The sequence below is a fragment of the Mesorhizobium sp. M1027 genome, assembly GCF_040318745.1.
Taxonomy (GTDB): Bacteria; Pseudomonadota; Alphaproteobacteria; order Rhizobiales; family Rhizobiaceae; genus Mesorhizobium.
In genome coordinates this window covers 624185-679280 of the sequence record NZ_JAMYMW010000001.1, presented here as the reverse complement: position 1 = coordinate 679280, position 55096 = coordinate 624185, and the positions used below count along the sequence as shown (strand labels likewise).

General features: G+C 61.9%; 60 protein-coding genes (2 of these 60 cut by a window edge). 22 read left to right on the top strand and 38 right to left on the bottom strand.

What is annotated here, in order from left to right:
* The 14 genes from NKH50_RS03225 to NKH50_RS03160 form a co-directional block, all read right to left on the bottom strand.
* Positions 1-1395 carry the 5' portion of an ABC transporter substrate-binding protein gene (locus NKH50_RS03225; protein ID WP_352876639.1) on the bottom strand. 333 nt of this gene lie to the left of the window's left edge, so only the first 1395 of its 1728 coding nucleotides appear in the window; its start codon is at positions 1393-1395; its stop codon lies off the left edge, out of view.
* 78 nt (positions 1396-1473) lie between these two features.
* Positions 1474-1740: a DUF2160 domain-containing protein gene (locus NKH50_RS03220; RefSeq protein ID WP_352508493.1), complete on the bottom strand. Its 267-nt coding sequence runs from the start codon at positions 1738-1740 to the stop codon at positions 1474-1476.
* Between the two features lie 173 nt (positions 1741-1913).
* Positions 1914-2828 carry a carbohydrate ABC transporter permease gene (locus tag NKH50_RS03215; RefSeq protein ID WP_352478954.1) on the bottom strand — a complete coding sequence of 305 codons (915 nt, stop codon included), beginning with the start codon at positions 2826-2828 and terminating at the stop codon, positions 1914-1916.
* Between the two features lies 1 nt (position 2829).
* Positions 2830-3696, bottom strand: a complete 867-nt coding sequence (locus NKH50_RS03210; protein WP_023674893.1) for a carbohydrate ABC transporter permease — start codon at positions 3694-3696, stop codon at positions 2830-2832.
* Between the two features lies 1 nt (position 3697).
* Positions 3698-4765, bottom strand: coding sequence for an ABC transporter ATP-binding protein (locus NKH50_RS03205; protein WP_352876636.1), 1068 nt, complete (start codon positions 4763-4765; stop codon positions 3698-3700).
* A 9-nt stretch (positions 4766-4774) separates the two neighbouring features.
* Complete coding sequence (locus NKH50_RS03200; RefSeq protein ID WP_254817350.1) at positions 4775-5854, bottom strand: ABC transporter ATP-binding protein; 1080 nt, start codon at positions 5852-5854, stop codon at positions 4775-4777.
* 39 nt (positions 5855-5893) lie between these two features.
* Positions 5894-7420 (bottom strand): glycerol-3-phosphate dehydrogenase, encoded by a 1527-nt coding sequence (gene glpD / locus NKH50_RS03195; protein WP_352645606.1) that lies wholly within the window; start codon positions 7418-7420, stop codon positions 5894-5896.
* A gap of 124 nt (positions 7421-7544) precedes the next feature.
* Entirely contained in the window at positions 7545-8312 is a 768-nt protein-coding gene (locus tag NKH50_RS03190) for a DeoR/GlpR family DNA-binding transcription regulator (RefSeq protein ID WP_352876634.1), read from the bottom strand.
* Between the two features lie 110 nt (positions 8313-8422).
* Complete coding sequence (locus NKH50_RS03185; protein WP_352876631.1) at positions 8423-9835, bottom strand: pyridoxal phosphate-dependent decarboxylase family protein; 1413 nt, start codon at positions 9833-9835, stop codon at positions 8423-8425.
* A gap of 58 nt (positions 9836-9893) precedes the next feature.
* The gene (locus tag NKH50_RS03180; RefSeq protein ID WP_254817354.1) at positions 9894-10625 is read right to left on the bottom strand and encodes a proteasome-type protease; all 732 of its coding nucleotides are present in this window, start codon (positions 10623-10625) and stop codon (positions 9894-9896) included.
* Between the two features lie 31 nt (positions 10626-10656).
* Positions 10657-11451 (bottom strand): transglutaminase family protein, encoded by a 795-nt coding sequence (locus NKH50_RS03175; RefSeq protein ID WP_352876629.1) that lies wholly within the window; start codon positions 11449-11451, stop codon positions 10657-10659.
* A gap of 61 nt (positions 11452-11512) precedes the next feature.
* Positions 11513-12454: an alpha-E domain-containing protein gene (locus NKH50_RS03170; RefSeq protein ID WP_023674885.1), complete on the bottom strand. Its 942-nt coding sequence runs from the start codon at positions 12452-12454 to the stop codon at positions 11513-11515.
* 157 nt (positions 12455-12611) lie between these two features.
* Positions 12612-14024, bottom strand: a complete 1413-nt coding sequence (locus NKH50_RS03165; RefSeq protein WP_352478961.1) for a circularly permuted type 2 ATP-grasp protein — start codon at positions 14022-14024, stop codon at positions 12612-12614.
* 172 nt (positions 14025-14196) lie between these two features.
* A complete protein-coding gene (locus NKH50_RS03160; protein ID WP_023674883.1) occupies positions 14197-14433 on the bottom strand; it encodes an Lrp/AsnC ligand binding domain-containing protein in 237 nt (78 codons plus the stop codon).
* Positions 14434-14669: 236 nt separating this feature from the next.
* On the opposite strand from NKH50_RS03160, the gene NKH50_RS03155 reads away from it, so the two are divergent.
* Entirely contained in the window at positions 14670-15089 is a 420-nt protein-coding gene (locus NKH50_RS03155) for a DUF4864 domain-containing protein (RefSeq protein ID WP_023674882.1), read from the top strand.
* An 8-nt stretch (positions 15090-15097) separates the two neighbouring features.
* On the opposite strand, the gene tgt is transcribed toward NKH50_RS03155, so the two are convergent.
* From tgt to coaD, 7 genes are all read right to left on the bottom strand, one after another.
* The gene (tgt, locus tag NKH50_RS03150) at positions 15098-16228 is read right to left on the bottom strand and encodes a tRNA guanosine(34) transglycosylase Tgt (RefSeq protein ID WP_352876627.1); all 1131 of its coding nucleotides are present in this window, start codon (positions 16226-16228) and stop codon (positions 15098-15100) included.
* Between the two features lie 8 nt (positions 16229-16236).
* Positions 16237-16506 (bottom strand): hypothetical protein, encoded by a 270-nt coding sequence (locus tag NKH50_RS03145; RefSeq protein WP_254817360.1) that lies wholly within the window; start codon positions 16504-16506, stop codon positions 16237-16239.
* Positions 16496-17581, bottom strand: a complete 1086-nt coding sequence (gene queA, locus NKH50_RS03140; protein WP_254817361.1) for a tRNA preQ1(34) S-adenosylmethionine ribosyltransferase-isomerase QueA — start codon at positions 17579-17581, stop codon at positions 16496-16498. Before queA ends, NKH50_RS03145 begins: the two co-directional genes overlap by 11 nt.
* A gap of 12 nt (positions 17582-17593) precedes the next feature.
* The gene (locus tag NKH50_RS03135; protein ID WP_352876624.1) at positions 17594-17992 is read right to left on the bottom strand and encodes a hypothetical protein; all 399 of its coding nucleotides are present in this window, start codon (positions 17990-17992) and stop codon (positions 17594-17596) included.
* Positions 17989-18501 carry a peptidylprolyl isomerase gene (locus NKH50_RS03130; RefSeq protein WP_254817363.1) on the bottom strand — a complete coding sequence of 171 codons (513 nt, stop codon included), beginning with the start codon at positions 18499-18501 and terminating at the stop codon, positions 17989-17991. Before NKH50_RS03130 ends, NKH50_RS03135 begins: the two co-directional genes overlap by 4 nt.
* Positions 18502-18529: 28 nt before the next feature.
* The gene (locus NKH50_RS03125) at positions 18530-19120 is read right to left on the bottom strand and encodes a peptidylprolyl isomerase (protein ID WP_254817364.1); all 591 of its coding nucleotides are present in this window, start codon (positions 19118-19120) and stop codon (positions 18530-18532) included.
* Positions 19121-19195: 75 nt separating this feature from the next.
* Entirely contained in the window at positions 19196-19696 is a 501-nt protein-coding gene (coaD, locus tag NKH50_RS03120; protein WP_352876621.1) for a pantetheine-phosphate adenylyltransferase, read from the bottom strand.
* A gap of 196 nt (positions 19697-19892) precedes the next feature.
* On the opposite strand from coaD, the gene NKH50_RS03115 reads away from it, so the two are divergent.
* A complete protein-coding gene (locus tag NKH50_RS03115; protein ID WP_352876618.1) occupies positions 19893-20045 on the top strand; it encodes a hypothetical protein in 153 nt (50 codons plus the stop codon).
* Positions 20046-20099: 54 nt separating this feature from the next.
* Here NKH50_RS03115 and gyrA read toward each other — a convergent pair whose 3' ends face one another.
* Together gyrA and NKH50_RS03105 are read right to left on the bottom strand one after the other, a co-directional pair.
* Positions 20100-22904, bottom strand: coding sequence for a DNA gyrase subunit A (gene gyrA, locus NKH50_RS03110; protein WP_352876615.1), 2805 nt, complete (start codon positions 22902-22904; stop codon positions 20100-20102).
* Positions 22905-23051: 147 nt separating this feature from the next.
* A complete protein-coding gene (locus NKH50_RS03105; RefSeq protein WP_352705500.1) occupies positions 23052-23879 on the bottom strand; it encodes a helix-turn-helix transcriptional regulator in 828 nt (275 codons plus the stop codon).
* Positions 23880-23965: 86 nt separating this feature from the next.
* Here NKH50_RS03105 and NKH50_RS03100 point away from each other — a divergent pair, with 86 nt between their 5' ends.
* Positions 23966-24496 carry a hypothetical protein gene (locus NKH50_RS03100; RefSeq protein WP_352705502.1) on the top strand — a complete coding sequence of 177 codons (531 nt, stop codon included), beginning with the start codon at positions 23966-23968 and terminating at the stop codon, positions 24494-24496.
* A 74-nt stretch (positions 24497-24570) separates the two neighbouring features.
* Positions 24571-25200, top strand: a complete 630-nt coding sequence (locus NKH50_RS03095) for a MarC family protein (RefSeq protein ID WP_352705504.1) — start codon at positions 24571-24573, stop codon at positions 25198-25200.
* Between the two features lie 8 nt (positions 25201-25208).
* On the opposite strand, the gene NKH50_RS03090 is transcribed toward NKH50_RS03095, so the two are convergent.
* Both NKH50_RS03090 and NKH50_RS03085 read right to left on the bottom strand, forming a co-directional pair.
* Positions 25209-25634: an OsmC family protein gene (locus NKH50_RS03090; RefSeq protein WP_352705506.1), complete on the bottom strand. Its 426-nt coding sequence runs from the start codon at positions 25632-25634 to the stop codon at positions 25209-25211.
* A 123-nt stretch (positions 25635-25757) separates the two neighbouring features.
* Positions 25758-26270 (bottom strand): single-stranded DNA-binding protein, encoded by a 513-nt coding sequence (locus tag NKH50_RS03085; RefSeq protein ID WP_352448761.1) that lies wholly within the window; start codon positions 26268-26270, stop codon positions 25758-25760.
* A gap of 209 nt (positions 26271-26479) precedes the next feature.
* Here NKH50_RS03085 and NKH50_RS03080 point away from each other — a divergent pair, with 209 nt between their 5' ends.
* The 9 genes from NKH50_RS03080 (at position 26480) to NKH50_RS03040 (ending at position 34154) form a co-directional block, all read left to right on the top strand.
* Positions 26480-26869 carry a cupin domain-containing protein gene (locus NKH50_RS03080; RefSeq protein ID WP_352620076.1) on the top strand — a complete coding sequence of 130 codons (390 nt, stop codon included), beginning with the start codon at positions 26480-26482 and terminating at the stop codon, positions 26867-26869.
* A gap of 82 nt (positions 26870-26951) precedes the next feature.
* The gene (locus tag NKH50_RS03075; protein ID WP_352448759.1) at positions 26952-27266 is read left to right on the top strand and encodes an ArsR/SmtB family transcription factor; all 315 of its coding nucleotides are present in this window, start codon (positions 26952-26954) and stop codon (positions 27264-27266) included.
* Positions 27263-27787: an SRPBCC family protein gene (locus tag NKH50_RS03070; protein ID WP_352876609.1), complete on the top strand. Its 525-nt coding sequence runs from the start codon at positions 27263-27265 to the stop codon at positions 27785-27787. Before NKH50_RS03075 ends, NKH50_RS03070 begins: the two co-directional genes overlap by 4 nt.
* A gap of 25 nt (positions 27788-27812) precedes the next feature.
* Entirely contained in the window at positions 27813-28418 is a 606-nt protein-coding gene (locus tag NKH50_RS03065; protein WP_254817374.1) for an ATP-dependent Clp protease proteolytic subunit, read from the top strand.
* A 98-nt stretch (positions 28419-28516) separates the two neighbouring features.
* A complete protein-coding gene (locus tag NKH50_RS03060) occupies positions 28517-28813 on the top strand; it encodes a hypothetical protein (protein ID WP_352705562.1) in 297 nt (98 codons plus the stop codon).
* Positions 28814-29520: 707 nt separating this feature from the next.
* Positions 29521-32442: an excinuclease ABC subunit UvrA gene (gene uvrA / locus NKH50_RS03055; protein WP_352876606.1), complete on the top strand. Its 2922-nt coding sequence runs from the start codon at positions 29521-29523 to the stop codon at positions 32440-32442.
* Complete coding sequence (locus tag NKH50_RS03050) at positions 32442-32852, top strand: DUF302 domain-containing protein (RefSeq protein WP_352876603.1); 411 nt, start codon at positions 32442-32444, stop codon at positions 32850-32852. The genes uvrA and NKH50_RS03050 overlap by 1 nt, the downstream gene beginning before the upstream one ends.
* Positions 32849-33319, top strand: coding sequence for a GNAT family N-acetyltransferase (locus NKH50_RS03045; protein WP_352876600.1), 471 nt, complete (start codon positions 32849-32851; stop codon positions 33317-33319). Before NKH50_RS03050 ends, NKH50_RS03045 begins: the two co-directional genes overlap by 4 nt.
* Positions 33320-33347: 28 nt before the next feature.
* On the top strand, positions 33348-34154 hold the full coding sequence (locus NKH50_RS03040; RefSeq protein ID WP_352876597.1) for a DUF72 domain-containing protein: 807 nt from the start codon (positions 33348-33350) through the stop codon (positions 34152-34154).
* Between the two features lie 44 nt (positions 34155-34198).
* Here NKH50_RS03040 and NKH50_RS03035 read toward each other — a convergent pair whose 3' ends face one another.
* From NKH50_RS03035 to urtA, 6 genes are all read right to left on the bottom strand, one after another.
* Entirely contained in the window at positions 34199-34399 is a 201-nt protein-coding gene (locus tag NKH50_RS03035; RefSeq protein WP_352507871.1) for a hypothetical protein, read from the bottom strand.
* A 216-nt stretch (positions 34400-34615) separates the two neighbouring features.
* Entirely contained in the window at positions 34616-35311 is a 696-nt protein-coding gene (urtE, locus tag NKH50_RS03030) for an urea ABC transporter ATP-binding subunit UrtE (protein WP_352688276.1), read from the bottom strand.
* A gap of 70 nt (positions 35312-35381) precedes the next feature.
* Positions 35382-36128 (bottom strand): urea ABC transporter ATP-binding protein UrtD, encoded by a 747-nt coding sequence (gene urtD, locus NKH50_RS03025; protein WP_352478979.1) that lies wholly within the window; start codon positions 36126-36128, stop codon positions 35382-35384.
* A gap of 7 nt (positions 36129-36135) precedes the next feature.
* Positions 36136-37368: an urea ABC transporter permease subunit UrtC gene (gene urtC, locus NKH50_RS03020; RefSeq protein WP_352705514.1), complete on the bottom strand. Its 1233-nt coding sequence runs from the start codon at positions 37366-37368 to the stop codon at positions 36136-36138.
* The gene (urtB, locus tag NKH50_RS03015) at positions 37365-38981 is read right to left on the bottom strand and encodes an urea ABC transporter permease subunit UrtB (RefSeq protein WP_352705516.1); all 1617 of its coding nucleotides are present in this window, start codon (positions 38979-38981) and stop codon (positions 37365-37367) included. The genes urtC and urtB overlap by 4 nt, the downstream gene beginning before the upstream one ends.
* Before the next feature lie 101 nt (positions 38982-39082).
* Positions 39083-40393 carry an urea ABC transporter substrate-binding protein gene (gene urtA, locus NKH50_RS03010; RefSeq protein WP_502894309.1) on the bottom strand — a complete coding sequence of 437 codons (1311 nt, stop codon included), beginning with the start codon at positions 40391-40393 and terminating at the stop codon, positions 39083-39085.
* Between the two features lie 301 nt (positions 40394-40694).
* Between urtA and NKH50_RS03005 the strand changes: the two genes are divergently transcribed.
* Positions 40695-41090, top strand: coding sequence for a hypothetical protein (locus NKH50_RS03005; protein ID WP_023674851.1), 396 nt, complete (start codon positions 40695-40697; stop codon positions 41088-41090).
* Positions 41091-41138: 48 nt separating this feature from the next.
* Here the strand turns inward: NKH50_RS03005 and NKH50_RS03000 are convergent, their stop codons facing one another.
* Positions 41139-41849 (bottom strand): purine-nucleoside phosphorylase, encoded by a 711-nt coding sequence (locus NKH50_RS03000; protein ID WP_352705517.1) that lies wholly within the window; start codon positions 41847-41849, stop codon positions 41139-41141.
* An 83-nt stretch (positions 41850-41932) separates the two neighbouring features.
* Positions 41933-44506, bottom strand: coding sequence for a cell cycle histidine kinase CckA (gene cckA / locus NKH50_RS02995; RefSeq protein ID WP_352705519.1), 2574 nt, complete (start codon positions 44504-44506; stop codon positions 41933-41935).
* A gap of 201 nt (positions 44507-44707) precedes the next feature.
* Here cckA and NKH50_RS02990 point away from each other — a divergent pair, with 201 nt between their 5' ends.
* The gene (locus tag NKH50_RS02990; protein ID WP_352876590.1) at positions 44708-45466 is read left to right on the top strand and encodes a hypothetical protein; all 759 of its coding nucleotides are present in this window, start codon (positions 44708-44710) and stop codon (positions 45464-45466) included.
* Between the two features lie 82 nt (positions 45467-45548).
* Here NKH50_RS02990 and dksA read toward each other — a convergent pair whose 3' ends face one another.
* Positions 45549-45965 carry an RNA polymerase-binding protein DksA gene (gene dksA / locus NKH50_RS02985; protein ID WP_023674847.1) on the bottom strand — a complete coding sequence of 139 codons (417 nt, stop codon included), beginning with the start codon at positions 45963-45965 and terminating at the stop codon, positions 45549-45551.
* A 262-nt stretch (positions 45966-46227) separates the two neighbouring features.
* Between dksA and NKH50_RS02980 the strand changes: the two genes are divergently transcribed.
* From NKH50_RS02980 to NKH50_RS02965, 4 genes are all read left to right on the top strand, one after another.
* Positions 46228-46731: a SixA phosphatase family protein gene (locus tag NKH50_RS02980; protein ID WP_352705523.1), complete on the top strand. Its 504-nt coding sequence runs from the start codon at positions 46228-46230 to the stop codon at positions 46729-46731.
* Positions 46732-46793: 62 nt separating this feature from the next.
* Positions 46794-48272 (top strand): YcjX family GTP-binding protein, encoded by a 1479-nt coding sequence (locus tag NKH50_RS02975; protein ID WP_352705525.1) that lies wholly within the window; start codon positions 46794-46796, stop codon positions 48270-48272.
* On the top strand, positions 48269-49363 hold the full coding sequence (locus NKH50_RS02970; protein ID WP_352876587.1) for a YcjF family protein: 1095 nt from the start codon (positions 48269-48271) through the stop codon (positions 49361-49363). Before NKH50_RS02975 ends, NKH50_RS02970 begins: the two co-directional genes overlap by 4 nt.
* Before the next feature lie 87 nt (positions 49364-49450).
* On the top strand, positions 49451-50005 hold the full coding sequence (locus tag NKH50_RS02965) for a hypothetical protein (RefSeq protein ID WP_352705529.1): 555 nt from the start codon (positions 49451-49453) through the stop codon (positions 50003-50005).
* A gap of 61 nt (positions 50006-50066) precedes the next feature.
* On the opposite strand, the gene NKH50_RS02960 is transcribed toward NKH50_RS02965, so the two are convergent.
* On the bottom strand, positions 50067-50333 hold the full coding sequence (locus tag NKH50_RS02960) for a hypothetical protein (protein WP_352876584.1): 267 nt from the start codon (positions 50331-50333) through the stop codon (positions 50067-50069).
* Positions 50334-50562: 229 nt separating this feature from the next.
* On the opposite strand from NKH50_RS02960, the gene NKH50_RS02955 reads away from it, so the two are divergent.
* A complete protein-coding gene (locus NKH50_RS02955) occupies positions 50563-52398 on the top strand; it encodes a monovalent cation:proton antiporter-2 (CPA2) family protein (RefSeq protein WP_352876581.1) in 1836 nt (611 codons plus the stop codon).
* Between the two features lie 17 nt (positions 52399-52415).
* Positions 52416-52967 carry a DUF924 family protein gene (locus NKH50_RS02950; protein WP_502906829.1) on the top strand — a complete coding sequence of 184 codons (552 nt, stop codon included), beginning with the start codon at positions 52416-52418 and terminating at the stop codon, positions 52965-52967.
* A gap of 24 nt (positions 52968-52991) precedes the next feature.
* Here NKH50_RS02950 and folK read toward each other — a convergent pair whose 3' ends face one another.
* Genes folK through folP form a run of 3 tightly spaced genes read right to left on the bottom strand, consistent with a single transcriptional unit; the run spans position 52992 to position 54696 of the window.
* Positions 52992-53504 (bottom strand): 2-amino-4-hydroxy-6-hydroxymethyldihydropteridine diphosphokinase, encoded by a 513-nt coding sequence (gene folK / locus NKH50_RS02945; protein WP_352736608.1) that lies wholly within the window; start codon positions 53502-53504, stop codon positions 52992-52994.
* Positions 53488-53847 (bottom strand): dihydroneopterin aldolase, encoded by a 360-nt coding sequence (gene folB / locus NKH50_RS02940; protein ID WP_023674838.1) that lies wholly within the window; start codon positions 53845-53847, stop codon positions 53488-53490. The genes folK and folB overlap by 17 nt, the downstream gene beginning before the upstream one ends.
* Before the next feature lie 3 nt (positions 53848-53850).
* Positions 53851-54696 carry a dihydropteroate synthase gene (gene folP, locus NKH50_RS02935; protein ID WP_352876578.1) on the bottom strand — a complete coding sequence of 282 codons (846 nt, stop codon included), beginning with the start codon at positions 54694-54696 and terminating at the stop codon, positions 53851-53853.
* A 96-nt stretch (positions 54697-54792) separates the two neighbouring features.
* Between folP and NKH50_RS02930 the strand changes: the two genes are divergently transcribed.
* A protein-coding gene (locus tag NKH50_RS02930; RefSeq protein ID WP_254817394.1) for a DUF922 domain-containing Zn-dependent protease crosses the window boundary here: on the top strand, positions 54793-55096 show its beginning. It continues 314 nt past the right edge of the window; only the first 304 of its 618 coding nucleotides appear in the window; it begins with the start codon at positions 54793-54795; its stop codon lies beyond the right edge, outside the window.

Sequence of the window (55096 nt, the reverse complement as noted above, 5' to 3'; positions counted from 1 at the left end):
GACGCGTGCCGGCGAGCGGTAGAACTCGATCAAGCCGCCGAGCTTTGGCGCACGTTCGGTGAAGCTCTTGTCGTGGATCGTGCTCTCGCGGATGAAGGTCAGGCCGACATGGCTCTTCTTCACGTCGACCGTCTTCGAGGTGACGAACTGCGCGTAGAGCCAGGCGGCCTTGGCGCGGTCGGTCGGCGTCGACTTCATCAGCGTCCAGGAACCGACGTCCTGATAGCCGAGCTTCATACCGTCCTTCCAATAGACGCCATGCGGCGACGGCGCCATGCGCCACTTCGGCGTGCCGTCGTCGTTCAGCACCGCCTTGGCGCTGGCGTCGACCATGCTGGCGGTGAAGGCGGTATACCAGAAGATCTGCTGGGCAACCGCGCCCTGCGCCGGCACCGGCCCTGACTCGGAGAAGGTCATGCCCTGGGCTTCCGCCGGTGCATAGGCCTTCAGCCAATCGAGGTACTTCTGGATGGCATAGACGGAAGCCGGACCATTGGTGTCGCCGCCGCGCGCCGTGCAGGAACCGACCGGACGCGAATTCTCGTCGACCTTGATGCCCCATTCGTCGACGGGCAGACCGTTCGGAATGCCCTTGTCGCCATTGCCGGCCATCGACAGCCATGCGTCGGTGAACCGCCAGCCGAGCGACGGGTCCTTCTTGCCATAATCCATATGGCCGTAGACCTTCTTGCCGTCGATCTCACGGCCGGTGAAGAACTCGGCGATGTCCTCATAGGCCGACCAGTTGACCGGCACGCCGAGGTCGTAGCCGTATTTGGCCTTGAAGTCCGCCTTGTTCTTCTCGTCGTTGAACCAGTCGTAACGGAACCAGTAGAGGTTCGCGAACTGCTGGTCGGGAAGCTGGTAGAGCTTCTTGTCGGGCGCGGTGGTGAACGAGGTGCCGATGAAATCTTTCAGGTCGAGATTCGGGTTGGTGACATCCTTGCCGTCGCCTGCCATCCAGTCGGTCAGGTTGCGCACCTGCTGGTAGCGCCAGTGCGTGCCGATCAGATCGGAATCGTTGACCCAGCCGTCATAGAGGTTCTGGCCGGTCTGCATCTGGGTCTGGATCTTCTCGACGACGTCGCCTTCCTGGATGACGTCATGCGTGACCTTGATGCCGGTGATGGCCGTAAAGGCCGGCGCAAGCACCTGCGATTCATACTGATGCGTGGCGATGGTTTCGGAGACCACCTTGATATCCATGCCGGCGAAAGGTTTCGCGGCATCGATGAACCATTGCATTTCGGCTTCCTGGCCGGCACGGTCGAGCGTCGAGAGGTCGCCAATTTCCTTGTCCAGGAAGGCCTTGGCCTCGTCCATTCCGGCATAGGCATTGCTTGCCCCTAGCAACAGGACAAGCGCAGTTGTTGATGTCAAGAATTGCCGTCGCATGTATTTCCTCCACTGTTAAAGTTCAAAGTGCGATCTGGATCGGCGGCCGGCACGCCGCCGTTCCAACAGTTTCCCCCTCTATACGTAGCGGAACACGCCGACGGCGAAGACCACGGAGAGAGCGAGAGCCCACCACAGATTGGGTCCGACTAGACCCAGCCAAGCGAGATGGATAAAGGCGCTGCCCAGCAGCGACAGGAACAGGCGGTCGCCGCGCGTCGTTTCGAAGCGCAGCACGCCGACGCGCGGATTGCCGCCCGGCGAGACGTATTCCCACACCGCCATGCCGCAAAGCAGCAGAAAGATGGTTCCAAAGAAGGCGGCGGTCGGCCACGTCCAGGCCATCCACGAAAAGTCGAGGTTGGACGAGAGGTTAAATCCCCACAGGCGGATATTGGCCGGATCGCTGAATCCTACCGTTATTGCCACGAAATCGATTTGAAGTGCCATCCAGGCCACGACGACCAGGGCGAGAAACAGCACCGCCCACCACCATGGGCTTCTGTCGACCTGCTCCATCATACCCTCCCCAGGGCAAAGCCCTTGGCGATGTAGTTGCGCACAAACCAGATGACGAGCGCGCCGGGAATCAGCGTCAGCACGCCGGCGGCGGCAAGCAACCCCCAATCCATACCGGCGGCCGAAACGGTGCGGGTCATGGTCGCGGCGATCGGCTTGGCGTCCGTGGTCGTCAGCGTGCGGGCGATCAAGAGCTCCACCCACGAGAACATGAAGCAGAAGAAGCACGCCACGCCGATGCCGCTCGCAATCAGCGGCATGAAGATCTTGATGAAGAAGCGCGGGAAAGAATAGCCGTCGATATAGGCGGTCTCGTCGATCTCTTTGGGCACGCCCGACATGAAGCCTTCGAGGATCCACACCGCCAGCGGCACGTTGAACAGGCAATGCGCCAGAGCCACGGCGATATGGGTGTCGATAAGGCCGAAGGCCGAATAAAGCTGGAAGAATGGCAGCGCGAACACCGCCGGCGGCGCCATGCGGTTGGTCAGCAGCCAGAAGAACAGATGCTTGTCGCCGAGGAAGCGATAGCGCGAAAAAGCATAGGCAGCAGGCAGTGCCGCAGCCACCGAAATCACCATGTTCATAACCACATAGGTGATCGAGTTGATGTAGCCCGAATACCAGGACGCGTCGGTGAAGATGGTGCGGTAATTCGCCAATGTCGGCGCGTGCGGGTAGAGAGTCAGCGACGAGACGATCTCGCCATTGGTCTTGAAGCTCATATTGATGAGCCAGTAGATCGGCAAGAGCAGAACGACGATGTAGAGCGTCGGCACGATCCACCACCAGCGCGACTCCTCGCCGCGACGGCGCATCAGCCGTGCGATCTCGTCCTGCCGTAGCGTGCTGGCGAGCCCTTCCGAAGCTGTCGTCTCGCTCACCCTATCGGCTCTCTCTTCGGTGCGGCTCATCTCAACGCTCCGCGTCATAATTGGTCATCACGGTGTAGAACACCCACGACAACAGCAGGACGATAAGGAAGTAGACCAGCGACATCGCCGCCGCCGGGCCGAGGTCGAACTGGCCGAGCGCGGTCTTGACGAGATCAATCGAAAGAAAGGTCGTCGAGTTGCCGGGGCCGCCACCGGTGACCACGAACGGCTCCGTGTAGATCATGAAGCTATCCATGAAGCGCAGCAGCACGGCGATCAGCAGCACGCGGTTCATCTTCGGCAGCTGGATGTAGCGGAACACCGCCCAGCGCGAGGCACCGTCGATCTTGGCTGCCTGATAAAAGGCATCCGGGATCGAGACCAGGCCGGCATAGCAGAGCAGGACGACGAGGCTGGTCCAATGCCAGACGTCCATGATGATGACCGTGACCCAGGCGTCATATGGGTCTTGCACATAATTATAGTCGATGCCGAGCGCGTTGACGTAATAGCCGAGCAGGCCAATGTCGTTGCGCCCGAATACCTGCCAGATGGTGCCGACGACGTTCCACGGGATCAGCAGCGGCAACGCCATCAAAACAAGGCACACAGGCACGCCCCAACCCTTCTTCGGCATATTGAGCGCAATGAAGATGCCGAGCGGCACTTCGATCGCCAGGATGATAAAGGAGAAGACAAGGTTGCGGATCATCGCCTGCCAGAAGCGGCTCGAGGAAAGCAGTTCCTCGAACCATTCCGTGCCGGCCCAGAAGAAGACGTTATTGCCGAAAGTGTCCTGCACCGAATAATTGACGACCGTCATCAGCGGTATGACCGCCGAGAACGCCACCAGCAGCAGCACCGGCAGCACCAGGAACCAGGCTCTGTTGTTCCAGGTCTTTTCCACTTCAGGCTCCCATCTCGACGCGCCAGGAATCGGCATAGATGTTGATGCCGGCTGGGTCGAACCGCACCTTCGGATCAGCCGGAACTGTCTCGTCCTCGCCGATGACGGCGGCGATCTCGCGCCCTTCGAGATTGGCACGGACCACCTTGTGGCGGCCGACGTCCTCGACCTTGCTGATCCGGACGGCCATGCCCTGGCTGCCCAGGCGCACATATTCGGGACGGATGCCGAGCTCGATGGCGCCGCCACCGGCCTTGGGCACGCCCGGCAGTTCGATCTGCTGCAAGCCCAGCCGCGCAGTCTTGCCGTCGATCGCCACCGGCATGACGTTCATGCCGGGCGAGCCGATGAAATAGCCGACAAAGGTGTGGCGCGGGCGCTCGAACAGCTCTGCCGGTGTGCCGATCTGCACGATTTCGCCGTCATACATGACGACCACCCTGTCAGCGAAGGTCAAGGCCTCGGTCTGATCGTGCGTGACATAGACCATGGTGTAGCCGAAGCGGCGGTGAAGCTGCTTCAACTGGGAGCGCAGCACCCATTTCATATGCGGGTCGATGACGGTCAAAGGCTCGTCGAACAGGATGGCGTTGACGTCGGAGCGCACCAGCCCGCGCCCGAGCGAGATCTTCTGCTTCTGATCGGCTGTCAGTCCGCGGGCCTTTCGTTTGGCCATATCGGCCAGCCCGGTCATCTCCAGCGTTTCGCGCACCTTACGGTCGACGTCGGCCTCCGGCACGCCGCGATTGCGCAGCGGGAAGGCCAGATTGTCGTAGACCGTCATCGTGTCGTAGATCACCGGGAACTGGAAGACCTGGGCGATGTTGCGCTCTTGGGTCGACAGATTGGTCACGTTCCTGCCGTTGAACAGCAACTGGCCGTGTGAGGGATGCAGCAATCCCGAAATGATGTTGAGCAGCGTAGTCTTGCCGCAGCCGGACGGGCCGAGCAGCGCATAAGCGCCGCCATCCTCGAAGGTGTGGTGCACTTCCTTCAACGCGAAATCGGCATCCGTGCGCGGGGTCTGCAGATAGGAGTGGCGGATATGATTGACATCGATGCGCGCCATGGCTTCCTCCTAAGCTGCCAGCTTCGGCGCGGCCACGGCGCGGCCGTGCTCGTCGAAGACCATGATGTGGCGCGGGTCGATAAACACCTCGACCTCCTCGTCCGGCTCGAAGTCGCGAATGCCGTGGGTCAGCATGACCCAGCGCGCATCGGCAAAATCGAGATGGATGAAGCTTTCCGATCCGGTGATCTCAGTGATCGTCACCTTTGCGCGCACCGGCACTGCGGCGGCGTTGGGCCGATCGAGGGACAGATGATGCGGCTGGAAGCCGATCGTATAGATCGCATCGGCAATGCCGAAGAGTTCCGCCGGCACCGGCAATTTCACACCGCCCTCGAGCAGGAAATCCAGGCCCTTCTTGGCAAGCACGATGGTGTTGAGCGGCGGATCGGCGAAGGTCCTCGCCGTCACCAGATCGACGGGTTTGCGGAACACTTCGATGGTCGGCCCGAACTGGGTGATGCTGCCCTCGGAAAGCGTTGCCGTGTTGCCGCCGAGCAGCAAGGCCTCGTGCGGCTCGGTCGTGGCATAAACAAAGATTGTGCCGGCGGCCGCGAAGACTTTCGGCAGTTCCGCGCGTAATTCTTCACGCAGCTTGTAGTCGAGATTGGCGAGCGGCTCGTCGAGCAGCACGAGGCTGGCATTCTTGACGATGGCGCGGGCCAGCGCGGTGCGCTGCTGCTGGCCGCCCGACAGACTGAGAGGCGTCCGGTCGAGATAGGGCGTGAGTTTGAGAAGGGCGGCCGCATTGCGCACCTCCCTGTCGATCGTTGCCTGATCCGTGCCGGCTACCCGCAACGGTGAGGCGATGTTTTCGTAGACCGTCATCGCCGGATAATTGATGAATTGCTGGTAAACCATGGCGACGTTGCGCTTTTGCACCGGCATGCCGGTGACATCCTTGCCATCGAACCAGACCGAGCCCGAGGTCGGCACGTCGAGGCCCGCCATCAGCCGCATCAGGCTGGTCTTGCCGGAGAGCGTCGGCCCGAGCAGGACGTTGAGCGAGCCGTGCTGAAGCGTCAGCGAGACGTCGCGGATATGTTCCGCCGCACCCACCGTCTTCGTCACGTTTCTCAGTTCAAGCATGATGCCTCCTCCCAGGCTTTCTGCATCAGTCGGCCGTCCCTATTCGGCAGCCGCTACGTGCTGCCGGCTTATTCCGCGCATGAACTCGTCGAGCACTGCGGCCTGCTCACGGCTGAGACGCAGGCCGCGCTTGGTCCGGCGCCACAATACATCCTCGGCAGTCATCGCCCATTCGTTTTCGGCGAGGTAGCGCACTTCGGCTTCGTACAGATCGGCGCCGAAGTTGCGGCCAAGATCGACGTTCGACTTGGCGAGGCCTAGCAGCTTCCTTGCGCGGGTGCCGTAGAGCCGGGTCAACCGGCGGGCCAGCCGGGCGTCGAGGAACGGGTACGCCGTTTTCAGTTTCGCCACCTCGGTATCGAAGCCGGTGACGGGAAAGTCACCGCCGGGCAGCGGCGCGTTTGCCGTCCATGGCTTACCGCGCTTGCCGAGAAAACCCTCGATCTTCTCCAGCATCGATTCCGACAATCGGCGGTAGGTGGTGATCTTGCCGCCAAAGGCATTGACGATCGGGGCGGCACCCTCGCCTCCATCGGCCTTCAGCACATAGTCGCGGGTGGCTTCCTGCGCCTTTGAGGCGCCATCGTCGTAGAGCGGGCGCACCGCGGAATAGGTCCAAACGATATCCGACGGCTTGACCGGCTGCGCGAAATATTCGCTTGCCGCAGCGCAGAGATAGTCGATCTCGGCATCACTGATCCTGACGTCGTGCGGATCGCCGGGATAGTCCCGGTCGGTGGTGCCGATGAGCGTGAACTCGTCTTCATAGGGGATGGCGAAAATGATGCGCCCGTCCTTGTTCTGAAAGAAATAGGCGCGTGGATCGTCGAATTTCTTGCCAACGACGATGTGGCTGCCTTGCACGAGGCGGACATTGTGCACGTCGTTCAAGCCGACGGTGGCCGACAGCACCTGATCGACCCACGGGCCGGCGGCATTGACCAGCAGCCGCGCCTTGACCTCCTCGGTATCGCCGGTCCGCACGTTTTCAAGCCTGACCGTCCAGAGATTGCCTTCGCGGCGTGCGCTGACGACCTTTGTTCGGGTTCGAATGGTTGCGCCGCGCTCGGCAGCGTCGCGGGCGTTCAACACAACCAGCCGGGCATCGTTGACCCAACCGTCCGAATATTCGAACGCCTTTCGAAACAGCGGCTTCAGCGGTTTGCCGGCGGGATCCTTGGCCATGTCCAGCGTTTTCGTCGGCGGCAGCAATTTGCGCCCGCCAATATGGTCGTAGAGGAAAAGCCCGAGCCGGATCAGCCAGGCCGGACGCAGCCCCTTGGCGTATGGCAGCACGAAGCGCATCGGCCAGATGATATGCGGCGCGTTCCTCCACAGGACCTCGCGTTCCATCAGCGCTTCGCGCACCAGGCGAAACTCGTAGAATTCGAGATAGCGCAAGCCGCCATGGATCAGTTTGGTCGAACCGGAAGAGGTTCCGCTGGCCAGATCGTTCATCTCGGCAAGAAATACCGAAAACCCCCGCCCAACGGCATCGCGGGCGATGCCGCAGCCATTGATGCCGCCACCGATGACGAAAATGTCATGGATCGGTGATGCGCCCAAAGAGTCCTCCCTCGATTTCGCATTGCGGCATTTTTGGGTTCTTGCGAAACCGTACGGGGATTATTTCGAAATGATAACGAATGTCAAACGAAATATCTTGGCGACAGATGCCGCAACGGCATCTCTAGGAGAGCGACGTTTCGATCAGCTGAACTTCTGCCTCCTGGCAGATCCTACGCACCGATGGGATGCCGCAACGATCGGTGATAAAGGTGTTTACCTGCGACAGATGGCCGATGCGGACGGGCGCGGTGCGCTCGAATTTGGTCTGGTCCGACACGAGGATCACATGCCGCGCGTTGGCGATGATCGCCTGGGCCACCTTCACCTCGCGAAAATCAAAGTCGAGCAGTGCGCCGTCATGATCGATGGCCGAGGCGCCGATCACCGCAAAATCGACCTTGAACTGCCGGATGAAATCGACCGCTGCCTCGCCGACCACACCGCCGTCGGAACCGCGTACGACACCGCCGGCAATCACCACCTCGATCGAAGGATATACGCGCATCCTGTTGGCAACATTGATGTTATTGGTGATGACCATCAAGCCGCTGTGATCGAGCAGCGACTTGCTGACAGCTTCCGTCGTTGTCCCGATATTGATGAAAAGAGAGGCGTTGTCGGGGATCAGCCGGGCTGCTGCGCGGCCGATCGCCTCCTTCTCCTCGGCGGCGATCTTGCGCCGAGCCTCATACTCCATGTTCTCGATGCCGGACGGGAACAATGCCCCGCCATGAATGCGAGACAAAAGCCGCTGGTCGCAGAGATCGTTGAGATCCTTGCGGATCGTCTGCGGCGTCACGTTGAAATGCGTCGCCAACTCCTCGACCAGTACGCGGCCATGGTCCTTGGCCATCTGGATGATTTCGGAATGACGCGGCGACAGATACATCTAGCAACCTCTCGTTTTCGTTTTACTTGTCTATAACGGAAAACGAAAGCCATGAACAGGAAGATCAGGTGACTGCAAGAAAAGCCCCGGCGCAACCTTGATGATGCCGGTCAACCCAGGCCACGCGCAATTTCAGTAATGACCTCGAAAGCAGTATCGACATCCGCCGCTGTCGTTTCGAACTGCCCGACCTGAAAGCGGATCGCCACCTTCCCGTCCACCCGGGTTTGCGTCAGGTAGATGCGGCCGTCATCGTTGATCGCGCTGACCAACCGCAAATTGTGTTCGTCAGAGTCGGTGCCCGCAGCCGCGAGATGCCGGAACGAGAACAGCGACAGCATCGGCTCCGTGACGATCTCAAAATCCGGTTCCCTTGCCAGCCTTGCGGCGAGGCTCTCGCTCCAGGCGACATGGTTGCGGACCATGGTCCGCAGATTTTCCAAGCCATGTGAACGCAGCAGGAACCAAAGTTTCAGCGCGCGGAACCTCCGGCCAAGCGGCACCGACCATTCGGAGTAGTTGATGACTCCGTCGCGGCCATGCGTTTTCAGGAATTCGGGCTTGATCGCCAGCGTGCGCACGAGGTCTTCCGGCTGACGGATGAACTGCATCGAGCAATCGAACTGTGCGCCAAGCCATTTATGCGGGTTGAAAACAATGGAATCCGCATGTTCGGCGCCTGCCCAGAAATGCCGGAACTCGGGGCAGATCATGGCGGAGCCAGCCCATGCGGCATCGACATGCAGGTAGAGCCCGTGCCGCTTAGCCACCGCGGCAACAGCCGCCACATCGTCGGTGCCGCCGGTACTTGTGCCACCGACGCTGGCGATGATCCCCGCCGGCAGCATGCCGTTTTCGCGGTCGGTGACGATCGCGGCTTCCAGAGCCGCCGTCTGCATGGCGCGGAAGCGTCCGGCGACCGGAATGCGCACGAGGTTCGCCTCGCCGATGCCCGACACCCAGATCGCCCGGTCGATGGAAGTATGGACTTGGCCGGAAGAATAGACCCGCACGACCGGCTGGCCTTGCAAGCCGTTCTTGTTACCTTGCCAGTCGAGCGCGCGCTCGCGCATGGTCAGCACGGCGGCAAGCGTCGCTGACGAAGCCGAATCCTGCATGACGCCGGAAAATCCCTCCGGCAGACCAAGCGCCTGCCGCATCCAGTCGACGACACGCGTCTCGAGTTCGGTTGCCGCCGGCGAGGTCTGCCAAAGCATGCATTGCGCAGCCATGGCGGAAACCAGATACTCGGCCACGACCGAGGCCGGTGCCGCATTGGCCGGGAAATAGGCGAAGAAACGCGGATGCTGCCAGTGCGTCATGCCCGGCAGAATCTTTTGCTCGAAATCGGCGAAGATTGCCTGCATCGTTTCGCCGTTTTCCGGCGGCGCAACATCGATGCTTCTGAAGATTTCGCCCGGCTCGACAAACGGCCGCACCGGTCTTTCGCGAAGGCTGTCTCTGTAGTCGGCGCCCCACTCGGCCGCTCGCAGCGACCATTCGCGGAATTCGTTGCTATTCATCTTCGCCTCCGTAGCGCCTCGTCGAGCCGTCATCAAAGAGCACGAAAAACGAAGGTTTTCATTCGGGAAAATCAGGCAAGCTGGCAAAGGCAGTCTTCAGCGCGTTCGACCAGCTATCCGAGATCGTGCGATAATATTGATCATCCTGGGTTATTCGCTTTTTGAGGCCGACCTTGAAGGTGTCCTTTTCATAGAACAGCAGGTCGAGCGGCAGGCCGACCGACAGGTTCGACTTCAGCGTCGAGTCGAACGACACAAGCAGCAACTTCACCGTCTCGGCGAAACTCATCGTCCTTTCATAAGCGCGGATGATGATCGGCTTGCCGTATTTGGTCTCACCGATCTGGAAGAACGGCGTATCGTCGGTGGATTCGATGAAATTGCCTTCCGGATAGATCATGAACAGGCGCGGCGCGCTGCCCTTGATCTGACCGCCGAGGATGAAGGAGGCGTTGAAATAGGAATCCGCCTTTTCGCCCGCCGGCGACGAACTGGCGATGACCTCCTTGACGGTGTCTCCGACCAGCCGCACTGTCTGGTACATGGAAGGCGTTTCGAGCAGCGTGGCACGGCGCTCCGCCACTGCCTTGGTGCGTTCGTCGAGCAGGCTGACTACGGCCTGCGTCGTCGCCAGATTGCCGGCCGACATCAAAACGATGACGCGCTCGCCCGGCTCTTCCCAGACATGCATCTTCCTGAAGGTCGAGATCGAATCCATGCCGGCGTTGGTGCGCGTGTCCGACATGAACACGAGCCCGCGATCGATCTTCAGGCCGACGCAATAGGTCATCGAATCTCTTTGGCAACAATCTTGGCGGAGATTACTGCTCCACGGTGACGGTGACGGCAAGCTGTTCTTCCGCCTGTCCCAGCCGAATTCCCGATACCGGTGTGGCGTCGCGATAATCGCGGCCAGTCGCCACCTTTACATAACGCTCGTCGGGAGAAATGCCGTTGGCGACGTCGAAGGCGACCCAGCCGAGGCCCGAGACATGCGCCTCGGCCCAGGCGTGGCTTGCCGCCTGCTCGATCGCTGCATCCATCATCAGGTAGCCACTGACATAGCGCGCCGGAAAATCCATCGCGCGCGCCGCGGCAACGAAGATGTGGCTGTGGTCCTGGCAAACGCCGGTCTTGAGCGCCAGGGCCTCTTCGGCCGGCGTCGTCGCGTTGGTGGTGCCCGGCGTATAAGCGACGCGCTCGCCGATCATCGCCATCAACCGGTGCAGCCTTTCGATGTCGGTGCCCTTGCCGACCGAGGTAGCAAGCTCGCGAATGCCGCTGCCGATCGTCGTCAGCGGCGTTTCGTGGCCGAACAGCCAGAGCGGCACGAAACCCTGGTGCGGCCCGCAGACGCCGGCGGTGTCGCGCGTCACCACTTCGCCGGCTGCTTCGACGGTGATGAAGTCGCGCTCACCCTCGACGCTCAACAGCCGGGTATCATTGCCGAAATGGTCGGTGAAGCGCACTTCCTCGCGTGCGCCTTCGATCTTCAGCGCCCAGGACAGTACCGTCTGGGTGCGCCCGTTCACCGGGAGCAGCCGCAAACGCTGCAACAAATAATGCACCGGCGCATCGTAGCGGTATTCGGTCCGGTGGGTGATCTTCAGCCGCATCGCACTCGTCCCTGGAGCATGAGCTTTTCCGAAAACCGGTCTCCGCTTTTTGGGGTCATGCTCAATAGAACCTGTAATCCTGCGCGATCTCGTCGCCGAGCCTGGTGTTGTCGCGGATGAAATTGGCCAGGAATTCATGCAGACCGGCGTCGAAAATATCCTTGATCGAGCCGGCCGTAAGCATGGCCTGGGTCTTGGCAGCCGTCGCATGGCAGGCGTGGCGCTCACCATAGTCGTCACCCAGGAATTTGAGATGCTCCGTCAGGAAGCGGTAGCAAAAGGTCAGCGAGCGCGGCATGCGGACGTTGAGGATCAGATAATCGGCGATGTTGCTCGGCTTGTAGTCGGCGTCATAGACCCAGCGGTAGGAACGGTGCGCCGACACCGAGCGCAGGATCGATTCCCACTGGTAGTTGTCGAGCGTCGAGCCGACCCAGGAGATCGACGGCAACAGCACGTAGTATTTCACATCCAGGATGCGCGCGGTGTTGTCGGCGCGTTCGACATAAGTGCCGAGCTGCGAAAAATCGAAAATCTCGTTGCGCAGCATCGTGCCGTAGAACGAGCCGCGGATCAGCGCCGTCTCGCGTTTGATTGCATCGAGCGCGTTGGGCAGGTCGCGCTCGTCGATCGGCTTGGCCAGCATCCGCTTCAGCGACATCCAGGCTTCGTTGATGCTTTCCCAGGTTTCACGCGTCAACGCGGTACGCACCATGCGGGCATTGTTACGGGCCGTTTCGATAGACGACATCGTGCTCGACGGGTTCGATGTGTCGCGCAGCAGATAGTCGGCGACATTGGCGGCGGTGTAGTCGGAATATTTCTGCGTGAAGCTGGCGTCCGAACCGGCGCTGAGCAGCACCGAATTCCACTCCTCCGAAGCGTTCTGAGTACGAGTCAACGCCATGCGCAAGCCGGCGTCCACCAGCCGCGCCATGTTTTCCGCCCGCTCGATATAGCGGTTCATCCAATAGAGCCCGTTGGCGGTGCGACCGAGAAGCATGTCAGGCGGTCCTGTGGCGAATGGTGGATGGTGGACGGTGAATGGTGACTATCCAGACTTTAGGCCACGATGCCGCGTGCTTCACTTCAGGCCATTTCACCAACATCAACAATATATATCCTTATCTATTCACTATTCACTATTCACTACTTCCACTCTAATCATCCAACACCCACGTATCCTTTGTGCCCCCGCCTTGCGAGGAATTGACGACCAGCGAGCCTTCCTTGAGCGCTACTCGGGTCAGCCCGCCGGGCACGATCTGGATACGGTCGGAAACCAGCACATAGGGGCGCAGATCGACATGGCGCGGCGCCAGCCCCTTGTCCGTCAGGATCGGACAGGTCGACAGCGCCAGCGTCGGCTGAGCAATGTAGTTCGACGGTTTTGCCGCGAGCTTTTTCGAAAAATCCTCGCATTCCTTCTTGGTCGCCGCCGGACCGACCAGCATGCCGTAACCGCCGGACCCGTGGACCTCCTTGATGACCAGTTCATCAATGTGCTCGAGCACGTATTTCAGGCTGTCCGGCTCCGAGCAGCGCCAGGTCGGGATGTTGCCGAGCATCGCCTTGCGGCCGGTGTAGAATTCGACGATCTCGGGCATGTACGAATAGATCGCCTTATCGTCAGCGATGCCGGTTCCCGGCGCATTGGCGATCGTGATGTTGCCGGCGCGGTAGACGTCCATAATGCCCGGCACGCCAAGTGCCGAGTCGGGGCGGAAGGTCAGCGGATCGAGGAACGAGTCGTCGACACGCCGGTATAGCACGTCGATCTGCTTGTAGCCCTCGGTCGTGCGCATCGCGACATGGCCATCGACGACGCGCAGATCCTGCCCTTCGACGAGCTGCACGCCCATCTGGTCGGCAAGGAAAGCATGTTCGAAATAAGCTGAGTTGAAGCTGCCCGGCGTCAGCACGGCAATCGTCGGCGTGCCCTTGGTGCTTTGCGGCCGTACCGCCGCCAGCGACTGGCGCAGGAGCTGCGGGTAATTCTCCACCGGCCGCACCTTGATCTGCTGGAACAACTCGGGAAACAGCTGCATCATCGTCTCGCGGTTCTCCAGCATGTAGGAGACGCCGGACGGCGTGCGCGCATTGTCCTCCAGTACGTAGAACTCGTTCTCGCTAATGCGTACGATGTCGACGCCGATGATGTGGGTATAGACGCCGGCCGGCGGCCGCACCCCGATCATCTCGGGCAGGAACGCCTCGTTCCTGGCGATCAACTCCTTCGGCACCCGGCCGGCGCGCAAGATCTCCTGGCGATGGTAGATGTCGTCGAGAAAGGCATTCAGCGCCTGGACGCGCTGCTCGATGCCTTGCGTTAGCCGTCGCCATTCATTGCCCGAAATGATGCGCGGAACGATGTCGAAGGGTATCAGCCGCTCCGATGCTTCCTGCTCGCCGTAGACGGCGAAAGTGATGCCTGTCTTGCGAAAGACGCGTTCGGCGTCCTGCATCTTCTCGGTAAGTCTGGCCGGGTCCTGTTCCTTCAGCCAGCGATCGTAAGCCGAATACGGTTTTCTCAGCCCGGAAACTTCCGGAAGCATTTCGTCGAACGCTGCCAATCGCATACTCCCCTGTGACGCCATTTCACTGGCCTCGCTGGAGAAAATCAAGCGCAATCGGCGATTTGGCGGGCGCCGGCGATCAGTATATCGCGGTTGCCTAAAATTAAGGCAGCACCAATAGGGCCTTGATCAGGCTTTGCCTGGTGTCCGGGCAAATGTCGGATGGAGATCAAAACGCGCGAAAGGTGACGACCGTAAACGTATCCTTGATGCCCGGGAGAATCTGCACTTTCTCGTTGACGAAGTGGCCGATGTCTTCCTCATCGTCGACATAGAATTTGGCGAGCAGGTCGTAGTTGCCGGCTGTCGAGTAGATTTCCGAAGCAATCTCGGCATCGGCCAGGGCGCTGGCAACGTCGTAGGCCTTGCCCAGATCGCACTTTATCTGCACGAAAAATGCCTTCATTGCCTGGTCCTGTCCAACATCGCACGCTCTAATCGAGCGGCCGTTGTGGCAGACTGCCGCCCGGCTTTCAAGCATCGCCAATCGCTCAGGCTGTCTCGCCTCGACAATGCTTTCTCGGCTCGGACACGGACTGCCACGCCGAATGTTTACGCTCGGCTGAAACCCTGAAGCACGGCAAAGCGTATGGTATCATGTACCTTCAGGCAGCGATTTCTCGGGGACAACGGAGACAGGCCATGCGCCGCGCGTTTTTCGCATTCGCAGTCGTTCCATTCATTTTCGCATCCCAGGCCTTTGCTGGCGACGCCGAAGTCAAAGCGGCGCAGACGGTCATCGATGGTCAGTTGAGGGCGTTCATCGCCAATGACGGAATGACGGCCTACAGCTTTGCCGCACCGAATGTGAAGCGCATCTTTCCGACCGTCGATACCTTCATGAACATGGTGACCAACGGCTATCCGCCGGTGCGCCAGCCGCAGACCTACTCCTTCGGCAAGGTTCGCGAGACGAGCCCGACCTCGATCATCCAGCAAGTGCTGATCGTCGGCCCGGATGGCAAGGACTACGAGGCGGTCTACACGCTCGAACTACAGCCTGACGGCAGCTTTCGGATCACCGGCTGCAGCCTGCGCGCGTCCACGTCGCTCAGCACTTGAGCCTTCGATCACCTCACTGGGAGATCGCCCCGCCTCCAGCTTTCGGAAATCTCAGCTGAGCGTGCTTCCAACCTGCCAGCCTCGATCGCTTCACGAATGTCGCGCATCAGCTGCTGGTAATAGGACAGATTGTTCCAGGTAAGGAGCATCGCCCCAAGTGCCTCTTGCGAGCGCACCAGATGGTGCAGATAGGCGCGCGAATAGTCGCGTGCGGCCGGGCAGTCGCTTTCCTCATCGAGCGGACGCGGATCGTCGGCATGGCGGGCGTTGCGAAGATTGACCTTGCCGCGCCGCGTGTAGGCAAGACCGTGGCGCCCTGCCCGCGTCGGCATCACGCAATCGAACATGTCGATGCCGCGCGCTACCGACTTCAAGATGTCGTCCGGCGTGCCGACACCCATCAGGTAGCGCGGCCGCTCAACCGGCAGCTCCGGGCAAGTGATGTCGAGCATCTCCAGCATCACCGCTTGCGGCTCGCCGACAGCCAGCCCGCCGATCGCGTAGCCCTTCAGCTCCATTGCCTTCAGCGCCTGCGCCGAGCGCAGCCGCAGATCCGGCACGTCGCCGCCTTGTACAATGCCGAACATCGCCTTGCCGGGCTGCTCGCCGAATGCCGTCTTGCAACGCTCGGCCCAGCGCAACGACAACTCCATGGCACGCTCGATCTCGTTCTGCTTGGCCGGCAGAGCCGTGCATTCATCGAGCTGCATCTGGATGTCGGAATCGAGCAGCCCCTGGATCTCAATCGAACGCTCCGGCGACATCTCGAAGGCGCCGCCGTCGATATGCGAACGGAAGGTCACGCCGTTCTCGGTCAGTTTCCTCAGCTTCGATAGCGACATCACCTGGAAGCCGCCGCTGTCAGTCAGGATCGGATGCGGCCAGCGGGCGAATTCGTGCAGGCCGCCGAGCCGTGCCACGCGCTCGGCGCCGGGCCTCAGCATCAGATGATAGGTGTTGCCGAGGATGATGTCCGAGCCAACGCCGCGCACCTGATCCATATACATCGCCTTCACCGTGCCGCCGGTACCGACCGGCATGAAGGCAGGCGTGCGGATTTCCCCGCGCGGCATGGTGATTGCACCACGCCGCGCCCTGCCCTCGGTCGCCAGCACCTTGAAGGTGAATGCGTCAGTCATTGAATTCCCTAGCCATCGAACTCCTTGTCGAATACCGGCGCGTCCGGAGCTTGCTTATCGAGCGATTGACGGTAGCGGATGCAGCCGCGCATGAATTTCGGCCACGGCGGCACTGCAATCGCCGGCTCGGTCTTTTCGGGCAAAAGCGACCACAGGTCGGGATGATGCCAGCACAGATCATGGCCGGTGGCGTCGCGGTGTTGGCGGATGCCGGCGCGTAATTTCCTGACTTCGCCGATCAATGCTTCGCGGTCGAAGGTTTCCAGGTCATCGTCCATTACTATCCTCCCTGAACAGAAGACTTGCGTCTCCATAGGAATAAAACCTGTAGCGATTCTCGATGGCATGCGCATAGGCCGCCCGCATCGTCTGCAAACCGCAGAAGGCCGAAACCAGCATGAACAGCGTCGAACGCGGCAGATGGAAATTGGTCATCAGCATGTCGGCGGTCTTGAAGCGATAGCCGGGGGTGATGAAGATGTCGGTCGGGCCTGACCATGCGGCCAGCCTGCCCTCCTCGCCAGCCGCGCTCTCCAGCAAGCGCAGCGATGTCGTGCCGACAGCGATAATGCGCCCTCCTTTTGCTTTCGCCGCATTCAGCGCCTCGGCGGTTTCCGCGCTGACCGAACCGGTCTCGGCGTGCATCTTGTGGTCGGCGGTGTCGTCCGCCTTCACCGGCAGGAACGTACCGGCGCCGACATGCAGCGTGACGAAACGGCGCTCTATGCCCTTGGCGTCGAGCGTCGCAAACAGCTCCGGCGTGAAATGCAGCCCTGCCGTCGGCGCGGCGACCGCGCCCTCCTCCCTGGCATAAATGGTCTGGTAATCGCTTCGGTCGCGTTCGTCGTCGTCACGCTTGGAGGCGATGTAGGGCGGCAGCGGGATGTGGCCGACAGCGTGCAGTGCCTCGTCGAGGAACGGACCTGACAGGTCGAAGCCGAGCAGCACCTCGCCGCCTTCCCCCTTCTCGATCACGGTTGCATCGAGTTGGCCGAGAAAGCAGGAATTGGCATCATGACCGAAATGGATGCGGTCACCGGCTGCGATGCGCTTGCCCGGACGCATGAAGGCGAGCCAGCGGTCGGGCGCCGTCCGCATATGCAGCGTGGCTTCGACCTGCGCTGCTGCTTCGCCGCGCCGCCTGATGCCCTTCAATTGTGCCGGAATGACCTTGGTGTCGTTGAAGACCAGCACATCACCAGCCTTGAGCAGGGCCGGCAGGTCGCGCACCGTCCGGTCTTCGAGCCCCTCACCCGGCCTGACCACCAGCATCCTGGCGCTGTCGCGCGGCTCGGCTGGGCGAAGCGCGATGCGTTCTTCCGGCAGATCGAAGTCGAAAAGGTCGACGCGCAAGAAAACCCCGCCTCAAGGTTCCGGGCAGGTCACCGCCCAGGCACCGACACTGTCTATGCTCAGCGTACCGCCCATCGCGAAACTGGACTGCTCGCTGGCCTTGACCAGCCGCAATTTGGCGACGATCGAGCTGAGGCCCTCATCAGTGAGATCGATCAGCATGCGCTCGTCGTCTTCGAATGCCTGTCCAACGATGACTTTCGCTGAGCCTGGCTGGCCGTCCGTGGTCCATGTCTTGCCGCCGGCATCCAGCCACACCCGCGCCACCGCAATGACGGCCGTGTGTCCCATCAAAACATCAATCGATGCCGCGCCGCCGTCGGCGCTGCAAACGATCGATTCCGTCGCCAGCGCCGGAGTGGCCGCCGCGACGAGCACAAGTGCGATGGCCGCGACAGCCCGGCTGGTCACTTCACGTCGGCCGCAACCTTGAGCGATACGATCTTGTCGGGGTCCTGCACCGGTTCGCCGCGCTTGATCTTGTCGACATTGTCCATGCCTTCGATGACCTGGCCCCATACAGTGTACTGGCGGTTGAGGAAGGCGGCGTCGTCGAAGCAGATGAAGAACTGCGAATTGGCCGAGTTCGGGTTTTGCGAGCGCGCCATCGAACAGGTGCCGCGGCCATGGTTGGCGTTGGAGAACTCGGCCTTCAGATCGGGCTTGTCGGAACCGCCAGTGCCGGCGCGCGACGGCGCGAAAGACGGCTTGTTGGAATTGCCGAACTTCACGTCGCCGGTCTGCGCCATGAAGCCGTCGATGACGCGGTGGAAGACCACGCCGTCATAGGCGCCTTCGCGTGCTAGCTCCTTGATACGGCCGACATGGCCGGGCGCCAGATCTGGAAACAATTCGATGACGACCTTGCCCTTGGTCGTGTCCATGATAAGCGCGTTCTCGCGGTCCTTGATTTCGGCCATGTCAGAAATATCCTTTTGAAACTTGGGTTTACTTGCCGTCGGCGGCGATGCGCACCTTGATCATGCGATCGGGATCGGTCACCGTCCCGTTCTGCGCCTCGTCGCCTTTCTTGATGTGGTCCACCAGCTCCATGCCGCTGACGACATTGCCAACGATGGTGTACTGGCCATCGAGCGGCGGTGCCGGCGCGAACATGATGAAGAATTGCGAATTGGCGGAATTCGGATCGTCGGAGCGGGCCATGCCGACCACGCCGCGCTGGTAGTGCTCGGTACTGGAGAATTCGGCCGGCAGGTCAGGAAGATCGGAGCCGCCGGTGCCGACAGCGTCGGCATTGAAGCCGCTCTTCATGTTGCCGAACTTGACGTCGCCGGTCTGCGCCATGAAGCCGTCGATGACGCGGTGAAAGGCGACGTTGTCGTAGGCGCCCTGGCGCACCAGCTTTTTGATCTGCGCGACGTGTTTCGGCGCAAGGTCGGGCCTCAGCGCGATGGTCACGTCGCCGTCCTTCAGCGTTACGATCATAGTGTTTTCCGGATCAGCGGCAAAGGCCGACACGGATGCGGTCACAAGACCGGCAAACACGGCAAGCAAGAAGGCAAGCTTTTTCAGCTGCATGGGATCTTTCTCCGAATATCTTCGTTCATGCATGTCGTTACCCAAAGCCGGGTTCCACTTTTGGGTGACATGCATTTATTTCGCGAATTTGGCGGCGAGCGCGCCGGCCACGGCCGTCGGCACGAAGGGGCGGATGTCGCCTCCCATCGAAGCTATCTGGCGCACAAGTGTGGCGGTAATGGTGCGCACCGAGGGGCTGGCGGGCAGGAACACCGTCTGCAGCTCCGGCGCCATGGTCTCGTTCATGCCGGCCATCTGCATCTCATAGTCAAGATCGGTGCCGTCGCGCAGGCCGCGGATCATGATCGAGGCGCCATGCTTCCTGGCCGCATCGATGACCAGCCCGTCGAAGGCGACCACTTTGATACGCGCACCGTCGCTGCCGAATTCCGCCTTTGCGGCCGTTTCGATCAGGCCAACCCGTTCTTCCAAGGAAAACAACGGCTTCTTGCCGGGATGGGTGCCGATCGCCGCATAGATTGTATCCGCCACGGCCAGCGATGCCTTCAGCACGTCGAGATGCCCGTTGGTCAGCGGGTCGAAAGAGCCAGCATAAAGGGCGATGCGTTCGGTCATGGCAGGTGCTTCTAGCGAGCCTCTCCCCTAAAGGCAAATCCGATCGACAGACCCGCCCCATGAACCTTTTGGCCGACGTGAACGACAGATGAATGTGCCGCTCACAACGGCTTCACGCAGTGTTCACTAAGTTGCAGCTGCAAAAGATGAAACCAAACACCCACCTGCTCGTTGTTAGGCGCAGGAGAACACGCACATGCTGATCTACATGCTTGCCACCGCAATGACCGTCGCCATGCTGATCGCTACCGTATTCGGGTTGCATCAGGAGGCACAGCGCATCCGCGCCAAGGCCAGTACCAAACGGTTCGAAGGCTTCGGCATCCGTAGGCCTTATCGGCATTTCTAGAGTGTTTGTTGACAACGCCGGACCGACCTATCGGTCTGGCGGCGTCGTGGCAACTCACTCGACGTTGTTGTTGTCATCCCCACCTTCGGTAGCAGCGCCGCTTTCAGCCTCGACACTCTCTTCGATCTCTTCGTCCGCCTGCGGCTCCGAAATCCGCTCCACCGAAACGACCTTCTCGCCCTCTGCGGTGTTGAAGATCGTAACGCCCTTGGTGGCGCGGCTGGCGAAACGAATGCCGTTGACCGGGACGCGAATGACGGTGCCGCCATCCGAAACCAGCATGATCTGATCGTCATTGCCGACCGGGAAGGTCGCCACCAGACGGCCGATTTCGGCCGTTTTCGAAACGTCGGTGGCGCGGATACCCTTGCCGCCGCGACCGGTCAGGCGGAAATCGTACGACGACGAACGCTTGCCGTAGCCATATTCCGTCACCGTCAGCACGAACTGCTCGTGTGCCTTGAGGAATTCGTAGCGCTCGTCCGAAAGCTCCGCCTCTTCGCCGACCTCTTCGTTGGTAAGCTGGATTTCTTCCTCCTCACTGGCGGCGATGTCGGCGGCGAGCCGGCGTTCAGCCACCACCCGCTTGAGATAGGCGGCACGCTCCGCCGGCGGCGCATCGACGTGCTCGATTACCGCCATCGAGATCACCCGGTCGCCATCGGCCATCGCAATGCCGCGCACGCCGACCGAATTGCGGCTCTGGAAGACGCGTACGTGGCTGACCGGAAAGCGGATGCACTGGCCGGAACTTGCCGTCAAAAGCACGTCGTCATTGTCGGTGCAGGTCTCGACGCCAAGGATCTCGTCGCCTTCCTCGTCCAGCTTCATGGCGATCTTGCCGTTGCGGTTGACCTGGACGAAGTCCGACAGCTTGTTGCGACGCACGGTGCCACGCGTGGTGGCAAACATGACGTCGAGCTCGCCCCAACTCGTCTCATCCTCCGGCAGCGGCATGATCGTGGTGATGCGCTCGCCCTGTTCGAGCGGCAGCATATTGATCAGCGCCTTGCCGCGCGATTGCGGGTTGCCGATCGGCAGGCGCCAGACCTTTTCCTTGTAGACGATGCCACGCGAAGAGAAGAACAGCACCGGCGTGTGCGTGTTGGCGACGAACAGCCGGGTGACGAAATCCTCTTCCTTGGTCGACATGCCGGAGCGGCCCTTGCCGCCGCGGCGCTGCGCCCGGTAGAGCGACAGCGGCACGCGCTTGATGTAGCCAGAATGGCTGACCGTGACGACCATGTCCTCGCGCTGGATCAGGTCCTCGTCTTCCATGTCCGCCCCGCCCTCGGCGAGCTCGGTGCGGCGCGGCGTGCCGAACTCGTCGCGCACGGCGATGAGCTCGTCCTTGACGATCTGCTGGACGCGGGCGCGGGACGACAGGATGTCCAGGTAGTCCTTGATCTCGTCGCCGATCGTGTTCAGCTCGTCGGCGATCTCATCGCGGCCGAGCGCGGTCAGGCGCTGCAGGCGCAGTTCGAGGATGGCGCGCGCCTGCTCCTCGGAGAGATTGTAGGTACCGTCCTCGTTGATGCGATGGCGCGGGTCGTCGATCAGAAGAATCAGCGATTCCACGTCGCCCGAAGGCCAGCGTCGCTCCATCAACTGCTCGCGCGCCGTCTGCGGGTCCGGAGCGCTGCGGATCAGCTTGATGACTTCATCGATATTGGCAACCGCGATGGCAAGGCCGACCAGCACATGGGCGCGGTCGCGCGCCTTGCGCAGCAGGAATTTCGTGCGCCGGCTGATCACCTCCTCGCGGAAGGCGACGAACGCCTTCAGCATGTCGGTGAGCGTCAGCAATTCCGGCTTGCCGCCGTTCAGCGCCACCATATTGGCACCGAAGGACGTCTGCAGCGGAGTGAAGCGGTAAAGCTGGTTGAGGATGACGTCGGCGACGGCGTCGCGCTTCAGTTCGATGACGACGCGGTAACCCTGGCGGTCGCTCTCATCGCGAATGTCGGAAATGCCCTCGATGCGCTTGTCGCGCACCAGTTCGGCCATCTTCTCGATCATCGATGCTTTGTTCACCTGATAGGGAACCTCGGTGATGACGATCGATTCACGGTCGTTGCCGCGCGCCTCGATGTTGACGCGGCCGCGCATGACGATGGAGCCGCGGCCGGTCGAATAGGCGCTGTAGATGCCGGAACGGCCAAGCACGATGCCGCCGGTCGGGAAATCCGGTCCCGGAATGATCTCCATCAGCGCCGGAAGGTCGATCGCTGGGTTGTCAATGAGGGCAATGGCGCCGTTGCAGACCTCGCCCAGATTGTGCGGCGGGATGTTGGTGGCCATGCCGACGGCGATGCCGCCGGAGCCGTTGACCAGCAGGTTCGGAAAGCGCGCCGGCAGGACTTTCGGTTCGCTGCCCGACGCATCGTAAGTGTCCTGGAAATCGACGGTGTCCTTGTCGATGTCTTCCAGCAACTCATGCGCGACCTTGGTCAGCCGCGATTCCGTGTAGCGCATCGCCGCCGGCGGATCGCCGTCGATCGAGCCGAAATTGCCCTGCCCGTCAATCAGCGGCACGCGCAGCGACCAGTCCTGCGCCATGCGCACCAAAGCGTCGTAGATCGACGCGTCGCCGTGCGGATGGTATTTACCCATCACGTCGGCGACCGGGCGTGCCGATTTCACATATTTGCGGTTCCAGTGATAGCCGCTCTCATAGGCGGCGTAGAGGATGCGGCGATGCACCGGCTTGAGGCCGTCGCGCACGTCCGGCAGCGCGCGGCTGACGATCACGCTCATGGCGTAATCGAGATAGGAGCGCTGCATCTCCTCGATGATGGATATCGGCTCGATGCCGGTGGGGCCGCCGTCGGCGCCGCGCGGTGTCTTTTGGTCGGTCAAATCGGATCACAATCTAATCAGGAATCACTTGGTGCTTATATAGGAAGCCAGCCTGAAACTCCAACAATCGCGGCAGTTTTCCAGTGTGGTTTTTAGCGGCAAATTCAAAAGGATAAACCAATTGCGACGATATGGCCGTGCACCCTTTCACGGGCGTCGCCGGCGGGCGCGATAAGTACCCGGCGCCTCGCCCATCAGCCGCCGGAAACGGCGATTGAAGGTTGATAGATCGTTGAATCCCGCCGAAAAGGCAATCGCCGAAATCGTCTGATCCGACGTCCGCAGCCGCACGGCTGCCCTGTGCAGCCGCGCTCTCAGCAGGAATTGGTAGGGCGTCATACCGGCAACGTGCCGGAAGGTGCGCAGGAAATGGTAAGGGCTGGTGGCGGTCTCGTCGGCGAGTTCGGCAAGCGAGATCGGCCGGTCCGCATCGACTTCGATGCGCCGCACCGCTTCGGCGACACGCTTCTGGTCACGGCGGCTCGGCGTCCGTCCCCGATCCGTAGCGCTGCAAGCCGCTGTTACCGCGGCACCGGCAATGCGCAGGGCGAGTTCCTCGAACGCGCCGGTGTCGGCCATCTCGCGCGCCGCCTCCGCTTCGGCAAGCAGCGGCACCAGCGCCGGCAAGGGCGGCAGGCGCGGCGTGCCGAAATCGAGCGTCTTGGCGCCCGGCACGGCGGCGACGATCCGCTCCATATAGGCCGGTCCGAAATGGAAGGAGAGGCAGCGGTCGCCGGCGCCATGCTCGTGACCGCATTCATAGCATGTGCCGGGATTGCCGAGCAGGAGCGCGCCCGGCGCCAGCATCGCCGTGCCCTCGCGCGCACGATAGCGGAAGGTGCCATTGGTTACGGCGGCAACGCAGAAATCCCGATGCTCCTCCTCGAATGGCCTGTCGGCGGCGCTGGCGGTGCAGATGACATCCGACACCTGCCAGCCTCGGCCCGACGCCAGCCTGTGCGCGCTCGTCGTCATCGCCGAAACATAGCAACTTTTCCCAAGCGCAGAACCCCTGTCGGCCTCTATGCTTGCCGGTCTCCTGACAAGATGAGAGCGAAGCCATGTCCAATTCCTTTGCCAAGGCCCTGCACAGCGATGGGCCCGTACCGGCCCTTGCCGAGAAACTGAATCTTTATGGCCGCTTCGTCGGCGCCTGGACGTTCGACGCCACGCGCCACCTCGAGGACGGTCAGGTGCTGACCGGGCGCGGCGAAGTGCATTTCGGCTGGGTGCTCGAAGGCCGCGCGATCCAGGACGTATGGATCCTGCCTGCCCGTGACGCCGGCCCCTCGCCCTCGCTCGGCAAATGGACCTTCTATGGCACGACGTTGCGCGTCTACGATCCCGGCGTTGACGCCTGGCACATCTTCTGGAGCGATCCGCGCAATCAGTACTACAGCCGCCAGCTCGGCCGTGCCGAGGGCGACACCATCATCCAGCAAGGCGCAGACGGCACCGGATCTGCTGTGCGCTGGAGCTTTTCGCGCATCACCGAAAATTCGTTCCGCTGGCTGGGCGAACGCTCACAGGACGACGGCGCCACCTGGCGTCTCGAAGTCGAGTTTCTGGCGCGCCGGGCCGACAGCCCCTGATCCGCACCGTTTCCACTGGCTCCGCTTTGCTCTACCAATCCCGTTATCCGGCTTTGCCGGCGGGGAGGGTCAGCATGCCGAGCTTCGACAGCCTGTTCAACGCCTTCGTCACCATACTGGTGACGATCGATCCGCCCGGCCTGGCGCCGCTCTTCCTCGCCGTGACCCGCGGCATGAACCGCGAGGAGCGCAACCAGGTCTCCGTGCGCGCCTCGGTCATCGCCTTCCTGGTAATGGCGTTGTTCGCAATCGCCGGCGCGTCGATCCTGTCAGTCTTCGGCATCACTCTGCCGGCCTTCCGCGTCGCCGGCGGCTTTCTGCTGTTCTTCATCGCCTTCGAAATGGTGTTCGAGCGCCGGCAGGACCGCAAGGAGAAGATCGGCGACGTCGCCATCACCAGGGACATGATCCACAACATCGCCGCCTTTCCGCTGGCGATCCCGCTTATTGCCGGTCCCGGCGCGATTTCGGCGACCGTCCTGCTCTCAAGCTCGTTTCAGGGTTTGGGCGCGCAGATAGCGCTTGTCGGCATCATCGCCATCTGCCTCGTCATCACCTACCTGGTGTTCGTGCTGTCAGAGCGCATCGACCGTATCCTCGGCCAAACCGGCCGTTCGATCCTGACAAGGCTGCTCGGCGTCATCCTGGCGGCGCTCGCCGTACAGTTCGTCGCCGACGGCATCAAGGCGCTGATGGCGACGTAGGAACAGCCCTACTTCGCTGTCGTTTCAATGACTTCGAAGTCGTGGGTAATCTCGGCAGTCTTGGCCATCATTGCCGAGGCCGAGCAGTATTTCTCGATCGAAAGCCCGATCGCCCGCTTCACCTTGTCGTGTGATAGCGCCCGGCCCTTGACGACAAAATGCATGTGAATGCGGGTGAACACCCTGGGATCGGCTTCTGCACGGTCGGCATCGAGTTCGACCACGCAATCTTCGACCGCCTCGCGCCCCTTTTCGAGGATATGGACCACGTCATAGGCCGAGCAGCCGCCAGTGCCGATCAGCATCAGTTCCATTGGGCTCGGCCCCGGCGTCTTGCCCTCCGGCCCGAACGCAGTGCCTAGCACCAGCTTGTGCCCACTGGCGGACTCGCCGACGAAAGTGCGCTCCTCGACCCATTTGACCCTTGCCTTCACCTGATACGTCCTTTCACCGCTCAAACGCACAACGTCCCGAAAATCCAAGACAGATTTTCGGGACGCCATTTCGTGGCCAAGGTGCCGGCGCTTTTCGCCGCAAGGGCAGTCCGCCCCGAGAAATCAGAACGGGATTTCGTCGTCCAGCTCGCGCGACGAACCACCGCCGCCGCCCTTGTTGGCGCCACCACGATTGAAACTTTCGCCCGGGCCGGACTGGCCGAAATCGGAACCGCGGCTCGCACCACCACCGGCATAGTTGCCGACCTGGCCGCCGCCCTCACCCCGCGCATCGAGCATCTGCAGCTCGCCGCGGAATTTCTGCAACACGATTTCGGTCGTATAGCGGTCATTGCCGGTCTGGTCCTGCCATTTGCGCGTCTGCAGCTGGCCCTCGACATAGACCTTCATGCCCTTCTTCAGATACTGCTCGGCCACCTTGGCGATCTGGTCGTTGAAGATCACGACATTGTGCCACTCGGTCTTTTCCTTGCGCTCTCCGGACGTCTTGTCGCGCCAGCTTTCCGACGTCGCGATGCGGATGTTGACGACCGGGTCACCCGAATTCAGGCGGCGGATTTCAGGGTCCGCCCCGAGGTTGCCCACCAGAATGACCTTGTTGACACTACCCGCCATGATACTTCTCCGCGCTCATCCGAAACCAGATTTTTGTCGCCGCACCTTACAGGCTATGGACAATCCCTGCCTGCCGTCGCTGCCTTTTCCCACAACGTTTTTGTTCTCTTTTCGTTCTATAGGAGAGGCCCTGCACTGTCAATAGTTGTCAGTAAGAAGTAGTGTCTTGGCGTCGAATTTCCACAGACCATGGGATCGAGGCGAACTCAATGAAGATGGTTGCGCATGACGATCAGCCGCAAGAAGAGTGGCGGACGGGAGTAAAGACCCGCATGCATGTCTCGGCCTGCAACGGCGCAACTCAACTTTGCATATTCGAACAATGGGTCGAACCCGCGGTTGGCGCCCCGACACATTGGCACCCGGTCGAGGAAGTGCTTACCGTCATCGCTGGCAGAGCCGAGATGTGGATCGATGACGAGCATCTCGTCTTGACTGCCGGACAGTCGCTAGTTGTTGCCGCGCACAGGCAACATGGCTTCCGAAACGTCGGCTCCGAATTGCTTCATATTCATGCTGTGCTCGCGTCACCAGTTTTCGAGGCGACGTTCAACGGATCCCCCGACATGGTGAGACGCTGGCTTCCAGCGAGTTTGTAAAACCTCGCCTGTCTTAAAAAACACCGCCTGTCTTAAAAAACACGGCTTGCCAAACCGATAAGTATTGACTTATGCTTTCGACATGATCGAAGCAGACATTTTTCGGGCACTGGCGGATCCAACGCGTCGCGCCGTCTATGAGCGGCTCGCCGACGGCGAGATGACGGTGTCGGAACTGCGCACTGGCATACCGGTATCGCAGCCGGCGGTATCGCAACATCTCGCAGTGCTGCGCGGCGCCGGCCTCGTGGTCGAGCGCCGGGCCGGTCGCAACGCCTATTACCGCGTCGATCCGAAGGGGCTTGCGCCACTGCTCGGCTGGATCGAACGCTACCGTGCGTTCTGGCCAGAGCGCATCGAAAGGCTCAAGACGGTTTTGAAGGACATGGACCAATGACCAGCCGAGGCAAAGAACGCGCCGAAATGGCCGCAGACAAGATCGAGTTCGAGTGCGAGCTGCCCGAACCGCCGGAAAAGGTGTGGCGGGCGCTGACGGTGCCGGACCTGCTCGCGGCCTGGATGATGCCGAACGACATCAAGCCCGAAATCGGCAACCGTTTTGCCTTTAAAGCGCCGAATGCGCCGATCGAGTGCGAAATCCTCGACGCGGATCCCGGACGGCTGCTGCGCTATTCCTGGCGGGAGCGGCCGGCGCCCGGCGATACGCAGGTGCCGCCCGGTAGCCCGGTGGAAAGCCCAATGAACGATAGCCCAGTGGACAGCATCGTCACCTTTACGCTCGACCGCACCGTTTCCGGCGGCACGCATCTGCGCATCGTCCATGATGGTTTTGCTCGGGCAGCAGTGCCGGAGATCGCGATGGCAGGCGCCGGTTGCCGACTTTCGTTTGAAGCGCGTACTCCCAAGTACAAGCAGATCGCCGCAAACACCCCGCGCCTCTTTATGCGCGCGGCCTGAACGACGACCGTCAAAGGAGATAACGATGAGCGGCCTTGCCAATTTGGTGCCGATGGTGATCGAGCAATCGAGTCGCGGCGAACGTGCCTTCGATATATTTTCGCGGCTGCTGCGCGAGCGCATCGTCTTCATCAACGGGCCGATCGACGACGGCACCTCGGCGCTGGTCTGCGCCCAGCTTCTGTCGCTGGAATCCGACAATCCCGACAAGGAGGTCTCGCTCTACATCAACTCGCCGGGTGGCGTGGTGACCAGCGGTTTCGCCATCTACGATACGATGCAGTATATCAGCTGCCCGGTCTCCACCGTTTGTATGGGCTTCGCCGCCTCGATGGCCTCGTTTCTCCTGATGGCGGGCACGCCAGGGCGGCGTATCGCGCTACCCAACACCAGCATCGTGCTGCATCAGCCTCTCGGCGGTTTCCAGGGCCAAGCCTCCGATATCCAGCGCCATGCCGAGGGCATCCTTCGCACCAAGCGGCGCATGACCGATCTTTACGCCCACCATTGCGGCCGCACCTACGAAGAAGTGGAACGCACGCTCGACCGCGACTTTTTCATGACCGCCCAGGAGGCCAAGGATTGGGGACTCGTCGACCATGTTTTCGACACTCGCAAGCAGGCCGCATGAACGAGTTGGGCCGGCGGACGCAACCGAGGCGATTGAGCGCCCGCAACTTCAGCGCCATCGGTCTGGTCTTGCCGCCATCACGGCACTATAGTCCGGGGATGACCGCCAGCCGTTCGTCCAGCCTGTTATGCCTTGCTACCGCTACTGTGGCCGGCACGAACATGCTGGTGGACATGGCATTTGCCCAAGATAATTCGACGTCTTCGCAAAAGGGCGCCCTGCCCGGCGTGACCAGCGACTATCGCATCGCCGAGCCAGCGCCGCAGCCTGAGCCCGACGACGCGGTTCCAAGCAGCGGCAACGGCACGTTCAAGATCGGCGATACCGACGTTCGGATTTCCGGCAGCATAACCATCGATGTCGCTACCGGCGGGATCAGGCCCCCCAGCCGGTAAGTTCGCCTGGCATGCACCACAAATGTGCGCTTCAAACGAACAGCCCCGTCATTGCTTGTGCAATTGACGGGGCTTCTTGGATCTAAAATCCAAATTGCCGGGAGTGTACTGCCGGCTTTTTATTTCGGATGCTTCGCGGCGTTCAGCCGACGATCCGACTAGCAGTCTCTGATTGTTGTGGGGATCGGCAGGTCAACGTTGGCAGGTAGCGCAAATGCCTGGCCTAGCCACTTATACCTGCCGCGGCTCCAGCGACACGTGGAGCCTCAAGGAACTGTCCGGTGGAGTCATGCCTCTGCTCTCCTTCTGTTCGTTGCGACTGTCGTCGTCGAAGCGCTCATCGCATAACCCGCGGCGTCTCGCAGGCTAGCCCCAGGCCGCGAGGCCATCGAAAGACGGCCGGCTTCGTTGACGTTTGGAGTCTGCCCCCGTGACAGATGGACGTCAACCTTGAATGGCCGATTACCGAAAAATGTGATCGCGAGACGCTTTGTGAACCCCGGGTGAACCCAGCCGCACGGGCAGCTTTTGTCAGGAGCGTGTTCGGCCTTTGTTCTTTCCGCTTGCCCGTTCGCGCGAAAGGCGGTTAAACGCTTTGGTCGAGAGTTGTGGCGTCTCTCGAAAAGGCGGCGAAATTACCTACATAGGGGATGGTCGGGAAAACCCGCCCATCCCACGAATTCCAGATTCTGAGGCGGCGACCGGCGATGGCCGACCATAAATATCTCTCCATTCGCGGGGCACGCGAACACAATCTGAAGAATGTCGATCTCGACCTGCCGCGTGACAGCCTGATCGTCATGACCGGTCTGTCGGGGTCGGGCAAGTCGTCGCTTGCCTTCGACACGATCTATGCCGAGGGCCAGCGCCGCTATGTCGAGAGCCTTTCGGCCTATGCACGACAATTCCTCGAAATGATGCAGAAGCCGGACGTCGACCAGATCGACGGCCTGTCGCCAGCCATCTCCATCGAGCAGAAGACCACCTCGAAGAACCCACGTTCGACTGTCGGCACCGTCACCGAGATCTACGATTATATGCGGCTTTTGTTCGCCCGCGTCGGTGTACCCTATTCGCCGGCCACCGGCCTGCCGATCGAGAGCCAGACGGTCTCGCAGATGGTCGACCGGGTGCTTGCAGTCGAGGAAGGCACCCGGCTGTTCATCCTGGCGCCGATGGTGCGCGGCCGCAAAGGCGAGTACCGCAAGGAACTGCTGGAGCTGCAGAAGAAGGGTTTTCAGCGCGTCAAGGTCGATGGCGTCTTCTACGAGATCGCCGACGTGCCCGCGCTCGACAAGAAATACAAGCATGACATCGACGTTGTCGTCGACCGCATCGTCGTGCGCGGCGATCTGGCGACGCGGCTCGCCGATTCCATCGAGACCGCGCTGAAACTTGCAGACGGACTGGCGGTAGCGGAATTTGCCGACAGGCCGCTCGACGCCAGCCAGACCGGCGAGGATTCGGTCAACAAATCGAAGAACGAGACGCATGAACGCATGCTGTTCTCGGAAAAGTTCGCCTGCCCGGTATCCGGTTTCACCATTCCCGAGATCGAGCCCAGGCTGTTCTCCTTCAACAATCCGTTCGGCGCCTGCCCGACCTGCGATGGGCTCGGCAGCCAACGCGCCATCGACGCCAGCCTGGTCGTGCCCGACGAGAATGTCTCGCTGCGCGCCGGCGCCGTCAGCCCTTGGGCGAAATCGACGTCGCCCTATTATACGCAAACGCTGGAAGCGCTGGGCGTTGCCTACGGCTTCAAGCTCGGCGACAAGTTCAAGGATCTGAGCGAAGAGGCAAAGCAAGCCATCCTGCACGGCACCGGCGAGCGCGAAATCACCTTCCACTACGATGACGGCCTGCGCTCCTACAAGACGACCAAGACCTTCGAGGGCGTCATCCCCAACCTCGAGCGCCGCTGGAAGGAAACCGAATCCGCCTGGATGCGCGAGGAGATCGAGCGCTTCATGTCGGCCACGCCCTGCCCGGCCTGCCGCGGCTATCGGCTGAAGCCCGAGGCGCTCGCGGTCAAGATCGCCGGCAAGCACATTGGCGAGGTCACCGAGCTGTCGATCCGCAAGGCCGACCAGTGGTTCACCGATCTGCCCGCTTCGCTCAACGACAAGCAGAACGAGATTGCGGTGCGCGTGCTCAAGGAAATCCGCGAGCGGCTGCGCTTCCTCAACGATGTCGGGCTCGATTATCTGACGCTGTCGCGCAACTCCGGCACGCTGTCAGGCGGCGAGAGCCAGCGCATCCGTCTTGCCTCGCAGATCGGCTCCGGCCTGACCGGCGTACTTTACGTGCTGGACGAGCCGTCGATCGGTCTGCACCAGCGCGACAATGCCCGCCTGCTCGATACGCTGAAGCATCTGCGCGACATCGGCAACACAGTGATTGTCGTCGAGCATGACGAGGACGCCATCCTGCACGCCGACTATGTCGTCGATATCGGCCCGGCCGCCGGCATTCATGGCGGCCACATCATCGCCCAGGGCACGCCGCAGCAGATCATGGCGACGCCCGCTTCGATCACCGGCAAATATCTGTCGGGCGAGCTCGAAGTGGCGACGCCGGCAGTGCGGCGCGAGGCCAAGAAGAACCGCCGGCTGAAGGTCGTCGGCGCGCGCGGCAACAATCTGAAGAACGTCACCGCCGAAATCCCGCTCGGCACGTTTACCGCCGTCACCGGCGTGTCCGGCGGCGGCAAGTCGACCTTCCTGATCGAGACCCTGTTCAAGGCGGCGTCGCGCCGCATCATGGGCTCGCGCGAGCATCCGGCCGAGCACGACCGCATCGAGGGGCTGGAATTCCTCGACAAGGTCATCGACATCGACCAGTCGCCGATCGGGCGCACCCCGCGCTCCAACCCCGCCACCTATACCGGCGCCTTCACGCCGATCCGCGACTGGTTCGCCGGCTTGCCGGAGGCCAAGGCGCGCGGCTACCAGCCGGGCCGCTTCTCGTTCAACGTCAAGGGCGGCCGCTGCGAGGCCTGCCAGGGCGACGGCGTCATCAAAATCGAGATGCACTTCCTGCCCGACGTCTACGTCACCTGCGACGTCTGCCACGGCAAGCGTTACAACCGCGAAACACTGGACGTCCTGTTCAAGGGCAAGTCGATCGCCGACGTTCTCGACATGACGGTCGAGGAAGGCGTCGATTTCTTCGCCGCCGTGCCAGGCGTGCGCGACAAGCTGGAGACGCTGAAACGGGTCGGCCTCGGCTACATCCATGTTGGCCAGCAGGCAACGACCTTGTCGGGCGGCGAGGCGCAGCGCATCAAGCTTGCCAAGGAACTGTCGCGCAAGGCGACCGGCAAGACGCTCTACATTCTCGATGAGCCAACCACCGGCCTGCATTTCCACGACGTCGCCAAGTTGCTTGAAGTGCTGCACGAGCTGGTCGACCAGGGCAACACGGTCGTCGTCATCGAGCACAATCTAGAGGTGATCAAGACCGCTGACTGGGTTCTCGATCTTGGCCCCGAAGGTGGTGACGGCGGCGGCGAGCTGGTGGCGTCCGGCACGCCGGAGGACATCGTCCGCGAAAAACGCAGCTATACCGGGCAGTTCCTGAGGGAATTGCTGGAGCGGCGCCCTGGAGGCAAGCGCGAAGCGGCGGAGTGATGGCAAAGAACGGTCTCATCACGGTCCAAAGCCGCTTCGGCGTGACCGAAACCATCGATCGCCTGGTCGAAACTGTCGAACGTGCAGGATTGTTGGTCTTCGCCCGCATTGATCACGCCGCTGGTGCGCGCAGCGTCGAAACATCACTGCGTCCAACCCAGCTCCTGATTTTCGGCAATCCGAAAGGCGGTACGCCACTGATGCAGGACCGGCAGCTTGCCGGCATCGATCTGCCGGTCAAGGCACTGGCTTGGGAGGACGAGCAAGGCAGGATCTGGCTTTCCTACAATGACGCACACTGGCTCGCCGAGCGCCACGGCTTGGGCGACGCCAGTCGCAATGCCGTCGCCGCGATAGCGGCCGGCATGGACAAGGTGATTGCGGCCGCTGCCGGCGCGGGCCAGTTTTGATCATGAGAGCCGCTCGGGCCGATGATCTCCCCATGGTGATCTCGCTCACCACCGACGCCTACGCGCCCTACACTGCCCTGCTCGGCGCACCGCCGATCCCTGTCACCGAGGACTACGCGCCGCGCATAGAACGCGGCGAGGTCTGGCTTTCGGAGCAGAACGGACAGCCGGCCGGCTTGATCGTTCTCGAACGACATGCGGACCATACAATGATCTTCAGCGTCGCCGTTGCGCCCGCCTTTCAGGGCAAGGGTTTCGGCATCGGGCTGCTCGACTGGGCCGAGCAACAGACGCGCCTGTGGAGCTTGCCTGAAATCCGACTCTACACCAATGCCAGAATGGAACGGAACGTTTCGTTGTATAAGGCCTACGGCTTTCGCGAAACGGGTCGCCGGCCCAATCCATATCGGCCAGGATGGACAGTCGTCGACATGGCGAAAGCCGTCGAGACGACCGCCATCGCGTGATCCTTTTCTGCAAACCGGGAGGACGACCATGACTCAATCAGGAACAATCCGCGCCGGCATGGGCGGCTGGACCTTCGAGCCGTGGGACACGTCCTTCTACCCGGACAAATTGTCGAAGGCCAAGCAACTGCATTATGCCAGCCGGCAGGTTCCCACTATCGAGGTCAACGGCACCTATTATTCGAGCTTCAAGGAGCCGACCTTCGTCAAATGGGCCAACGACGCGCCGGATGGTTTCGTCTATTCGCTGAAGGGCAACCGCTTCGTCACCAACCGCCGCGTGCTCGGCGAGGCCGGGGAATCGATCATGCGCTTCCTCGGGTCGGGCGTCGCGGCACTTGGCGACAAGCTCGGGCCGATCCTGTGGCAGTTCGCGCCGACCAAGAAATTCGACCCGGACGATTTCGAGGCCTTCCTCAAGCTGTTGCCGGAAAAGCAGGACGGCGTTGCGTTGCGCCACGCGGTCGAGGTGCGCAACGACAGCTTCGTCGTGCCGGAGTTCGCCGCCTTGGCGCGAAAGCACAAGGCCGCCATCGTCTATGCCGACCACGCCAAATATCCGGGGATTGCCGACGTTACCGGCGATTTCATCTATGCGCGGCTGCAGACCGGGAACGACGACAATCCCGATTGCTACACGCCAAAGGCGCTCGACGAATGGGCGGCGCGCGCAAAAACCTGGGCGGAAGGCAAGGTGCCGGCCGACCTCTCGCGTGCCGATCCTTCAACCGACGCGCCGGTCAAGCCACGCGATGTGTTCGTCTACTTCATCACAGAGGGCAAGGTCCGCGCTCCATTCGGCGCCATCGCCCTGATGAAGCGGGTCGCAGGCTGACGCCCGCTGTCGGTGGTCCGCGTGGCTTGGTCCTAAACTACCGGCTATGCGGCGCGTTCGTCCGGACGCCGATCAACCCTGACGATCTCGTTAAAGGCATCGAGATCGACATAGAAGACCTTGGTGATCTCCGCGATGAGTTCGTCGTGGTCATACCCCTGCGATTTCAGAATGTTGATGGCTGTCAGGATGTCGACGCGCTCCGTGAGCCGTCGTTTCTGGTAGTCCTCGACATAGCACTCCATTGACTGGCCCTGGCTCCCAAGCACCCGAAATGTTGGACGACAACAGATCGCTCGAAGGGAAGGGCTTGCGCGCAAGCGTGCCGACGCATCCGCGCCTTCCCCTGATCTGCCAAGTTGAAACTGGTACGGAAAGCGGCCGACTCACCAAGGCCAAGCAAAATCTAGCACGCAATCTGCAGCGCGCCAGAGTTGCAAAGTAATAGAATCAATAAGAATTCAGACGGTCAGGAATTTGCGGACGTCCGCCCGGTCGAGATCCTCGGCCGAGCCGGTATGAACGATCTGGCCACGGTCCATGATGTTGACCTCGTCGGCCAATTCCCGGCAGAAGTCGAGATACTGTTCGACCAGGAGCACGGGGATGCCGGCCTGGTCGCGCAGATAGCGGATGGCGCGGCCGATATCCTTGATGATCGACGGCTGGATGCCTTCGGTCGGCTCGTCGAGCACCAGCAGTTTAGGCCGCATCACCAGTGCCCTACCGATGGCAAGCTGCTGCTGCTGGCCGCCGGAAAGATCACCGCCTCGGCGCGCGAGCATCTGCTTCAGCACCGGAAACAATTCGAAGACGTGACCGGGAATGTTGCGGTCGGCGCGCTTCAGCGGCGCGAAGCCAGATTCGAGGTTTTCCCGCACCGTAAGCAGCGGAAATATCTCCCTGCCCTGCGGCACGAATGCGATGCCCGACCGGGCGCGATCATACGCCGCGCTCCGGTCGAGCGCCTTCCCCTCGAAGGCAACGCTTCCGCTCGTCAGCCGATGATGGCCGACGATCGATCTCATCAAACTGGTCTTGCCGACGCCGTTGCGACCGAGCACGCAGGTGATCTTGCCGGCGCGGGCTGTCAGCGAGACACCGCGCAGCGCCTGAGCGGCGCCGTAATGCAGCGTGGCATTGGAGACTTCGAGCATGGTCAGCGCTTTCTCCAACGCGTGAAGAACGCAAGGTCGAAATGATGGAACGGAACGCGCCAGACCATGATCATCTCCCCAGGTAGACTTCGACGACGCGCTCGTCGGCCGAAACGAAGTCGAGGCTGCCCTCGGAAAGCACCGAGCCTTCGTGCAGGCAGGTAACCTTGACGCCGAGCTCGCGCACGAAATGCATGTCGTGCTCGACGACGATGACCGAATGGTCGCGCGCGATATCCCTGAGCAGCCGCGCGGTTTCCTCGGTCTCGGCGTCGGTCATGCCGGCAACCGGCTCATCGACCAGCAGCAGCAGCGGATCCTGCGCCAGAAGCATGCCGATCTCGAGCCATTGCTTTTGGCCGTGGCTCAGATTGGCGGCGAGTTCGTCGCGCTTGTCGCCAAGCCGGATGATGCCGAGGATGTCGTCGATCTGCCGCACTTCCGCGGCCGAGCGACGATGGAACAGTGCCGGGAAGATCGAGCGCGGGCCTTTCAGCGCCAGCATCAGATTGTCCTCGATCGTGTGGCTTTCAAAGACGGTCGGCTTCTGGAATTTACGGCCGATGCCCATCATGGCGATTTCGGCCTCGTCGTGTTTGGTCAGATCGACCTCACCGTTGAAGAAAACCTCGCCCGCATCGGGCCGCGTCTTGCCGGTGACGATGTCCATCATCGTCGTCTTTCCGGCGCCGTTGGGGCCGATGATCGCCCGCATCTCGCCTTTGTCGAGCACCAGCGAAAGGTTGTTGATGGCGCGAAAACCGTCAAAGGAAACCGAAACGCCGTCGAGATAGAGGATGGTGTTGCTCTTCGACATCAGACCATCACTCCGCCGGCTGCGGTTCGGCGCTGGAGGCCGACCAGTCGCCCGGCCTTCTCGCCGCCGAACGGTCGGTTTTCGGCGGCACCGGCGCATCGGGATCGATCCCGGCTTCCTCGGCAACCGAGGCCGCCCGCAACGCCTTGGCGTTGCCGCGCCAGGAATCCCACATGCCGATGATGCCCTTGGGCAGGAACAGCGTGACGGCGACAAACAGTCCGCCCAGCGCAAACAACCAGAATTCAGGCAGCACGCCGGTGAACCAGGATTTACCGGCATTGACCAAAAGCGCGCCGATGATCGGCCCGACGATGGTGCCGCGCCCGCCGACGGCCGCCCACACCACCACCTCGATCGAATTGGACGGCTCGAATTCGCCAGGGTTGATGATGCCGACCTGCGGTACGTAAAGCGCACCGGCGATGCCGGCCATCACCGCCGACACGGTGAAGGCGAACAGTTTGACGTTCTCCGCCCGCCAGCCGAGAAAGCGCGTGCGGCTTTCGGCGTCGCGCACCGCCATCAAAAGCTTGCCGTATTTGGAACCGACGATTGCCCAGGTGACGAAGACGGCGAGCGCCAGCATGACGGCGCTAGCCGCGAACAGCGCCGAGCGTGTCATGTCGGCCTGCACGTTGAAGCCTAGAATATCCTTGAAGTCGGTCAGGCCGTTATTGCCGCCGAAACCCATGTCGTTTCGGAAAAAGGCAAGCAGCAGCGCATAGGTCATCGCCTGGGTGATGATCGACAGATAGACGCCGGTGACGCGGCTGCGGAAGGCAAACCAGCCGAAGACGAAGGCGAGCAGGCCGGGTACTGCAAGCACCATGATCGCGGCAAACCAGAAATGGTCGAAACCGTACCAGAACCACGGCAGTTCCTTGTAGTTCAGGAACACCATGAAGTCCGGCAGCAGCGGATTGCCGTAGACGCCGCGCGAGCCGATCTGGCGCATCAGATACATGCCCATCGCATAGCCGCCGAGCGCGAAGAAGGCGCCGTGGCCGAGCGAGAGGATGCCGCAATAGCCCCAGACGAGATCGAGCGCCAAGGCGAGCAGTGCATAGCAGAGATATTTGCCGGTGAGCGCGACGATATAGGACGGCACGTAAAACGCACTTGTCGGCGAGACCGCAAGATTGAGCAGCGGCACGACGATTGCAACCGCCAGCAAGATGAAGATGGTGATGGCGACGCGGCGGTCGGCGCCGGCGGCAAAGAAGCGCCCCGTGATCATGCTTCCACCGACCTGCCCTTGAGCGCGAACAGACCGCGCGGGCGTTTCTGGATGAACAGGATGATCAGCACCAGGACGACGATCTTGCCGAGCACCGCTCCGGCATAGGGTTCGAGGAATTTGTTGACAATGCCGAGCGAGAAGGCGCCGACCAGCGTGCCCCAGAGATTGCCGACGCCGCCGAAAACGACGACCATGAAGCTGTCGATGATGTAGCCGCGGCCGAGATTGGGCGAGACATTGTCGATCTGGCTGAGCGCGACGCCGGCGATGCCGGCAATGCCGGACCCCAATGCAAAGGTCAGGGCATCGACCCACGGCGTCCTGATGCCCATAGAGGCGGCCATCCGGCGATTGGCCGTGACGGCACGCATCTGCAGCCCCCAGGGCGTGCGTTTCATCACGTAAAGCAGCACCGCGAAGACGCCGAGCGCAAAAGCCAGGATCCAGAGCCGGTTCCAGGTGACCGAAAGCTGGCCGATCGCGAACGAACCTGACATCCAGGATGGGTTGCCGACCTCCTGGTTAGTCGGCCCGAAGATGGTGCGCACCGCCTGCTGCAGGATCAGCGAGACACCCCATGTCGCCAGCAGGGTCTCCAGCGGCCGGCCATAGAGGAAGCGGATCAGCCCGCGCTCGATGACAAGGCCGACGAGCGCCGCCACCAGGAAGGCCAGCGGCAGGGCGATGACCAGCGACCAGTCGAACAGGCCGGGAAAGGAATTGCGGATAACCTCCTGCACGACGAAGGTCGTGTAGGCGCCCAGCATGACCATCTCGCCATGCGCCATGTTGATGACGCCCATGACGCCGAAAGTGATGGCAAGGCCGATCGCCGCCAGCAGCAGCACCGATCCGAGCGATATGCCGTACCAGATATTCTGGCCGGCATCCCACAGCGCCAGCGTCGAATTGATGTTGGATATCGCCGCAGTCGCCGCGTCCTTCACCGCACCTTCGGAACTGGCCTCCACCGACGTGAGCAGCGACACCGCATCCCGGTCGCCGCGCGCACCGATGAGCGCTATCGCCGCCAGTTTGTCGGCCTCCGGCCTGTCTGAAACGAGAACCGATGCGGCACGGGCCTGTTCGAGCAGCGCCTTGACGCTTGCCGCGCTCTCATTGGCGATCGCGGTGTCGAGCGGGTCGATGTTTGCCGCGTCCGGCGTCTTGAACATGGTGTCGGCGGCGGCAATGCGCACGGCCGGATCCTTGGAGCCCAGCGTCAGCGTGCCCAGCGCGTCGCGGATGACGCGGCGCAGCGTGTTGTTGACCTTGATCTTGGTGATGTCGGCCTTGGCTGCTTCGCCAGACTTTTCGCCGGTGAGCGCATCGAGCAGTTCGATGCTGTCGCCGCTCTCCTTGCCGACAAAGACTACTGAATCGGCCTTGCGGACGTAAAGGCTGCCCTCCGCAAGCGCGGCAAGCGGCCGTTCGACGGCTGTGTCGCCGGTTGCCGCAAGCTCGCGCACGACAGCTTCGATCGCTGAAAAATTGGAGGCGGTGGCGAGTTTGGCGACGACCGCGCGCAGATCGGATTCGCTGGCGTTCGACGGCAGCAGCATTCCCAGAAGGAGGAGCAGCATCAGGCCAATCGCGCGGATCAGGATCATCGGTTTCTGGTGGCTGTTGGAGGTTGAATGTCGCCTCCGGGCAGGCTGGAGGACGAGCCCGCCCGGAGACTTTTGCGGTCTGGAAGGACAGACCGGGAGGATCAGTTGGTTCCCTTGCCGCCGCATTTGCCTGTGGCGACATTGAAGTTGCCGCAGGACAGAGGCGCGCGCCAATCGGAGATCAGGTCCTTGGAGTCAGGCAGGTAGTCGGACCACTCGTCGCCCATCACCAGGCCCGGCGTCTGCGAGACGGTTTCGAACTGGCCGTCGGCCTGGATTTCGCCGATCAGCACCGGCTTGGTGATGTGATGGTTCGGCATCATGGTCGAATAACCGCCGGTCAGGTTCGGCACCGAGACGCCGACCATGGCGTCGATGACCTTGTCCGGATCGGTGGTGCCGGCCTTCTCGACCGCCTTCACCCACATGTTGAAGCCGATATAGTGGGCTTCCATCGGATCGTTGGTGGTGCGCTTGTCGTTCTTGATGAACTTGTGCCAGTCGGCGATGAACTTGGCGTTCTCGGGCGTATCGACGCTTTCGAAATAGTTCCAGGCGGCGAGATGGCCGACCAGCGGCGCAGTGTCCAGACCGGCAAGCTCTTCCTCGCCGACCGAGAAGGCCATGACCGGGATGTCCTCGGCCTTGATGCCCTGGTTGCCGAGCTCCTTGTAGAACGGCACGTTGGCGTCGCCATTGACAGTTGAGACGACGGCGGTCTTCTTGCCGGCCGAGCCGAACTTCTTGATCGCCGAAACTTCGGTCTGCCAGTCGGAGAAGCCGAACGGCGTGTAGTTGACCATGATGTCTTCGGCGGCAACGCCCTTCGCCTTCAGATAGGCCTCGAGGATCTTGTTGGTGGTGCGCGGGTAGACGTAGTCGGTGCCTTCGAGCACCCAGCGCTTCACCGAACCGCCATCCTCGCTCATCAGATAATCGACGGCCGGAATGGCCTGCTGGTTCGGCGCCGCACCGGTGTAGAACACGTTGCGCTCGCTTTCCTCACCCTCATACTGGACCGGGTAGAACAGGATGTTGTCGAGCTCGCTGAACACCGGCAGCACCGATTTGCGCGACACCGAGGTCCAGCAGCCGAACACCGCGGCGACCTTGTCCTTCGAGATCAGCTCGCGCGCCTTTTCGGCGAACAGCGGCCAGTTGGAAGCCGGATCGACGACCACCGCCTCGAGCTTCTTGCCGAGCAGGCCGCCCTTGGCATTCTGCTCTTCGATGAGCATCAGCATGGCGTCCTTCAGCGTTGTCTCCGAGATCGCCATGGTTCCCGACAGCGAATGGAGGATGCCGACCTTGATGGTGTCGTCGGCCGCCTTGGCGGGAACGCTCATCAGCAGGCCGGCGGTGACCACGCCGGCCGAAAACATTTTTGCTATTGTCGAGAAACTGCCCCTCATACTTTTAAACTCCCAAGCTGGTTAACTGCATCGGGACAGACCATGCAACGGCTGTGCCAATCACCGGAGCAAGTTCGGAGGATTTGAGATTTCCCAGCTCTGTCAGTCGGTTAATGTATTAGCTGCAGGAGATGAACCCCGCCTGCTATGTTCGAAACGAGAAAGGATCACCCATATCAGCCTAAGTTTTACTCACATATAAGCCAATGCATGAATTTTGAGCAGCATCATATGAGCGCTGGTGAGGATTGCAGCGCCGCAGCGAAATGGGCAAGTTTGAACCCCTTTAACGAGCGATCATATGGCTTTCAGAGCTTCTTGCATTTTCACCGCCATGCTTCTGCTGGCGGCGACGACCGTAGCGCGCGCCGGCTTCAGCGACGGCAAGCTGCCGGACGGCTCCTATCATTGCGAAGTCTACCTGCTTGGCATGTTCCTCAGCCTCGGCGACATCACCATCAAGGGAAACGTCTATAGCGGTCCTGTGAGCTTCGGCATCGCGCCGCAGAGCTACAATTACCAGATGGATGCAGACGGCGTGATCACCTGGCTAGGTCCGCTGGGTGGCTATACCAGTGGCGGCAACTCGATCTCGCTTACGCAGGCGACGCTGGAAAGCGGAACCACCCCGTCCTTCGACATCATCATGAAGCAGCCAGACGGCGCCTTTACCGCCTCGACCTGCACGAAGCGTTGAAAAGTACGGAACCTGGCGAGGTTCCGTACTCCGAAGCACAAAAGCCGCCTAGCTCTCCGCCGCCAGATCGAGCGCCAGCCGGGTCATATCGGTGAAAAGCCCCTGGCGTTCGGAATAGTCGGTCTGCTCGCCGGTTGCCACGTTGTCGACGACGGTCAGGATCGACAGCGCCCGAGCGCCGAAATCGGCCGCAATGCGGTAGAGTGCGCTGGTTTCCATGTCCACGGCGAGCGCGCCCTGTGCCTGTGCTTCGGCAAAGCGTTCGCGCCCCAGCGGATGATAGAAAATATCGCTGCAAATGGTCAGCCCGGCCCGATGGTCGATGCCGAGTTCCGAAGCTCGGGCCAATGCCTGGGTCAACAATGCCGGATCGGGACCGGCATCGGCACGATAGAGCCCAAAAACCTGGCCGCTCTCCGCATTTTCGCCACGCACCGATTGCGCGATCACCAGGCTGCGCAGCGCCATCTCGGCGGTCAGGCCACCGCAGGTACCAGTGCGGATCAGTGTTTTCGCACCATAGAAGTCCAGCAGCTCATGCACATAGACCAGGAACGAAGAGACGCCGATGCCGGTGGATTGGATGCTGACAGGTTTGCCGCGAAACAGCCCGGTAAAGCCGAGCGCGCCGCGGCGGCGGTTGACGCAGCGCGGCGCTTCCAGAAAGGCCTCCGCCATCCATTCAGCGCGCTGCGGGTCGCCCGGCAGCAGCACCGTGCTTGCGTAGTCGCCTTTGCTAGCTTCGTTGTGTGGCGTCACGGCATGCTTTCCAAAACCCGTCGCCCGTTTCACCTGCAATCATGGCAGTCTCACGACATTGCGCAAGCGGAGCGTTGGAAGGGTCAGGATTCCAGCATGTCCTTTACGATTGTGGCCAATTGCTTGAGCGAAAACGGCTTCGGCAAGAAGCCGAAATGCGCGTCGGCCGGCAAGTTCTTGGCGAACGCGTCTTCGGCATAGCCGGACACGAAGATAAACTTGATGTCGGGCTGCCGTTTGCGCAATTCGCCGAGCAGCGTCGGGCCGTCCATTTCCGGCATCACCACGTCCGACACCACGACGTCGACCTTGCCGCCGAGCGCTTCGTAGACCTCAAGCGCCTCGACGCCGGACGACGCCTCGTGGACGGTGTAGCCGCGCGATTTCAGCGCCCGCATACCGCCCATGCGCACGGCGTCCTCGTCCTCGACCAGCAGCACCGTGGCCGAGCCCGACAGGTCCTTGGCTGAGTCGGCGATCTTGGCAGGTGCGGCCGGCGCCTCTCCAGCCTCGCCCGCCTTCCTTGCCTCCGCAATGTGCCGCGGCAGGAAGATACGGAACACGGATCCCTTGCCGACTTCGGAATCGCAGAAGATGAAGCCGCCTGTCTGCTTGATGATGCCATAGACCATGGACAGACCAAGGCCAGTTCCCTTGCCAACCTCCTTTGTCGTGAAGAAGGGCTCGAAGATCTTTTTCAGCACATCAGGCGCGATGCCGCTGCCGCTGTCCTCGACCTCGACCAGCACATAGTCGGCCGGTGTAAGTTCGCGATAGGAAAAGGTCTTGCATTCCCCGGCGCTGACGTTGCGGGTACGTACGGTGAGTTCGCCGCCGGCCGGCATCGCGTCGCGTGCATTGACCGCCAGATTGACCACCACTTGCTCGAATTGCCCGATATCGACCCTGACCGGCCACAGGTCGCGGCCATGGTCGATCTTGAGCTTGATGTCGTTGCCGACCAGCCGGGCAAGCAGCATCCTTAGATCGGCGAGCACGTCGGTCAGGTTGAGCACCTCCGGCCGCAGCGTTTGCTTGCGCGAGAAGGCCAGCAACTGACGCACCAGCGAGGCCGCCCGGTTGGCGTTCTGCTTGATGTTCATGATGTCCGGGAATGACGGATCGGACGGCCGGTGGTTGGTCAACAGCAGGTCCGAGGCCATGATGATGGCGGTCAGCACATTGTTGAAATCATGCGCGATGCCGCCGGCGAGTTGGCCGACCGCCTGCATTTTCTGGCTCTGCGCCATCTGGCCCTCGAGGGCCTTTTGCTCGGTGGTCTCCACGGCATAGACGATGGCCGATTCCTCGGCGCCCTCGCCGCCGGTGCCGTCAGCGACCGCATTGACGTAGAAGCGTATGTGGCGCTCCTCATTGCCGGGCAGCACCGTATCGATCGGCTCGATGTCAGCCTGTTGCTGACGTGCCTTTTCAAAGGCCGCGGCGAAAGCCGGCCGGTCGCGCTCGTGGATCACCGTATCCAGCCGCACACGCCGATCGACCGCGTCGCGGTCGACGACCGAGGAAAACAGCGACAGGAACGGCGCATTGGTGCGCAGGATGCGGCCGGCATGATCGACGCCGGCTATCGCCATCGGCGTCGAGTTGAAGAACCGCGTGAAGCGTATTTCCGATGCACGGAGGTCGGCCGAAGCGTCCTCGCCTTGCGTCCGGTTGAGCACGATGGTGCGAGTCGGGCCGTTGAGCCCCTCTCGGCTGGCCGAGACACGATGCATGAAGCGCACCGGCAGCGCCTCGCCGGTCATCGTCGTCAGATCGAGGTCGATAACGGCATTGCGCGTGGTACCAGCATCGGCCTTGACCGAACGGACCAGCGCCATGCCGTCGCCGGCGACGATCTCCGGCAGCGTGATGGCGCCGGGAGTGAAGCTGGCCAGGTCGATGCCCAGCCACTCCGCAAGGGTCGCGTTGATATAGGTGACGCGGCCTTCCTGGTCGGCCGAAAAGAAACCGGCCGGCGCGTGATCGAGGTGATCGATCGCCTTTTGCAGGTCGAGAAAGAACCGCTCCTGCTCGGCCCGTTCCTGCGAGATATCGGCAAGCTGCCAGGCAAGCATCGGCAGCCGCTGGCCTGGAACGCTGAACGCGCGGGCCCGGACGCGGTACCAGCGCGCGCCCGGTTCGGCGCCTGGCCGAATGGACTGCGCAAGCCGAAACTCGCCGTCGCCCGGCTGGCCGTCGCGCAGGCCCGACGCCAGCCGGTATATGGTCACCGAGGCCTCGGGAACGTCTGAAAGCAAACCTTCGACCGTCTTGATGTCGGCGGCCGACTCGGCACCCGTCATATCGGCATAGGTCCGGTTGGCGTAGATGATACGGCCTTTGGTGTCGGTGACCAGGAGACCTTGTGACATCGAATCGACGAAAGCTTTCGACAGTTCGTCGCTTGTCGAGCGCGGCGTGATATGCACGAAGCCGATCGCAGTGGCGAATAGAAAGCCGACGCCGATCATCGCCAGCACGCCAAGCATGCCGAGCAGGAAGGGATCGCCAAGTCGCTCTCGGAAAAGGCCGAAGACGATCGCTGCCCCTGTCAGGACGACGATGAAAACGATGAGCCGGGTGACCGCGCCCGGTCGCGTGTTCTGGTCGACGATAGGTACCGGATAGAAATCGCCGCGCGCTTCCTTGGCCATGTGCCCCCTGCTCGTGAATTCCGGCGTCGGTTGAATCATATTCTCAGGGTCGGGAAAAGGCCCGGCGGCAGATGTCCGCTAAAAATGACGCCGTTCGGCTCCCGGTTTCGAGCTGTTCACGAAGCGTGAAAGGCAACTTGCGGTGGCCTGCCGCAACAGTCTAGTGTCGCCTCTCTTCGAAAGCTGATTTTGGGGGAACCAATGCTGCAATGGGTGGATGGCGTGGCGGGGCCTGGTTATGCCGCAGCAATCCTATGGACGTTTGCAGTACTTGTCCTGCTGCTCATCATTCTTCTTATCATCAGGCTGGTCCGCAGCCTGACATTCGGAACATTCGTCGCCGGGGGCAGGAACCGCAAGACGCGGCTGGCTGTCATGGATGCCACAGCGGTCGACAGTCACCGGCGGCTGGTGCTGGTGCGCCGCGACGATATCGAGCACCTGCTCTTGATCGGTGGTCCGACCGACGTCGTCGTCGAGCGCGACATCAGGCTCTCGGCGCTGCGCCGCCCGGCATTGACCGGAGACAACAGCCATCAGCCGGCAGCAAGGCCAGCTCAGACCACAGCCGCGCCGGCGAGGCAAGCGCCGCCGCAGCCGGCAAGCGCGGCCACACCCCCTGTCCGAGCTCGCCAGACGGCGACGATGGCGGCAACAATGCCGGCGCCTACGCCGGCGCCGAAACCGGCATCGAACGTTACACCGTTGCCAAGTTATGGATCCGTCAATGCCAATGCCTCGCGGCATGCGCCGCAGCCGGCAAGACAGGACTCCCCGGCAAGATACGAGCCGCCGGCACAGCATGAGTCGATCGACGATGCGCTGATGAAGGAGCTGGAGGTTTCCCTCGACGAGCCACGCTTCAGCCAAACGGCGAGCAAGCCGGTGGCGAAGGCATCGCCCTCTCTCGACGACGAGATGACGAAGCTCCTCGGCGAGTTGTCCAATCAGAAAAGATAGGGCGATAGCGAACGGCCAATGAAAATGGCCGGAAAACCGGCCATTTTGAACGCTCTACCGATGCCGTGTTTTTCCCGCCTGCTCAGTCGTCGCGGTAGACCTTCTCGCGCCGCTCATGGCGCTCCTGTGCCTCGATCGACAAGGTGGCGATCGGGCGCGCGTCGAGCCGCTTCAGCGCGATCGGCTCGCCCGTCTCCTCGCAGTAACCGTAAGTGCCTTCGTCAAGGCGCTGGAGGGCCGAATCGATCTTGGAGATGAGTTTTCGCTGGCGATCGCGGGCGCGAAGTTCGATCGCGCGGTCGGTTTCGGAGGAGGCGCGATCGGCGAGGTCAGGGTGGTTGGCGTTTTCCTGCTGCAGGATTTCGAGAGTTTCGCGCGCTTCGCGCAAGATGTCGTTCTTCCAGGTGACGAGCTTCATGCGAAAGTAGGATTTCTGCCGCTCGTTCATAAACGGCTCGTCTTCGGAGGGTACGTAATCGGCGGTAACGATGTCGTTCATTCGACTCACCCAACAAACCCCAAATTTGGCGCCTATATATTCGCGGACCGAAAACTGCACAAGCGCAATCGACGACAGTTTCACGCATTTGTTTATGTGGGACAAACCGACATTGGCGACATCATTCGCATGAACGGCACGCCCGAATTCGCGCATGATTCATTATGCTTGAGGGGGCATCGGCATTGCGCGCGAAGCGCTTCTGATGGCTAATTCCTGCGGCCGCATTTGACCGGTCGGTACCCGACATATCGGGGGTTTCGTGACCAAACTTTACCTGCTGAGGCATGCGAAGGCCGGCTGGGCGCTGCCTGGCGTGACTGACTTCGACCGCCCGCTCGATCCATCCGGCTTCGCCGACGCCGAAGCGATGGGCGTGCTGATGCGTTCCCGCAAATACGCACCGGCCCTCACCCTTTGCTCAAGCGCCAAGCGCGCCCGCCAGACGCTGGAAAGCTTGGCTGGCCATACCAACACGGGCCGGGTGCTGTTCTGTGACACCTTCTACAGCGACGATGCCGCGGCGTACCTCACTGCCATCCGGCAAAATGGCGGGCTGGATGCCTTGCTCGTCATCGGTCACAAGCCGATGATTGGGGATCTCGCCATGGCGCTGTCGGGCGACGGCAACGAGACCGCGCGGGCCATGCTGAACCACGGCTTCCCGACCTCCGCACTTGCCGTGGTCCGGTTCAACGGCGGACTTGCCGAGGCTGCGCCAGGCACCGGCTATCTCGAAGCCTTCCTGACGCCTGCGGATATCTGAGGCCATTTCAAAGCCGCGCATCAAAGCCTATATCGGAGCCTGACCGGCCCGCGAGAACAGATTTGGCATCATCGCTGACGACTTTTACCGACGAGGCCAAGATTGCCTTGGATACGTTGTCAGGCCGCGCTGCCGGGCTTTTCGCTCCGTCGCTGCGGCTTGGCGTGACCGGGCTGTCCCGCGCCGGCAAGACGGTGTTCATCTCGGCCCTTGTACACAATCTGGTCCATGGTGGACGCTTGCCGCTGTTTGAGGCACAAAAATCGGGGCGCATCGCCCGGGCTTTTCTCGAAGAGCAGCCGGACGACGCCGTACCACGCTTCCAGTACGAGGATCACATCGCGGCTCTTGTCGACGAGCGCGTCTGGCCGGATTCGACGCGTGCGATTTCCGAACTGAGGCTCACCATCGAATACGAATCGGCCTCTGGCTGGAGCCGCATGTTTTCCGCCGGCAAATTGTCGGTCGACATCGTCGATTATCCCGGCGAATGGCTGCTCGACCTGCCGCTGCTCGGCAAGTCCTACGCCGATTTTTCGCGTGAGGCCTTCGAGATGGCCGTGTTGCCGGTGCGTGTCGATCTTTCGCGGGAATGGCGGGCGCTCTCCAATCCGGTCGACCCCAACGCCGACGCCGACGAGATGACGGCGCGCCGTCTCGCCGAGAGCTTCGCGGCCTATCTCAAGGCCTGCAAGCTCGATGAGCGGGCGCTTTCGACCTTGCCGCCCGGCCGCTTTCTGATGCCCGGCGATCTTGAAGGCTCGCCCGCTCTCACCTTCGCGCCGCTGCCGAATCTGGACGGCCGGCGCTCCCGCTCGGGATCGCTGCAGGCTATGATGGAGCGGCGCTACGAGGCTTACAAGACGCATGTCGTTAAACCGTTCTTTCGCGAACACATCACGCGTCTCGACCGCCAGATCGTGCTCATCGACGCATTGCAGGCATTGAATGCGGGCCCCGGCGCGATGGCCGATCTGGAGCGCGCGGTCACCGAAATCCTGTCCTGTTTCCGGCCCGGCCGGGGCAACCTCCTGACCGACCTGTTTTCGAGGCGCATCGACCGCATATTGGTGGCCGCGACCAAGGCCGACCACCTGCACCACGAAAGCCACGACCGCCTGCAGGCCATCGTGCGGCGGCTAGCCGACCGCGCCGTGGCGCGGGCGAATTTCACCGGAGCCGACGTCGACGTCGTCGCCATGGCGGCCATGCGCGCGACCCGTGAAGGCACGGTCAAGCAGGGCCGCGAGACTTTGCCGGTCATTATCGGCACGCCATTGCGTGGCGAAAAAATCAACGGCGAAACCTTTGACGGAAAGACCGAAACAGCCATATTTCCCGGAGACTTGCCGGAGAAAGTTGATGCGTTGTTCGACGTTGCCGAATCGATCCGCCGGCAGAACAATGACGACCCCGCAATCCGCTTCGTGCGCTTTCGCCCGCCGAAGCTCGAGCGCACCGCCGAGGGCGTCACGCTGTCGCTGCCACATATCAGGCTCGACCGCGCGCTGCAGTTCCTGATCGGAGATCATCTCGCATGAGTGCGCCCCGCAGACCGGCGGCCTTTCGCATCGAGCCGGAGCCCCAGCAGAAGGAAGATTCGACGGCTCGCCATGCTGCGTCCGAGGCCGCGCCGGCGCGAAAGCCGCGTACCGTGAAGGCGGATCTAGCTGTGGTCACACCGGCGGAGATCGACGTCTTCGACGAGCCTGATATCGTCGCTGCCGAGCCGCCGCCGGCGATTGCGCCGCGAAAACGTTCGCTGCTTGGCAGCCTGTTCTTCGGCGCGCTGGGCGTTCTGGTTTCGCTCGCCGTCGGCCTCTGGACCGACCAGCTGATTCGCGACCTGTTCGAGCGCGCCGAGTGGCTGGGCTGGCTGGCCGCCGGCATGGCCGCGATCGCCATCCTGGCGCTTCTGATCATCCTCGTGCGCGAGTTCATGGCGATTGCCCGGCTTGCCGAGGTCGAAAAGTTGCAGAAGCGGGCGCTCGATGCGATTGCCCGTGACGATCCGAAGACCGCCCGAGCCGTGGTCGACGAGTTGTCGGTCTTTGTCTCGGCCAAGCCCGAAACCGCGGCCGGCAGGCGCTCGCTGGCCAAATTGCGCGGCGAGATCATTGACGGCGGCAATCTGGTGCGCCTGGCCGAGACCGAGATCCTCGGCCCGCTCGACGCCCGCGCGAAGGTGATGATCCTCGAGGCGGCAAAGCGTGTGTCCCTGGTGACCGCGGTCAGCCCGCGCGCGCTGGTCGACGTCGCCTATGTCGTATTCGAAGCCGGGCGGCTGATTCGGCGACTGTCGGAGCTCTATGGCGGCCGCCCGGGCACGCTTGGCTTCTTTCGCCTGGCGCGCAGCGTTCTCGCCCATCTCGCGGTCACCGGGTCGATCGCCGTCGGCGACAGTTTCGTCCAACAGATCGTCGGCCACGGCCTTGCGGCCCGGCTGTCGGCAAAGCTCGGCGAAGGCGTCGTCAACGGCATGATGACGGCGCGCATCGGCATTGCAGCGATGGAAACCGCAAGGCCCCTGCCCTTTTACGCGGTCAGGCGGCCTGGATTAGGCGATTTCCTCTCCGCGCTGACGTCCTTTGCAGCAAAGAAAGAAAAAGAAACATCCGTTTCCGGAACGTGACTATTGCCTTGGGGTGACAAAGCATTAACCAATCTTGTTCATGGTCGGAAGCGTCCAAACCAGTCTCTTTGTTGCCGGGTGTCGTCGATGAAAAGCGTTATTCTGTCCAGCGGGCTGCCCGTGGCGCTCGCGCTTGTCGCAACCGTCGGCATTGCCGGAAGGGCTACGGGGGCGGAACCGGACAAGCAGTTCTTTCGATCGGTCGAAGGCAAATGGGTCGGCCCCGGAGAAATCGTCGCCGGCAAATACAAGGGCACGAAATTCACCTGCAGCTTCACCGGCTCGACGCCTGACGGCAAAGTCGGCATGTCGCTCGACGGCGGCTGCCGGGTCGGCATGTTCACCCAGCAGATGTCGGCAACGATCGAGCACAAGGGCCGCCAAGGCTACAAGGGCAGCTTCATGGGCGGCGCCGCCGGGTCCGGCCTCGACATTATCGGTGGCAATGTCGTCGATGCGCACAAGGTTGTTTTCACCATCAATCGCAATCAGTTGCGCGGCGTAATGCAGGCGCTTGTCCCAGACGACAATTCGATGACGGTGACCGTTGCCGTGCGCGTCGACCAGCAACTGGTCCCGGTCATCGGGATGAAGTTGAAACGGGTCGATGGGGTAGAAGTTGGCTCCATCGCTCCGAACTGAGCCTCCGGCATGAAAAAGGCGGCAGCCAAACGGCGCCGCCCTTTTGACATGCAATGGGCGCTCAGCCTTTGATCGCCGCAGTCAGCTCGTCATAGGCCTTGCAGGCGTCAGCCACTGCTGTGCCACCCGGATACTTGGTTGTGACCGCCTGGACCTTGGCTGTGAGATCGGCAGCCTTGGCCGGATCGTTGGTAATTGCAGCCTGAAGCGCTGCAGTCATGTCCTGAGCCTTCTTGGTCAGCATCTCGGTCGTGCACTCCGGTGCCTTGGAACAGGCGGAGCCGGCAAGTGCCGCGATACCAACGGCAACCAGCAAAAAGGTCTTCATGTCAGTCATCTCCTCAAAAAAGGGCCGCGACTTGATCGTCGCTCGCCCTCCACTGGCCGAAGCCGGGCGTCCTTAGCGCCGGATCGCTGGAACAAGCGACGCCCGGAGGCTCATTATCCTGTGCAGTGCGCCTGCAATATCGCTTCCACGACGCACCGGATTCGCACTGTTCGATCCGCTCCGAAGCCCCTATCTTGGCCGCTTGTTGCAAGAGAGCGGAACGGCAGGCATGGCGGCAGAGGCATCGAACAGCGATCTGATCCAGGTGGTGGCGCTGCTTGCCGCCGGCGTCGTTGCGGTGCCGATCTTCAGGCGCATGGGACTTGGCTCCATCCTCGGCTATTTGACGGCCGGCGTCGTGATCGGCCCGTTTGGGCTGCGCATCTTTTCCGAATCTGAAGCCATTCTTCATGTCGCCGAACTCGGCGTCGTCATGTTCCTGTTCATCATCGGACTGGAGATGCAGCCGTCACGGCTGTGGGGCCTGCGCCGCGAGATTTTCGGGCTTGGCGCGCTGCAGGTCGGCGTCTGCGCGGTCCTGCTGACCGGCGTCGGGCTGGCGGGAGGTTTTCCTATCGCGCAATCCTTCGTCGCCGGCGCCGGTTTCGTGCTCACCTCGACGGCCATCGTCATGCAATTGCTGGAAGAACGCGGCGAACTGGCCACGCCAAAGGGCCAGCGCATCGTTTCGGTCCTGCTTTTGGAAGACCTGGCCATCGTGCCGCTGCTGGCGCTGATCGCCTTCCTCGCGCCGGGCGGTGCCGATATGAGCCTGTCGGATCGGTTGACGGAGGTCGGTATCGGCCTTGCCGCGATCGTCGGGCTGGTGCTTGCAGGACGCTATCTGCTCAATCCGTTCTTCCGTATCCTGGCGGATGCGCGCGCCCGCGAGGTGATGACCGCAGCCGCCCTTCTGGTCGTTCTCGGATCGGCGCTCGCCATGCAGCTTTCCGGCCTGTCGATGGCGATGGGCGCCTTCCTGGCCGGTGTACTCTTGTCGGAATCGACCTTCCGCCACCAACTGGAGGCCGACATCGAACCGTTCCGCGGCATTCTGCTCGGGCTGTTCTTCCTTGCTGTTGGCATGTCACTCGACCTGCATGTGGTCGTCGTCAACTGGCAGCTCATTGCCATCTATGTCGTCGCCTACATGATGATGAAGGCGATCGGCATCTATATCGTCGCCCGCCTTCTCAAAACCGGCCACCGGGAAGCGCTCGAGCGCGCGGTCTTTATGGCGCAAGGCGGCGAATTCGCCTTCGTCCTCTATTCCGCAGCAGCGGCAGTCGGGATCATCGATAGCCAGGCCAATGCGATGCTGACCGCTATCGTCATCATTTCCATGGTGCTGACGCCGTTGGCAATTATAGCCCTGCGGTATCTGACGCCGCGCGACGAGCAGTCGCTTGAAGGCGTCGATGTCGCCAACGGCCTGACCGGCAGCGTGCTGATCATCGGCTTTGGCCGGTTCGGCCAGATCGCCAGCCAGCCGCTTTTGTTGCGCGGCATCGACGTATCGATCATCGACAATGAGGTCGAAATGATCCAGGCGGCAGCCGATTTCGGCTTCAAGGTCTATTATGGCGACGGCACGCGGCTGGACATCCTGCGTGCCGCGGGAGCCGGGCGGGCACGCGCAGTGCTGATCTGCGTCGACAAGCCCGATGCCGCCGTGCGCATCGCCGAACTGATCAAGGCGGAGTTTCCCTTGCTGACGGTGCTGGCACGGGCTTTCGACCGCGGTACGGCGTTGCAGCTCATTCGTGCCGGCGTCGACTACCAGCTCCGCGAGACCTTCGAATCGGCGCTTGTCTTCGGCGGCTCGACACTGGAAGCCCTTGGCGTCGACCCAGAAGAGGTCGCCGAGGTCATCGAGGATGTCCGTCGCCGCGACACTGCCCGTTTCGAACTTCAGCTGGCCGAAGGCATCCGCGCCGGGCGACGCTTTCTCAAAGGCAATATCGGCACCCCCATTCCGACGCCGCTCAGCACGCCACGACGCGCGGGCCAGGCGCTCAACGAAGAGACCGCCGGCGTGCTGCAGAAATCCGAACCGGCCGATTAAACCTTGGAATGACGCGAATGATGAACGAACTGGACGAGCGCGCTCTCTCCGTCACCAGATTCTGGCGCGACGCCGGGGAGGAGGCATGGTTCGAGAAAAACGACGCCTTTGATGCCGACTTCCGCACCCGGTTTTTCGATCTGCACTTCGCCGCCGCCGGCCGCGAATGCGACGGCTGGTCTGAACACGCCGAAGGGTCTCTGGCACTGATCATCCTCCTCGACCAGTTTCCGCGAAACTGCTTTCGCGGCACCGGCCACATGTACGCCACGGACCCGCTGGCGCGGCATTTCGCCGGGAAGGCGATCGCTGCCGGCCATGACCTGGCGCTCGACGAGGAACTCCGCGTCTTTCTCTATCTGCCTTATGAGCATTCGGAGGACCTCGCCGATCAGCTCAAATCGGTGGAGCTTACCGCCGCCAAGGCTCCGTCCTACCTGAAATATGCGATCGAGCATCGCGACATCATCCAGCGCTTCGGCCGTTTTCCCCACCGAAACAGGATGCTTGGCCGCGAGACGACAACGGACGAACAAATGTTCCTCGACGGAGGTGGGTTTTCCGGCTGATTTCGGGCACCGATGGCGGCAGCCTCAGGCCTTCCACCAATCCCGGCCTGAGGGCAGCCGTTCAATGCCCGATGTGTCGACGGCGGCCAGCCGCTCCGACACGCTCTTGCCGTCGACCACAAGCTCCGACGCAATTTCTGCCAGCGGTGCCAGCACGAAGGCGCGCTCCAGCATGCGCGGATGCGGCACCTCCAGCCCGGTCTCGTGGATAACGCGGTCGCCGAACACGAGAATGTCGATGTCGATCAGGCGCGGCCCCCAGCGCTCCTCGCGCACCCGCTTCAGTTTTCGCTCGGCATCAAGGCAGAGATCCAGCAAGTCTCGCGGTGCGAGCGCGGTCGAGATTTCGGCCGCCGCATTGAGGAAATCCGGCTGATCGAGCTTGCCCCAGGGCGGCGTGCGGTAGAGCGATGAAACGGCAACGACGCGCGTGCTCTCGTCGGCATCCAGAATGCCCAGTGCCGCAGCCATCGACCTCGCCGGATCACCAAGATTGCCGCCGAGACTGAGATAGACGGTATTATTCTGGCCAGACAACGGTCACCTCGACATGATCGAGCACACCCGGCACCGGGGCATTCGGCTTGCGCACGGTGATCTCGGCCTTTTTGATCTGCGGAAACCGCGCCGTCAGCGCCCTCGCCACTTCGAGCGCCAGCGCTTCAATCAGAAAGCGCCGCTCGCCTGTAATGATCTTCTCGATGACCGCAAAAGCGATGCCGTAATTGACGGTGTCCTCGATGGAATCCTCGACCAGCGCCCGCCCGGGATCCACCGTGAGTGCCGCATCGACATAAAAGCGCTGGCCGAGCGTCTCTTCTTCGTCCAGCACACCGTGCCGAGCGAAGAAGGCGCAGTTTTTCATGCGGATGACATACATGGCTCAGCTTTCCCCGATCTCACGCGCCAGCATAGCATCGGCAATGGCCAACGCATCCACGTTGATTGCGACATCGTGGACACGAAAAAGATGCGCGCCTTTGAGCCTCAGGATGACGCTGGTGGCCGCGGTTCCGGCGCCCCTTGCGGCTGCGTCGCGGCCGGTGACGGTGCCGATAAAGCGCTTTCGCGATGTGCCGGCCATCAGTGGAAAACCCAGCGCACGAAGCTCGGAAAACCGTGCCATCAGGTCAAGATTTTCAGCGGCCGTCTCCTTGGCGAAGCCGAAGCCCGGGTCGAGCACGATATGGTCGTCGGCAACACCGCTCCGTCGCGCAATTTCCAGCGACTTCCTGAGGAAGAAGAGCTGATCGGCAATCACGTCAGGCAGTTTCTGTCGATCCCGTCCCGTGTGCATGATGACAAGCCCGGCGCCGGTTTCGGCCGCGACGCGGGCAATGCCCGGTTCGCGCTGCAGGCCCCAGACGTCATTGACGATATGTGCGCCGGCCTGGACGGCGAGCCGGGCCGTATCCTCGCGATAGGTATCGACCGAGATCAGCGTTCCGCCAGACGTCGCGAGCGCCTCGATGACCGGCAATATGCGAGCCTGCTCTTCCTTTGCGGAGATCGCAGACGCCCCGGGACGTGTCGATTCTCCGCCGATGTCGATGACGGAGGCCCCCTCCCCGACCATGCGGCGCGCCTGGTCAACTGCTCTTTCAGGCGCATCGAACAGGCCGCCGTCGGAAAAACTGTCCGGCGTGATGTTGAGGATGCCGACGACCACGGCCTTGCCACCAATGTCGAGATGGCGTCCGTGGGCTAACTGCCATCGCCCTGTCATCATTGCCCATCAACCATGTCCGATCCCGCGGCGTGGCCGGGGATCAATTCCGTTGCGCCGGAGACGGCGGTAAAGCAAGGTGGGCAAAGAGGCAACACGATGAAACGATCCTTCCTTTGCGCCCTGATGCTCGCCCTGACCGCATTCCCGGCCAGCGCTGCAACTCTCGTCAAGACATATAGTTATTTCCCGATCGGCGGCAGGACACTCGACGACATCGAGACCCAGCTGTCGAAACTCGGGCCTCGGGTGAAAAGCACCGGGTCGCGGCATCCAGGCGCTACCCAGATGGCGTTCACCACCCGCGTCAGCTATGCGCAAAAGCCGGGCTCGTGCTGGATTGCCGACGCTGTCGTCACCGTCAAGGTCAAGGTGATCCTTCCGCAGTGGCGCCGCCCGCGCA

Excerpts from the sequence above, each read along its gene's own strand:
- NKH50_RS03220 (WP_352508493.1), bottom strand. The coding sequence starts at position 1,740 with ATGGCCTGGACGTGGCCGACCGCCGCCTTCTTTGGAACCATCTTTCTG.
- NKH50_RS03215 (WP_352478954.1), bottom strand. The coding sequence starts at position 2,828 with ATGAGCCGCACCGAAGAGAGAGCCGATAGGGTGAGCGAGACGACAGCT.
- NKH50_RS03205 (WP_352876636.1), bottom strand. The coding sequence starts at position 4,765 with ATGGCGCGCATCGATGTCAATCATATCCGCCACTCCTATCTGCAGACC.
- NKH50_RS03200 (WP_254817350.1), bottom strand. The coding sequence starts at position 5,854 with ATGCTTGAACTGAGAAACGTGACGAAGACGGTGGGTGCGGCGGAACAT.
- NKH50_RS03190 (WP_352876634.1), bottom strand. The coding sequence starts at position 8,312 with ATGTATCTGTCGCCGCGTCATTCCGAAATCATCCAGATGGCCAAGGAC.
- NKH50_RS03185 (WP_352876631.1), bottom strand. The coding sequence starts at position 9,835 with ATGAATAGCAACGAATTCCGCGAATGGTCGCTGCGAGCGGCCGAGTGG.
- NKH50_RS03180 (WP_254817354.1), bottom strand. The coding sequence starts at position 10,625 with ATGACCTATTGCGTCGGCCTGAAGATCGATCGCGGGCTCGTGTTCATG.
- NKH50_RS03175 (WP_352876629.1), bottom strand. The coding sequence starts at position 11,451 with ATGCGGCTGAAGATCACCCACCGGACCGAATACCGCTACGATGCGCCG.
- NKH50_RS03170 (WP_023674885.1), bottom strand. The coding sequence starts at position 12,454 with ATGCTTCTCGGTCGCACCGCCAACGGGCTCTATTGGATGAACCGCTAT.
- NKH50_RS03160 (WP_023674883.1), bottom strand. The coding sequence starts at position 14,433 with ATGAAGGCATTTTTCGTGCAGATAAAGTGCGATCTGGGCAAGGCCTAC.
- NKH50_RS03155 (WP_023674882.1), top strand. The coding sequence starts at position 14,670 with ATGCGCCGCGCGTTTTTCGCATTCGCAGTCGTTCCATTCATTTTCGCA.
- tgt (WP_352876627.1), bottom strand. The coding sequence starts at position 16,228 with ATGACTGACGCATTCACCTTCAAGGTGCTGGCGACCGAGGGCAGGGCG.
- NKH50_RS03145 (WP_254817360.1), bottom strand. The coding sequence starts at position 16,506 with ATGGACGATGACCTGGAAACCTTCGACCGCGAAGCATTGATCGGCGAA.
- NKH50_RS03130 (WP_254817363.1), bottom strand. The coding sequence starts at position 18,501 with ATGGCCGAAATCAAGGACCGCGAGAACGCGCTTATCATGGACACGACC.
- NKH50_RS03125 (WP_254817364.1), bottom strand. The coding sequence starts at position 19,120 with ATGCAGCTGAAAAAGCTTGCCTTCTTGCTTGCCGTGTTTGCCGGTCTT.
- coaD (WP_352876621.1), bottom strand. The coding sequence starts at position 19,696 with ATGACCGAACGCATCGCCCTTTATGCTGGCTCTTTCGACCCGCTGACC.
- NKH50_RS03115 (WP_352876618.1), top strand. The coding sequence starts at position 19,893 with ATGCTGATCTACATGCTTGCCACCGCAATGACCGTCGCCATGCTGATC.
- NKH50_RS03105 (WP_352705500.1), bottom strand. The coding sequence starts at position 23,879 with ATGACGACGAGCGCGCACAGGCTGGCGTCGGGCCGAGGCTGGCAGGTG.
- NKH50_RS03100 (WP_352705502.1), top strand. The coding sequence starts at position 23,966 with ATGTCCAATTCCTTTGCCAAGGCCCTGCACAGCGATGGGCCCGTACCG.
- NKH50_RS03095 (WP_352705504.1), top strand. The coding sequence starts at position 24,571 with ATGCCGAGCTTCGACAGCCTGTTCAACGCCTTCGTCACCATACTGGTG.
- NKH50_RS03085 (WP_352448761.1), bottom strand. The coding sequence starts at position 26,270 with ATGGCGGGTAGTGTCAACAAGGTCATTCTGGTGGGCAACCTCGGGGCG.
- NKH50_RS03080 (WP_352620076.1), top strand. The coding sequence starts at position 26,480 with ATGAAGATGGTTGCGCATGACGATCAGCCGCAAGAAGAGTGGCGGACG.
- NKH50_RS03075 (WP_352448759.1), top strand. The coding sequence starts at position 26,952 with ATGATCGAAGCAGACATTTTTCGGGCACTGGCGGATCCAACGCGTCGC.
- NKH50_RS03070 (WP_352876609.1), top strand. The coding sequence starts at position 27,263 with ATGACCAGCCGAGGCAAAGAACGCGCCGAAATGGCCGCAGACAAGATC.
- NKH50_RS03065 (WP_254817374.1), top strand. The coding sequence starts at position 27,813 with ATGAGCGGCCTTGCCAATTTGGTGCCGATGGTGATCGAGCAATCGAGT.
- NKH50_RS03060 (WP_352705562.1), top strand. The coding sequence starts at position 28,517 with ATGACCGCCAGCCGTTCGTCCAGCCTGTTATGCCTTGCTACCGCTACT.
- uvrA (WP_352876606.1), top strand. The coding sequence starts at position 29,521 with ATGGCCGACCATAAATATCTCTCCATTCGCGGGGCACGCGAACACAAT.
- NKH50_RS03050 (WP_352876603.1), top strand. The coding sequence starts at position 32,442 with ATGGCAAAGAACGGTCTCATCACGGTCCAAAGCCGCTTCGGCGTGACC.
- NKH50_RS03040 (WP_352876597.1), top strand. The coding sequence starts at position 33,348 with ATGACTCAATCAGGAACAATCCGCGCCGGCATGGGCGGCTGGACCTTC.
- NKH50_RS03035 (WP_352507871.1), bottom strand. The coding sequence starts at position 34,399 with ATGGAGTGCTATGTCGAGGACTACCAGAAACGACGGCTCACGGAGCGC.
- urtE (WP_352688276.1), bottom strand. The coding sequence starts at position 35,311 with ATGCTCGAAGTCTCCAATGCCACGCTGCATTACGGCGCCGCTCAGGCG.
- urtD (WP_352478979.1), bottom strand. The coding sequence starts at position 36,128 with ATGTCGAAGAGCAACACCATCCTCTATCTCGACGGCGTTTCGGTTTCC.
- urtC (WP_352705514.1), bottom strand. The coding sequence starts at position 37,368 with ATGATCACGGGGCGCTTCTTTGCCGCCGGCGCCGACCGCCGCGTCGCC.
- urtB (WP_352705516.1), bottom strand. The coding sequence starts at position 38,981 with ATGATCCTGATCCGCGCGATTGGCCTGATGCTGCTCCTCCTTCTGGGA.
- urtA (WP_502894309.1), bottom strand. The coding sequence starts at position 40,393 with ATGAGGGGCAGTTTCTCGACAATAGCAAAAATGTTTTCGGCCGGCGTG.
- NKH50_RS03005 (WP_023674851.1), top strand. The coding sequence starts at position 40,695 with ATGGCTTTCAGAGCTTCTTGCATTTTCACCGCCATGCTTCTGCTGGCG.
- cckA (WP_352705519.1), bottom strand. The coding sequence starts at position 44,506 with ATGGCCAAGGAAGCGCGCGGCGATTTCTATCCGGTACCTATCGTCGAC.
- NKH50_RS02990 (WP_352876590.1), top strand. The coding sequence starts at position 44,708 with ATGCTGCAATGGGTGGATGGCGTGGCGGGGCCTGGTTATGCCGCAGCA.
- dksA (WP_023674847.1), bottom strand. The coding sequence starts at position 45,965 with ATGAACGACATCGTTACCGCCGATTACGTACCCTCCGAAGACGAGCCG.
- NKH50_RS02970 (WP_352876587.1), top strand. The coding sequence starts at position 48,269 with ATGAGTGCGCCCCGCAGACCGGCGGCCTTTCGCATCGAGCCGGAGCCC.
- NKH50_RS02965 (WP_352705529.1), top strand. The coding sequence starts at position 49,451 with ATGAAAAGCGTTATTCTGTCCAGCGGGCTGCCCGTGGCGCTCGCGCTT.
- NKH50_RS02960 (WP_352876584.1), bottom strand. The coding sequence starts at position 50,333 with ATGAAGACCTTTTTGCTGGTTGCCGTTGGTATCGCGGCACTTGCCGGC.
- NKH50_RS02955 (WP_352876581.1), top strand. The coding sequence starts at position 50,563 with ATGGCGGCAGAGGCATCGAACAGCGATCTGATCCAGGTGGTGGCGCTG.
- NKH50_RS02950 (WP_502906829.1), top strand. The coding sequence starts at position 52,416 with ATGATGAACGAACTGGACGAGCGCGCTCTCTCCGTCACCAGATTCTGG.
- folB (WP_023674838.1), bottom strand. The coding sequence starts at position 53,847 with ATGTATGTCATCCGCATGAAAAACTGCGCCTTCTTCGCTCGGCACGGT.
- folP (WP_352876578.1), bottom strand. The coding sequence starts at position 54,696 with ATGATGACAGGGCGATGGCAGTTAGCCCACGGACGCCATCTCGACATT.